Origin of the sequence: Salinicola aestuarinus, from assembly GCF_003206645.1 — a bacterium.
In the GTDB taxonomy this organism is placed as follows: Bacteria; Pseudomonadota; Gammaproteobacteria; order Pseudomonadales; family Halomonadaceae; genus Salinicola; species Salinicola aestuarinus.
Map to the genome: position 1 here is coordinate 517,696 of NZ_PZJP01000008.1, position 57,671 is coordinate 575,366.

General features: G+C 64.3%; 50 protein-coding genes (2 of these 50 only partly in view). 22 read left to right on the top strand and 28 right to left on the bottom strand.

What is annotated here, in order from left to right:
- The 6 genes from rodA to DOM41_RS14345 all read right to left on the bottom strand — a co-directional run.
- A protein-coding gene (rodA, locus tag DOM41_RS14320; RefSeq protein WP_110687518.1) for a rod shape-determining protein RodA crosses the window boundary here: on the bottom strand, positions 1-1,134 show its 5' portion. The gene continues 9 nt to the left of window position 1, outside the view; 1,134 of the gene's 1,143 nt are visible here — the first part of the coding sequence; its start codon is at positions 1,132-1,134; its stop codon lies beyond the left edge, outside the window.
- Positions 1,124-3,019, bottom strand: coding sequence for a penicillin-binding protein 2 (gene mrdA / locus DOM41_RS14325; protein ID WP_110687519.1), 1,896 nt, complete (start codon positions 3,017-3,019; stop codon positions 1,124-1,126). Before mrdA ends, rodA begins: the two co-directional genes overlap by 11 nt.
- A gap of 106 nt (positions 3,020-3,125) precedes the next feature.
- A complete protein-coding gene (rlmH, locus tag DOM41_RS14330; RefSeq protein WP_110687520.1) occupies positions 3,126-3,593 on the bottom strand; it encodes a 23S rRNA (pseudouridine(1915)-N(3))-methyltransferase RlmH in 468 nt (155 codons plus the stop codon).
- Positions 3,590-3,967 carry a ribosome silencing factor gene (gene rsfS, locus DOM41_RS14335; RefSeq protein WP_110687521.1) on the bottom strand — a complete coding sequence of 126 codons (378 nt, stop codon included), beginning with the start codon at positions 3,965-3,967 and terminating at the stop codon, positions 3,590-3,592. Before rsfS ends, rlmH begins: the two co-directional genes overlap by 4 nt.
- A 48-nt stretch (positions 3,968-4,015) precedes the next feature.
- On the bottom strand, positions 4,016-4,729 hold the full coding sequence (gene nadD, locus DOM41_RS14340; RefSeq protein ID WP_110687522.1) for a nicotinate-nucleotide adenylyltransferase: 714 nt from the start codon (positions 4,727-4,729) through the stop codon (positions 4,016-4,018).
- Entirely contained in the window at positions 4,716-5,999 is a 1,284-nt protein-coding gene (locus DOM41_RS14345; RefSeq protein ID WP_110687523.1) for a glutamate-5-semialdehyde dehydrogenase, read from the bottom strand. Before DOM41_RS14345 ends, nadD begins: the two co-directional genes overlap by 14 nt.
- Positions 6,000-6,166: 167 nt before the next feature.
- On the opposite strand from DOM41_RS14345, the gene DOM41_RS14350 reads away from it, so the two are divergent.
- The 3 genes from DOM41_RS14350 to DOM41_RS14360 are packed head-to-tail and all read left to right on the top strand — an operon-like array spanning position 6,167 to position 9,302.
- Positions 6,167-6,991 carry a hypothetical protein gene (locus DOM41_RS14350; protein WP_110687524.1) on the top strand — a complete coding sequence of 275 codons (825 nt, stop codon included), beginning with the start codon at positions 6,167-6,169 and terminating at the stop codon, positions 6,989-6,991.
- Positions 6,982-7,899: a diguanylate cyclase domain-containing protein gene (locus DOM41_RS14355; protein ID WP_110687525.1), complete on the top strand. Its 918-nt coding sequence runs from the start codon at positions 6,982-6,984 to the stop codon at positions 7,897-7,899. The genes DOM41_RS14350 and DOM41_RS14355 overlap by 10 nt, the downstream gene beginning before the upstream one ends.
- Positions 7,896-9,302, top strand: coding sequence for a bifunctional DedA family/phosphatase PAP2 family protein (locus DOM41_RS14360; RefSeq protein WP_110687526.1), 1,407 nt, complete (start codon positions 7,896-7,898; stop codon positions 9,300-9,302). Before DOM41_RS14355 ends, DOM41_RS14360 begins: the two co-directional genes overlap by 4 nt.
- A gap of 84 nt (positions 9,303-9,386) precedes the next feature.
- On the opposite strand, the gene DOM41_RS14365 is transcribed toward DOM41_RS14360, so the two are convergent.
- The gene (locus DOM41_RS14365; RefSeq protein ID WP_110687527.1) at positions 9,387-10,031 is read right to left on the bottom strand and encodes a flavin prenyltransferase UbiX; all 645 of its coding nucleotides are present in this window, start codon (positions 10,029-10,031) and stop codon (positions 9,387-9,389) included.
- Positions 10,021-11,433, bottom strand: a complete 1,413-nt coding sequence (mpl, locus tag DOM41_RS14370) for a UDP-N-acetylmuramate:L-alanyl-gamma-D-glutamyl-meso-diaminopimelate ligase (RefSeq protein ID WP_110687528.1) — start codon at positions 11,431-11,433, stop codon at positions 10,021-10,023. The genes DOM41_RS14365 and mpl overlap by 11 nt, the downstream gene beginning before the upstream one ends.
- Before the next feature lie 321 nt (positions 11,434-11,754).
- On the opposite strand from mpl, the gene DOM41_RS14375 reads away from it, so the two are divergent.
- The 11 genes from DOM41_RS14375 to DOM41_RS14425 all read left to right on the top strand — a co-directional run bounded on the left by DOM41_RS14375 (position 11,755) and on the right by DOM41_RS14425 (position 25,734).
- On the top strand, positions 11,755-13,014 hold the full coding sequence (locus DOM41_RS14375) for a 6-phosphofructokinase (RefSeq protein WP_110687529.1): 1,260 nt from the start codon (positions 11,755-11,757) through the stop codon (positions 13,012-13,014).
- Between the two features lie 171 nt (positions 13,015-13,185).
- Positions 13,186-14,565, top strand: a complete 1,380-nt coding sequence (locus DOM41_RS14380; protein ID WP_110687530.1) for a glutamine synthetase family protein — start codon at positions 13,186-13,188, stop codon at positions 14,563-14,565.
- Positions 14,566-14,686: 121 nt separating this feature from the next.
- On the top strand, positions 14,687-15,790 hold the full coding sequence (locus DOM41_RS14385; RefSeq protein WP_110687531.1) for an ABC transporter ATP-binding protein: 1,104 nt from the start codon (positions 14,687-14,689) through the stop codon (positions 15,788-15,790).
- Positions 15,791-15,818: 28 nt separating this feature from the next.
- A complete protein-coding gene (locus DOM41_RS14390; RefSeq protein WP_110687532.1) occupies positions 15,819-16,742 on the top strand; it encodes an ABC transporter permease in 924 nt (307 codons plus the stop codon).
- Entirely contained in the window at positions 16,739-17,539 is an 801-nt protein-coding gene (locus DOM41_RS14395) for an ABC transporter permease (RefSeq protein WP_110687533.1), read from the top strand. Before DOM41_RS14390 ends, DOM41_RS14395 begins: the two co-directional genes overlap by 4 nt.
- A 34-nt stretch (positions 17,540-17,573) precedes the next feature.
- Positions 17,574-18,647, top strand: a complete 1,074-nt coding sequence (locus tag DOM41_RS14400) for an ABC transporter substrate-binding protein (protein WP_110687534.1) — start codon at positions 17,574-17,576, stop codon at positions 18,645-18,647.
- A gap of 98 nt (positions 18,648-18,745) precedes the next feature.
- On the top strand, positions 18,746-20,107 hold the full coding sequence (locus DOM41_RS14405; RefSeq protein WP_110687535.1) for a glutamine synthetase family protein: 1,362 nt from the start codon (positions 18,746-18,748) through the stop codon (positions 20,105-20,107).
- A 62-nt stretch (positions 20,108-20,169) separates the two neighbouring features.
- Positions 20,170-21,267, top strand: a complete 1,098-nt coding sequence (locus DOM41_RS14410) for a polyamine ABC transporter substrate-binding protein (RefSeq protein WP_110687536.1) — start codon at positions 20,170-20,172, stop codon at positions 21,265-21,267.
- Positions 21,268-21,520: 253 nt separating this feature from the next.
- The gene (locus tag DOM41_RS14415; protein WP_110687537.1) at positions 21,521-22,069 is read left to right on the top strand and encodes a glycine zipper 2TM domain-containing protein; all 549 of its coding nucleotides are present in this window, start codon (positions 21,521-21,523) and stop codon (positions 22,067-22,069) included.
- Positions 22,070-22,397: 328 nt separating this feature from the next.
- Positions 22,398-24,083 carry a hypothetical protein gene (locus DOM41_RS14420; protein WP_110687538.1) on the top strand — a complete coding sequence of 562 codons (1,686 nt, stop codon included), beginning with the start codon at positions 22,398-22,400 and terminating at the stop codon, positions 24,081-24,083.
- Between the two features lie 361 nt (positions 24,084-24,444).
- Complete coding sequence (locus tag DOM41_RS14425) at positions 24,445-25,734, top strand: NAD(P)/FAD-dependent oxidoreductase (protein WP_110687539.1); 1,290 nt, start codon at positions 24,445-24,447, stop codon at positions 25,732-25,734.
- 4 nt (positions 25,735-25,738) lie between these two features.
- Here DOM41_RS14425 and hda read toward each other — a convergent pair whose 3' ends face one another.
- Together hda and DOM41_RS14435 are read right to left on the bottom strand one after the other, a co-directional pair.
- Complete coding sequence (hda, locus tag DOM41_RS14430) at positions 25,739-26,440, bottom strand: DnaA regulatory inactivator Hda (protein WP_110687540.1); 702 nt, start codon at positions 26,438-26,440, stop codon at positions 25,739-25,741.
- Entirely contained in the window at positions 26,437-27,510 is a 1,074-nt protein-coding gene (locus tag DOM41_RS14435) for an AI-2E family transporter (RefSeq protein WP_110687541.1), read from the bottom strand. Before DOM41_RS14435 ends, hda begins: the two co-directional genes overlap by 4 nt.
- Positions 27,511-27,615: 105 nt before the next feature.
- Here DOM41_RS14435 and purM point away from each other — a divergent pair, with 105 nt between their 5' ends.
- The 3 genes from purM to DOM41_RS14450 all read left to right on the top strand — a co-directional run bounded on the left by purM (position 27,616) and on the right by DOM41_RS14450 (position 30,835).
- Complete coding sequence (purM, locus tag DOM41_RS14440; protein WP_110687542.1) at positions 27,616-28,722, top strand: phosphoribosylformylglycinamidine cyclo-ligase; 1,107 nt, start codon at positions 27,616-27,618, stop codon at positions 28,720-28,722.
- Positions 28,719-29,465 (top strand): phosphoribosylglycinamide formyltransferase, encoded by a 747-nt coding sequence (gene purN / locus DOM41_RS14445; RefSeq protein ID WP_110687543.1) that lies wholly within the window; start codon positions 28,719-28,721, stop codon positions 29,463-29,465. Before purM ends, purN begins: the two co-directional genes overlap by 4 nt.
- 278 nt (positions 29,466-29,743) lie before the next feature.
- On the top strand, positions 29,744-30,835 hold the full coding sequence (locus DOM41_RS14450) for an aldo/keto reductase (RefSeq protein WP_245391856.1): 1,092 nt from the start codon (positions 29,744-29,746) through the stop codon (positions 30,833-30,835).
- Between the two features lie 94 nt (positions 30,836-30,929).
- Here the strand turns inward: DOM41_RS14450 and dcd are convergent, their stop codons facing one another.
- The 8 genes from dcd to DOM41_RS14485 all read right to left on the bottom strand — a co-directional run bounded on the left by dcd (position 30,930) and on the right by DOM41_RS14485 (position 37,944).
- Positions 30,930-31,496, bottom strand: a complete 567-nt coding sequence (gene dcd / locus DOM41_RS14455; protein WP_110687544.1) for a dCTP deaminase — start codon at positions 31,494-31,496, stop codon at positions 30,930-30,932.
- Between the two features lie 232 nt (positions 31,497-31,728).
- On the bottom strand, positions 31,729-32,529 hold the full coding sequence (apbC, locus tag DOM41_RS14460; protein WP_110687545.1) for an iron-sulfur cluster carrier protein ApbC: 801 nt from the start codon (positions 32,527-32,529) through the stop codon (positions 31,729-31,731).
- Between the two features lie 70 nt (positions 32,530-32,599).
- Complete coding sequence (locus DOM41_RS14465) at positions 32,600-33,055, bottom strand: tellurite resistance TerB family protein (protein ID WP_110687546.1); 456 nt, start codon at positions 33,053-33,055, stop codon at positions 32,600-32,602.
- Positions 33,056-33,177: 122 nt separating this feature from the next.
- A complete protein-coding gene (gene luxS, locus DOM41_RS14470) occupies positions 33,178-33,693 on the bottom strand; it encodes an S-ribosylhomocysteine lyase (RefSeq protein ID WP_110687547.1) in 516 nt (171 codons plus the stop codon).
- A gap of 117 nt (positions 33,694-33,810) precedes the next feature.
- Complete coding sequence (locus DOM41_RS14475) at positions 33,811-34,536, bottom strand: glutathione S-transferase (RefSeq protein WP_110687548.1); 726 nt, start codon at positions 34,534-34,536, stop codon at positions 33,811-33,813.
- 191 nt (positions 34,537-34,727) lie between these two features.
- The gene (locus DOM41_RS14480; RefSeq protein ID WP_245391857.1) at positions 34,728-37,139 is read right to left on the bottom strand and encodes a DNA polymerase II; all 2,412 of its coding nucleotides are present in this window, start codon (positions 37,137-37,139) and stop codon (positions 34,728-34,730) included.
- A complete protein-coding gene (locus DOM41_RS17540) occupies positions 37,136-37,276 on the bottom strand; it encodes a hypothetical protein (protein WP_157956940.1) in 141 nt (46 codons plus the stop codon). The genes DOM41_RS14480 and DOM41_RS17540 overlap by 4 nt, the downstream gene beginning before the upstream one ends.
- Positions 37,277-37,521: 245 nt before the next feature.
- Positions 37,522-37,944: a DoxX family protein gene (locus DOM41_RS14485; protein ID WP_110687549.1), complete on the bottom strand. Its 423-nt coding sequence runs from the start codon at positions 37,942-37,944 to the stop codon at positions 37,522-37,524.
- 260 nt (positions 37,945-38,204) lie between these two features.
- On the opposite strand from DOM41_RS14485, the gene metG reads away from it, so the two are divergent.
- From metG to nth, 3 genes are all read left to right on the top strand, one after another.
- Positions 38,205-40,289 (top strand): methionine--tRNA ligase, encoded by a 2,085-nt coding sequence (gene metG, locus DOM41_RS14490; RefSeq protein WP_110687550.1) that lies wholly within the window; start codon positions 38,205-38,207, stop codon positions 40,287-40,289.
- 310 nt (positions 40,290-40,599) lie between these two features.
- On the top strand, positions 40,600-41,613 hold the full coding sequence (locus DOM41_RS14495) for an RnfABCDGE type electron transport complex subunit B (RefSeq protein WP_110687551.1): 1,014 nt from the start codon (positions 40,600-40,602) through the stop codon (positions 41,611-41,613).
- Positions 41,610-42,248 carry an endonuclease III gene (gene nth, locus DOM41_RS14500; protein ID WP_110687552.1) on the top strand — a complete coding sequence of 213 codons (639 nt, stop codon included), beginning with the start codon at positions 41,610-41,612 and terminating at the stop codon, positions 42,246-42,248. Before DOM41_RS14495 ends, nth begins: the two co-directional genes overlap by 4 nt.
- Positions 42,249-42,377: 129 nt before the next feature.
- On the opposite strand, the gene DOM41_RS14505 is transcribed toward nth, so the two are convergent.
- From DOM41_RS14505 to DOM41_RS14525, 5 genes are all read right to left on the bottom strand, one after another.
- Complete coding sequence (locus tag DOM41_RS14505) at positions 42,378-42,884, bottom strand: DUF1161 domain-containing protein (protein WP_110687553.1); 507 nt, start codon at positions 42,882-42,884, stop codon at positions 42,378-42,380.
- Between the two features lie 149 nt (positions 42,885-43,033).
- Positions 43,034-43,696 (bottom strand): glutathione S-transferase family protein, encoded by a 663-nt coding sequence (locus tag DOM41_RS14510; protein WP_110687554.1) that lies wholly within the window; start codon positions 43,694-43,696, stop codon positions 43,034-43,036.
- Between the two features lie 79 nt (positions 43,697-43,775).
- Positions 43,776-44,855 (bottom strand): tRNA-queuosine alpha-mannosyltransferase domain-containing protein, encoded by a 1,080-nt coding sequence (locus DOM41_RS14515; protein ID WP_110687555.1) that lies wholly within the window; start codon positions 44,853-44,855, stop codon positions 43,776-43,778.
- A gap of 71 nt (positions 44,856-44,926) precedes the next feature.
- Positions 44,927-45,247 carry an HlyU family transcriptional regulator gene (locus tag DOM41_RS14520; RefSeq protein ID WP_110687556.1) on the bottom strand — a complete coding sequence of 107 codons (321 nt, stop codon included), beginning with the start codon at positions 45,245-45,247 and terminating at the stop codon, positions 44,927-44,929.
- 35 nt (positions 45,248-45,282) lie between these two features.
- Entirely contained in the window at positions 45,283-46,503 is a 1,221-nt protein-coding gene (locus DOM41_RS14525) for an argininosuccinate synthase (protein WP_110687557.1), read from the bottom strand.
- Positions 46,504-46,696: 193 nt separating this feature from the next.
- On the opposite strand from DOM41_RS14525, the gene rnt reads away from it, so the two are divergent.
- A complete protein-coding gene (gene rnt / locus DOM41_RS14530) occupies positions 46,697-47,362 on the top strand; it encodes a ribonuclease T (protein WP_110687558.1) in 666 nt (221 codons plus the stop codon).
- Between the two features lie 159 nt (positions 47,363-47,521).
- Here the strand turns inward: rnt and grxD are convergent, their stop codons facing one another.
- On the bottom strand, positions 47,522-47,866 hold the full coding sequence (gene grxD / locus DOM41_RS14535) for a Grx4 family monothiol glutaredoxin (RefSeq protein ID WP_110687559.1): 345 nt from the start codon (positions 47,864-47,866) through the stop codon (positions 47,522-47,524).
- 420 nt (positions 47,867-48,286) lie between these two features.
- On the opposite strand from grxD, the gene DOM41_RS14540 reads away from it, so the two are divergent.
- On the top strand, positions 48,287-49,690 hold the full coding sequence (locus DOM41_RS14540) for a mechanosensitive ion channel family protein (RefSeq protein WP_110687560.1): 1,404 nt from the start codon (positions 48,287-48,289) through the stop codon (positions 49,688-49,690).
- A gap of 239 nt (positions 49,691-49,929) precedes the next feature.
- Here DOM41_RS14540 and DOM41_RS14545 read toward each other — a convergent pair whose 3' ends face one another.
- The 4 genes in view from DOM41_RS14545 to bcsA are tightly spaced (at most 44 nt apart) and all read right to left on the bottom strand, a layout consistent with a single transcriptional unit that may run on beyond the window.
- Positions 49,930-51,000, bottom strand: a complete 1,071-nt coding sequence (locus tag DOM41_RS14545; RefSeq protein WP_157956941.1) for a family 8 glycosyl hydrolase — start codon at positions 50,998-51,000, stop codon at positions 49,930-49,932.
- 44 nt (positions 51,001-51,044) lie between these two features.
- Entirely contained in the window at positions 51,045-51,677 is a 633-nt protein-coding gene (gene bcsD, locus DOM41_RS14550; RefSeq protein WP_110687562.1) for a cellulose biosynthesis protein BcsD, read from the bottom strand.
- Entirely contained in the window at positions 51,674-55,858 is a 4,185-nt protein-coding gene (locus DOM41_RS14555; protein WP_110687563.1) for a cellulose biosynthesis protein BcsC, read from the bottom strand. Before DOM41_RS14555 ends, bcsD begins: the two co-directional genes overlap by 4 nt.
- Positions 55,855-57,671, bottom strand: the final stretch of a protein-coding gene (bcsA, locus tag DOM41_RS14560) for a UDP-forming cellulose synthase catalytic subunit (RefSeq protein ID WP_110687564.1). Its footprint extends 2,779 nt past the window's final position; 1,817 of the gene's 4,596 nt are visible here — the last part of the coding sequence; the start codon falls outside the window, past its right edge — the gene reads right to left on this strand; its stop codon occupies positions 55,855-55,857. The genes DOM41_RS14555 and bcsA overlap by 4 nt, the downstream gene beginning before the upstream one ends.

A 57,671-nucleotide genomic window follows, 5' to 3' on the forward strand; every position in this document is an offset into this window, starting at 1 on the left:
CAACAGGCGGCGGTGCGTGTGAATCGACATGAGAATACCGAAGCCGGCCATCAAGGTCACGCTAGAGGTCCCACCATAACTGACCAGCGGCAATGGCACGCCCACCACCGGCAGGATGCCGCTGACCATGCCGACATTGACGAAAACGTAGATGAAAAACGTCAGCACGATGCTGCCCGCCAGCAGGCGGCCGAACGTGTCCTGAGCCTGGTTGGCCATCACCAGGCCACGTGATACCAGCAACAGATAAAGCAGGAGGATCGTCGCCATACCAATGAGACCGAACTCTTCGCCGAGAACGGCACCAATGAAGTCGGTATGGCGCTCGGGCAGGAACTCCAGCTGCGACTGCGTGCCGAGCCCCCATCCCTTGCCTTCGATGCCGCCGCTACCAATCGCCGTTTTCGACTGGATGATGTTCCAGCCCGCGCCGAGCGGGTCGCTCTCCGGATTGAGAAAGGTCAGCACGCGCTGGCGCTGATAGTTGTGCATGTTGAACCACAGCATCGGCATCGCCGCGCCGGCCAGCGCGACCAGTGTCAGAATGAATTTCCACGACAGCCCGGCGAGCAAGATAACGAAGACGGCGGCACAGGTGACCAGCAACGACGTCCCGAGATCCGGCTGGCGGGCGATCAGTCCGACCGGCACCGCGACAATGACGCCGCAGATCAGCAGATCCTTCCAGGAGGGCGGGAGCGGGCGACGATGCAGGTAGGCAGCGAGCATCATTGGCATGGCGATCTTCATCAGCTCGGAGGGCTGGAAGCGCAGCGGCCCCAGCTCCAGCCAGCGCTGCGCGCCCATACCGATGTCGCCCATGACTTCGACCGCGATCAGCATCAAAAGCCCCGCCCCATAGGCGAACGGCGTCCACCGATAGAGCAGGCTGGGAGAGAACTGAGCGAGGATGACGGCCCCCACCAGCGCCACGCCCATTCGGATCGCCTGGCCGGTCGTGGTGGCCTCCGACATCCCGCTGGCGCTATACAGCACCACCAGGCCGAACGAGATCAGCACGATCAGCGTGCCCAAAAGCCAGGGATCGAGGTGCAGCCGCTGCCAGAGAGAACGTTTGCGCCCGACACGAACCGGCTGCCCTCGCGGCGCGGCGCGCTGAAAATCAATCGCCATCGATGCTCTCGACCTCTTCTTTGACGGTGGTGCCATCGGAGGGCGGCTGCTCGTCCCTGGGGAGCAACCAGCTATCCGTCAGCTCGCGCCCCAGGCCCGATACGCCACCGCCGGCATTCTCGACGATCACAGCGATCGCGATCTGCGGATCCTCTACCGGGGCAAAACCGATAAACAGCGCGTGATCCCGCAGGCGCTCGGTCAGTTCGTCCGCGTTGTACTTCTGGTTCTGTCCCAGTGAAAAAACCTGCGCCGTGCCAGTCTTGGCCGCCATGCTGTACTGCAGACCGGCACCGGCCCTTCGCGCTGTCCCTTCCGAGCCATTGACCACGGCTTCCATGCCCTTGAAAACGTCCTGCCACCAGTGTTCCTTGTCCATGCCTACATCGGCTTTGGTATCCGGAAAAGGCGGCTCCATTGGTTCGTCGCCGACGCGCTTGGCGAGGTGGGGCCGAACCCAGTGACCGCGATTGGCAAGCGTCGCGGTCGCTGCCGCCAGCTGAAGCGGCGTGGCCATGAAGTAACCCTGGCCGATCCCGGCGGACAGCGTTTCACCCGGGAACCATACCTGGTTGTACTTCTCCCGCTTCCACTCGCGCGATGGCATCAACCCTGCCGATGCCCCCTGGACATCCAGCGAGGTCAACTCACCAAAGCCGAAGCGATGCATGAAACTCGACAGCCTATCGATGCCCAGACGGTACGCCATCGTGTAGAAGTAGGTATTGTTGGAGACTTCGATCGCGCGCTCCATGTCCACGCGGCCATGCCCCCAGCGCAGCCAGTTATGATAACGCCGCGTATCGTTGGGGAGCTGGAAATAGCCCGGGTCATAAATGACGTCGTTCGGCTTGACCACGCCGTACTCGAGCGCCGCGAGCGCCTCGAACGGTTTCACGGTGGATCCCGGCGGGTATTGGCCACGGACCGCGCGATTGAAAAGCGGCAGGTCGTGATCCTGCTGCAGCGCTTGATAGTCGTCGTAGGAGATACCGGTGACGAACTCGTTGATGTCAAACCCCGGGGCCGAGACCATGGCCAGAATGTCGCCGGTCTTTGGCTGGATGGCGACAATGGCGCCGCGGCGGCCATCCAGCAGGTCATAGGCCATGTGCTGCAGGTGACTGTCGATGGTGAGCGTCACGTCCTTGCCCGGCTCGGGCGGTGACCGGTCCAGCTCTCGCAGCACGCGGCCACGGGCATTGGTCTCGACTTTTCTCACCCCGGCCTCGCCGTGAAGCGCGCTTTCGTAGGTCGACTCGATGCCCGTTTTGCCGATGAAGTGGGTCCCCGCGTAATTCCCGGGATCGAGGTCCCCCAACTCCTGCTCGTTGATCCGCCCGACGTAACCCAGCACGTGGGACATGACGATGGGATCGGGGTAGTAGCGCATCAGCTGCGCCTCGACCTCAACACCACTCAGGAGATACCGGTTGACCGCGAGACGCGCGATCTGGTCTTCGGTCAAACCGCTCATCAGCAAGGCGGGCTGGTAGGGGCGCTGACGCTGCAACGAGCGCTCACGCAGCTTGGCGACCTCGCTTTCGGGCAGCCCCAGAATATCGACCAGACGTTCCAGTGTCTGATCGAGATCGTCGACGCGCTCACGCACCATCGTGAGGTTGTAGGTCGGCCGGTTTTCCGCCAGCAGCTTACCGTTCCGATCATGGATCAACCCCCGTCGCGGCGGCAGTGGCTCGACGCGCATGCGGTTGTTATCGGACCGGGTGATAAAGACGTCGTGCTCGATGACCTGTAGATAGACCATCCGGGCAAGCAAACCGCCCGCCATCAGCACAATGATCAGTGCGGCAAGCAGTGAGCGCCGCCGGAACATGCGGATCTCGCGCTCGTGATCCTTGATGTCGGGACGCCGCTTACGCATCGACCGCGCCCCCGGTCGGCACGACGTCAGTGGCGGGTCGGGCACGGCATTGAGTGGCGTCGGGTAACAGCAAACGTGCGACTCTCAAGTTCGGAAGTGAACCGGGCTAGCGATGGTAGGGATGCCCGGAAAGCAGGGTAAAGGCACGGTAGAGCTGCTCGGCAAGGATCACACGAACCAGCGGATGTGGCAGCGTCAACGGCGACAGCGACCAGGACTGTTTCGCGCGCGCGGCGACCCGGGAATCGAGTCCGTCGGGCCCACCAATCAGGAGCGCCACGTCGTCACCGCCGTGGCGCCACTCGTCGAGGCGGCTCGACAGCTGCTCGGTACTCCATGCCTTCCCTGAGACCTCGAGGGCAACGACATGTTCCCGGTCGCGCAATTTTTCGAGCATCCGGTCGCCTTCACTCTGCACGGCTCGCGCGATATCGGCGCCCTTGCCACGGACGCCAGCCGGGATCTCGACGACCTCCAGCGGCATGTCACGCGGCAACCGCTTGCGGTAGTTCTCGATACCGGTCTCGACCCAGCCCGGCATCCGTGTCCCCACCGCCAGTAGTCGAATCTTCAACCCGAGATCTCTTGGCGTTCCGTGCGTTCGGTGCCGCGCGCAGCGTCATTCGGCAGGTCGGCCCAGAGGCGCTCGAGGTCGTAGAGCTTGCGCGTGTCGGGCATCATCACATGTGCCACCACGTCACCAAGATCGACGAGCACCCACTCACCCCCCTGCTGACCTTCCACGCCCAAGGGACGAATACCCGCGTCCTTCGCTTTCTCGACAACGTTGCCGGCGAGCGCCGAGACGTGCCGCGAGGAGGTGCCGCTGGCGACCACCATGAAATCGGTCACGCTGGTCAGCTCGGCAACATCGAGCTCGACCACATCCTGGGCCTTGAGCTCTTCGAGCGCCTCGATGACCAGCGACTTGATAGTATCTTTCTGCATATCGCCTCTTGGGAATCGTCATCCCTTGAAAATCGGGAGTCGCGCATTCTACTCCGATACCCCGACAACGCCAGGGATAGCGGCGACGGCGGATCCCTCGCTGCCATAGAGTGCCTGCTCGGCGATATAGCGTTCGACGGCCGGCGGCACCAGATAGCGAATACTTTTGCCTTCACCGACGCGCGAGCGGAGCTCGGTCGCCGAGATGGCCATACGACTCGGCAACTTGAGTCGCAGCAGACGTCCTGCCGGCGCCGCCATCAGCGCGTCTCGATCCGTCACCTCGCGACCTGCGATCAGGTCGGCAAGTTCGGGCGGCAGCGCCGCCTCGTGATCCGGCCGATCGAGGACGACGACATGGGCCAGCGAGAAAAGCCGCTCTTTCTCGTGCCAGCTCGGCAATCCCAGAAAGGCATCGTGACCGACCGCCATGACCAGTCGCGCCTCCTCACCGTAGCGCTCGCGCAAAGAAGCCAGCGTATCGACCGAATAGGAGTGGCCGCTGCGGCGAATTTCGCGGTCGTCGGCAACCAGGCCCGGCGTATCGCCGATACCCTCGGCGAGCATCTTCAAGCGGTGCATCGAGGACACGCCAGGCGCTTGGCGATGCGGTGGCACGTGGACCGGAATCATGTGGACGGTATCAAGCGCCAGCGCTTCGCGCAGTTCCACCGCACTCCGCAGATGCCCGAGGTGAACCGGGTCGAAGGTGCCGCCCAGCATGGCGATGCGCGGCGCCTCCCCTGCCTCACCGGCGGACATGACCGTCACCGAACACCACGTATTTACGCGTGGTCAGCCCTTCCAGGCCCACCGGCCCGCGCGCGTGCAACTTGTTGGTGGAGATTCCGATCTCGGCCCCCAATCCATATTCGAAACCGTCGGCGAAGCGGGTCGAGGCGTTGACGATGACGGAACTGGAATCAACTTCGGCAAGAAACCGCCTCGCCAGGGTCACGTTCTCGGTAACGATGGCATCGGTATGCTGCGAGCCATAGCGGTTGATGTGCGTCACCGCCTGATCAAAGTCATCGACGACCCGCACGGCGAGAATCGGCGCCAGATACTCGGCGGCCCAGTCCGCTTCCTCGGCTTCGAGTGCATCGCTGATCCACTCCCGCGTCACGGGACAGCCACGAAGCTCCACGCCCTTGTCGCGATAGATCGTGGCAAGCCTTGGCAACACCGCTGCCACCGCATCGCGATGCACCAGCAACGTTTCCATGGTGTTGCACGGCGAATAGCGTTGCGTCTTGGCATTGTCGGCGATGGCGACCGCCTTCTCCGGATCGGCCGCCGCATCGATATAGACGTGGCAGACACCATCAAGATGCTTGATCACCGGGACTGTCGCTTCCTCGGCAACCCGCGAGATAAGCGACTTGCCCCCACGAGGCACGATGACGTCGACAAATTCGGGCATGGTGATCAAGGCCCCGACCGCCGCACGGTCGGTCGTCGAGACCACCTGGACCGCGGTGACCGCAACGCCCGCGGCTTCGAGTCCGGCCCGGATGCAGCCGGCGATCGCGGCATTGCTCGACGCCGACTCCGAACCGCCCCGCAGGATGCAGGCGTTGCCGGACTTCAGACACAGGCTGGCGGCCTCGACGGTGACGTTCGGGCGCGACTCGTAGATGATGCCGATAACACCCAGCGGCACTCGCATCTGGCCGACCTGAATACCGCTGGGCTGATAGCGAAGCTCATCGATCTGGCCGACCGGGTCCGGCAGCGCGGCAACCTGGCGCACGCCGGCGATCATGGCGTCGATACGCGCCGGCGTCAGCGCAAGCCGATCGAGCAGCGCATCGCTTAGCCCATTGGCGCGCCCGCGGGCCAGATCCTCACGGTTGGCATGCTCGAGCGCATCACGAGAGGCGTCGAGGTTCGTGGCGATCGCTTCGAGCGCAGCATTCTTGCGCCCGCTGTCGATGCGTCTCAGCGAGGCACTCGCCGCCCGCGCCTCTCGCCCCAGCTGCTGCATGTAGTGGAAAACGTCTTCCACCTTTCCGGTCGCGGTCTGCTGCATGGTGTGCTATCTCATTGATGTCTTAGAATCCCTGTCCGACGAACGGGCATACGCGCGGCGCCATCTGGCCTCATCGGTATCGGATTGCCGGTGTACGCTCGGCAATGGCGCGTGCGATAGTAACTCCCTCGCTCGTGCAACCCGGAACTGGTCCAATATAAGCCACCATGCAAAGCAAGTACAAAAGCCCGGGTTCACGTACCCTGCTCGTTCTCTGCACCGTCATCGGCGTTGCCATCTGCCTCTTCGGGGAGGGGCCGCTGCGACTGGCAGCGCTACTTGCAGCGGCCATTTTCGGCCTCCTCCTTTATCGCAAGGGCGTCAGCCAGGACAAACATTGCGCGTTCATCGCTGCAGCCGGCGCGGCCATGCTGGCGACCGGCAACCCCATCGCCCTGGTCTGGATCTGGATACTCCCCCTGACCCTGCTCAGTTTCACCGGTCCACTGGGGCTGGCGATCAACGTCGCGGGCTTCGTTGTCGCTTGCGCCTATCTCGGCTGGCAGCTTCCCTTACCCACCGCGGCCATGGCAGCGCTGATGCTCGCCATCCTCTGGCTGCTGTTCAGTGAGCGCCTGCGGGGGCGTGCGTCGACCTCGCCGCCCACCGAGGCCACCTGGCTGCTGCCGCCGGCGGCGCTGGAAGTCGATATCCACCATGAACTGCGCCGCGGAGAGCGCGAGTCACTCGCGGCCGAAGTGCTTGTCTTCGGCTGCGCCCAGTCGACGCCTGAGGACATGACCCAGCTCTGCGCGAGACTCCATGAATATCTCGCGCTCTACGAACGGGCCTATCGCCTCAACGCCCATGGCGTGGCAGTGATCGTCGTCGCCACCGATAGTGACGCCGCCGCCGAGCGTCGTCGGGAGCTGGAACACGCCGTCCAGCCGCACAAGGTCGTCTCCGCCATGCCACTGGCCGAGGCCACCCAGCGCTTTGGTCAGCGCAAGCCTACCTCCACCCCGGCTGCGGAGGCGCCGTTATGGCAGTAAGTCGAACCCGGCGCCTGGCGCAAGGGCTTGCGCTCATGTCACTGGTGGCACTGGCGATCTGGCACTATCTGCTCCGGCACTACGACCTCATCCTGCCGCCGGCACTGCTGGCGATCGCGCTTCTGGTCTCGATCCCGCTCCAGCGCCTCGGTCGGCTGCGCCAACCGCTGGCCGACTACCTGCTGCTTATCGGCGTCTTCGGATTGTTCGCGATAGAGGCGCCGAATACCCAATACGGCATGCTCTGGCTGGGGCTACCGGTCGCCACGAGCTTCCTCCTGCTCACCGTCCCCTTGGCACTGACGCTCAGCCTGTTCACAACGCCAGCCTGGCTGGCCCTCTTGGGCGATACCCAGCTGACTCTGGTCAATCTGGGACTGGGATGGTGGATGTCACTGGCGACGGCCACCGTTGCCTGGGCTCTCGCCCGGCGACAGCGCCGCGATGAAGCCGCACTGAACCCCCGCCGTCACGGCCTGGGCGCTGCCGAGTTGACACGGGCTCTGGAGATGGAGGTCTCGCGCGCGCAGGCGCTCGCGAAACCCCTGAGCGTCCTTGTGCTTTACGTCCCCCAGCTGGAGCACGTCAACGACCAGTTCGGTAACCGGCTGCGCCAAACGCTCTCGGAGACGTTCATCGGTCTGGTTGCCGACAATAGCCGCCATAGCGATTTCTTCGGCGAACCGCAGAGTCACGTTTTCTGGCTGATCATGCCCAACGCCGACGAAGCGGGGGCAGCCGTTGCCGGACGACGTCTCGCTGAGGCGGTCAGCACCATTGAGCGCCCGGAATCCGGCGCTCTGGAGAGCGTCAACCGCATCTGCTCGTTACGCTCGGAGGAGACGGCGCTCGCGTTCGCTCAGCGCTTGCAACTCGCAGCCAATAAACTGCTGGAACCCAACGTTTGAACTTCACGCACTGGCTCTACTCGCTCTCCCCGTCTCCAACACTGCTGCTGTTTCTGATTGCAGCGATTGCCCTGCTCGAATCGTTTGCGGTCATCGGCATCGTCATCCCCGGCGTCGTGCTGCTGAGCGCTGCCGCCTCACTGGCGGGGCATCAGGCGGTTGCCATCTGGATGGTGCTGATCGCGGGCGTCATCGGCGCGTTCATCGGCGATGCGCTGAGTTTCTGGCTTGGCCGCACGCAGCGGGCGCGAATTCCTCACTGGTGGCCGTTCACCCGTCACCCGGCCTGGCTCGAGCGGGGCCATGCCTTCTTTGCGCGTTACGGTACGTTTTCCATCGCGTTCGGGCGCTTCGTCGGCCCGGTACGTCCGTTTATCCCGCTGATCGCCGGCATGATGTCGATGTCCTCGCGCCGGTTCACCCTCGTCAATCTGGTTTCCGCGCTCGCGTGGGCACCGGTTTATCTTCTGCCGGGCTACTGGCTAGGCCGCTCATGGGAGGAACTTGCAATGATGCCACCGGGTGCCGAGCGCTGGCTGCTGTCGCTCACCCTCGCGCTGTTGGCGCTGGGACTACTGTTTTCATGGTTTCGCTATCAGCTGGGTAGCGAGGGCCGCCTGCATGGCTGGCTCGAACGTCAACAAGCCGAGCACGCCAAGCTTGGAACGATCTGGCGGGCCTTTCGGTCACCCGCGCCGGCCGAAGCCTTTCCCCTGGCCTCGATGGCGCTGCTGCTGACGAGCCTGCTGGGGCTGATCGCGTGGACGACCTGGGTGCTGATCCACAACGGCCCCCTGCCCATGGATCGCGACATCCATGAGCTGGCCGGCATGATCGAGCAGCGCTGGCTGGTGGGCAGCAGTCATACGCTTGCCGAGATCGGCGACAAGCTGGGCATCACGGTACTGATGGCCCCCTGGCTGCTGTGGCTACTGTGGGCACGCCGGTTTGCATCGCTACTGCACCTCGGCGGCGCCATCGCTGCCGTCGGGCTGATCAACATTGCGTTCAAGCGCCTGGCGGGACGCGCCCGACCCGACACGCCGGACTATCTCACCGGGTCGCTCTCCTACCCCAGCGCCCACACCTCCACCATCGTGGTGGTCATCGGTCTGACGGCCGCCTTCGCCGCCCAGGTGATGCCACAGCGTTACCGCGCCTATGCCTACTGGACGGCCATCCTCGTCTGCGCGCCGATGGCGCTGTCGCGACTGGTCATCGGCGTGCACTGGGCCAGCGATCTCATCGGCGGCGCCCTGCTCGGGCTGGTGGTCTGCGCCATCACCCGCATCAGCTACCAGCGCTATCAACGCATCGGTCGCGAGACGCCGCCCTGGGCATGGCTGGGGGCGGCGTCCGTCGTGCTCATCACCCTGCGTGTTCTACTTTTCCCGCCGGTATAGCGCGTTCGACGCTTCTCGCCGGTATCGATAGTCTTGCCGCGACGGGCGTCGCGGTGACCGATGTGACGCTGCCCGTGGTCGGGATCAGTCGTCCACGGGCTTGCTGCCCCAGGCGGGAAGCAGTGACTGCTCGATACCGAGCTGGTTGAGAATGCGAGCGACGATGAAATCGATCATCGCCTCGAGGCTCGTCGGCCGATGGTAGAACCCGGGGGCGGCGGGCAGAATCACCGCCCCCATCCGTGTCAGCGTCAGCATGTTCTCCAGGTGGATGGCGGAAAGCGGCGTCTCTCGAGGCACCACGACGAGCTGTCGGCGCTCCTTGAGCGCGACGTCGGCGGCGCGCTCGATGAGATTATCGCTGGCCCCGCAGGCGATGGCGGAGAGCGTTCCCGTCGAGCAGGGGCAGATCACCAGCGAGCGCCAGCGCCCGGAGCCCGAGGCGACCGGGGCCATCCAATCCTCACGTGAAAAGCAGTGAATCTGCCCGTCGCTGGCGCCGAATCGCTCGCTCAGCGTGGCGGCGAGTCGTGCCGGCTGCGCGGGCAGGTCGATATCGGTCTCGACATCGATGACGCGGTGTGCCGCCTTGGAGATCATCACGTAGATTTCGTGGCCCGCTGCCGTCAGACACTCGATCAGCCGCAAGCCGTACTGGACCCCGGAAGCGCCGGTCAGAGCGACGGCGATGGGTGTCGCGAAGGCCGGGTTAGCTGACTCAGCTGCCATGATGAGCCTCCAGAGCGCCGAGCAGACGCGCATGAATGCCGCCGAAGCCGCCATTGGACATCACGACGATGCGGTCATTCGGCTCGGCGATCTCGACCACATGGGCGATCAGGGACTCCAGATCGGTTTCGACACGGCTTGCGGCGTGCTGGGCGACGACCTCCGCCAGTGACCAGTCGAGCCCCGCCGGTTGATACCACCACACCTGATCGGCGGTCGCGACGCTTTCGGCGAGTTTTGCCTTCATCGCCCCCAGCCGCATGGTATTGGAGCGCGGCTCGATCACCGCCAGCAGCCTGCCGCCGTGACCGTCCTGAGCCAGTCCTTCCAACGTGAGCCGAATCGCCGTCGGGTGGTGCGCGAAGTCATCGATGAGCTGGATGCCGTTGACCTCGCCGCGAATCTCCTGGCGTCGGCGCGGCGCGACAAAGCGCTCGAGCGCGCGGACACCGGCTTCCACAGGCACCCCAAAAGCATTGGCTGCCGCCAGCGCGGCCACCGCATTGGCGGCATTGTGACGCCCGCTCATCGGGCTGGCGACGCGACGACGGTCGCCATCGCACCACAGGGTGAAATTCTGGCTATCCGACATCGACGACATGAACCGCCAGTCCGCAGCGTGCTCGATACCGGGGCGGTCAGTCTCCACCGGCGACACGGCTTCCTTCCACTCGCCAAAGTGGGTCACCGGCGTCCAGCAGCCCCGCGCGAGCACTCTGTCGAGTGCTGGCTCATCGGCAGCGATCACCAGACGGCCATTGCCCGGTACGGTGCGCACGAAGTGATGAAACTGTCGCTCGATAGCCGTCAGATCCTCGAAGATATCCGCGTGGTCGAACTCGAGATTATTGAGAATCGCGATATCCGGGCGGTAGTGCACGAACTTCGAGCGCTTGTCGAAAAACGCGGTGTCGTACTCGTCGGCCTCGACCACGAACGGCGCCCCCGGTGCACCGAGCCTCGACGACACGCCGAAGTTGCCCAGCACCCCGCCGATCAGAAACCCGGGCTCCAGGCCGTGGGCATCGAGAATCCACGCGAGCATGCTCGACGTCGTCGTCTTGCCGTGGGTACCGGCGACGGCCAGTACCGGCCGCCCCGCCAGCACGTGCTCGGCCAGCCACTGCGGCCCGGAGACGTAGGGCAGCTTGGCGTCGAGCAGCGCCTCCACCTCGGGATTGCCTCGTGACAGCGCGTTGCCGACGATCACCAGGTCCGGGTGCGGCTTCAGATTATCTGCCGCATAGCCCTGCATGAGCGCGATGCCTGCGGCTTCAAGCTGGTCGCTCATGGGCGGATAGACGTTGGCGTCAGAGCCGGTGACATGGTGGCCCAGCGCCTTCGCCAACCGCGCCAGACTTCCCATGAAAGTCCCGCAGATTCCCAATACGTGAACGTGCACCCTACTCTCCCTCGGCACTGACCATACATGAAGCGGCGAGCCTAGCATGGTGCCCGGGGAGCGGCCACCGAGCGCCGCGTTGGCGCCGCTCGGCCATTCGACCAGCCCTGCAGTCGATCACGAGTCGGAGAAAATTGACGCCCCGGCGGCTGAGTTTGGCGTATTAACAGGCTTTGGCCTTTCCGCTATGCTGGCCGCCCGCTAGCACTCGACGTTCGTAGGGCATGGGGCGTCGACGGGTCGGACGCCGGCGTGACGGCTTCGGCGGCGACCCCATCGAGGCCTCACCCAAGCCCCCATCTTCAGGAGATAGAGAGCCGCATGGCCAAGCACAACGCCTTCTACGCCCAGTCCGGTGGCGTCACCGCCGTCATCAATGCCAGCGCCTGCGGCGTGATCGAAGCCTGTCGCCAGCACCCGGACCGTATCGGCCATCTCTACGCCGGCCACAACGGCATTATTGGCGCACTCATGGAAGATCTGATCGACACCAACGCGGAGAGCGATCAATCCATCACTGCGCTGCGCCACACGCCGGGCGGCGCCTTCGGCTCCTGCCGCTACAAGCTCAAGTCCATCGAGACGCACCGCGCCGAGTACGAGCGACTGATCGAGGTCTTCAAGGCTCACGACATCCGCTACTTCTTCTACAACGGCGGCGGCGACAGCGCCGATACCTGTCTCAAGGTCTCGCAGCTCTCCGAAACCATGGGCTACCCGCTGACCGCGATCCACGTGCCCAAGACCGTCGACAACGATCTGCCGATCACCGACAACTCGCCGGGCTTCGGCAGCGTGGCCAAGTACGTCGCCACCTCGACCCGTGAGGCGGCACTGGACATCGAATCGATGTGCGCCACCTCCACCAAAGTGTTCATACTCGAGGTCATGGGGCGCCACGCCGGCTGGATCGCGGCAGCCGGTGCACTTGCCGGGGATAACGATCAGCAGGCGCCGCACGTGATCATCTTCCCGGAGATCGCCTTCGACCGCGACAAGGTGATGGCGCGCATCGACGACGCCGTCTCCCGCCACGGTTTCTGCGTGGTGGTCGTCTCCGAAGGGGCCCAGTACGCCGACGGCACCTTCCTGGCCGATGCCGGCAGCACCGACGCCTTCGGCCACAAGCAGCTCGGCGGTGTTGCGCCGACGCTCGCCGGCATGGTCAAGGACGACCTCGGTCACAAATACCACTGGGCCGTCGCCGACTACCTCCAGCGGGCAGCGCGACACATCGCCTCGCGCACTGACGTCGAGCAGGCCTACGCAGTCGGCAAGGTCGCCGTCGAACTGGCGCTGGATGGCCAGAACTCGATGATGCCGACGATCAAGCGCGTCTGTGAATCCCCCTACGAGTGGAAGATCGAACCGGCACCGTTGGCCGAGATCGCCAACAACGAGAAGTTCATGCCGCGCGAGTACATCAGCGACGACGGCCTGCACATCAGCGACGCCGGCCGGCGTTACCTCTCCCCGCTGATTCAGGGCGAGGATTTCCCGCCATTCGACAACGGCCTGCCCCGGGTCGCCAAGCTCGAGAAGGTCAAGGTCGAGCGCAAGCTCGCCCCGTTCTCGCTCTGACCGAGCCAGCGGGACTTCAGCGCTGACCTGACGACGGCCGCCGCGTTCTCAAGAGAGCCGGCGGCCGTTTTCCGCAGGGTGGCCCTGCCCGCTGGATTGACAACCCGGCGCCCGTTTGGAATAACCGCTGATACTGCTTGCTCCCGCCCCCAGCCGAAGACTGCATCCATCATGAGTGATCCCGATCGCCTTCAGGAGGCGAGCGACTTTCTGCAGTGCCACCCCGAGGTTCAAAGCGTCGACCTGTTGATCAGTGACATCAATGGCGTCCTGCGCGGCAAGCGTGTGCCGCGCGACAATGTCCTCGGCGTGCTGTCATCCCGCATGCGCCTGCCGGCGTCGGTGTTCGCGCTCGACATTTGCGGCAACACCATCGAGGAGACCGGACTGGGTCTCGAATCCGGGGATGGAGACCGTCCCTGCCTGCCCATCGCAGGCACTCTGGTCACTACGCCCTGGGCGCGCCATGCCAACCAGGCGCAGATGCTGATGACCATGGTCGAGGAGAACGGCGAGCCCTTTGCCTGCGACCCCCGCCAGCTGCTGGAACGAGTGCTCAGCGACTTCTGTCGCCGTGGCCTTTCGCCGGTCATCGCGGTGGAACTCGAGTTCTACCTCATCGATCGCGAGCGCGACAACGTCGGCGCACCACAGCCGCCGCGCTCACCAGCGACCGGTGAACGCGCAAGCCAGAGCCAGCTCTACTCGATGATCGAGCTCGACGAGTATGCCGACTTCCTCGAATCGATCACCCTCGCCGCTCGCGACCAGAAACTGCCTATCGATACTGCGCTCAAGGAGTGCGCTCCGGGCCAGTTCGAGGTGAATCTGCTGCATCACCGGGACGTGCTCCGCGCCTGCGACGAGGCCGTGATGCTCAAGCGCCTGATCAAGGGTGTCGCCCTCCAGCACGGCTTCGAAGCCACTTTCATGGCGAAGCCCTATAGCCAGGAGGCGGGGAACGGCACCCACGTCCATGTGAGCCTGCTCGACGCCGAGGGCAGCAATGTCTTCGCCACCCCCGACGGGCGGGAGCTGGGCAGCGAACGACTGCACCGAGCGATCGCCGGTCTCGTCGAACTCATGCCCGCGTCGATGGCCATCTTCGCGCCCAACTTGAACTCCTACCGCCGTTTTCAGCCGGGGCTCTACGTGCCGATGGCTCCGACGTGGGGCTATGACAACCGCTCGGTGGCGCTACGCATCCCGTCGGGTTCTCCCGGGGCCAAGCGCATCGAGCACCGGGTCGCCGGCGCCGATGTCAATCCCTATCTGCTCGTCGCCGCCATTCTGGCCGGCATCGATCACGGCCTGGCCGGTGAGCTCGCGCCGCCGGCCCCGATCGTGGGCAACGCTTACGCGCAGCAGGCGGCGAGTCTGCCGACGAGCTGGCCCCAGGCGCTCGATGCCTGGCAGGAGAGCGACGTCTTTCTCAAGGCCTTCGGCGAAGCGTTCCATGGGGTTTATCACGCCAACCGCCGTGCCGAGTATGAGCTTTCGCGTCAGGCAATCAGTGCACTCGAGTACCGCTGGTATCTCCGCAACACCTGAAACGTCGTAGAAATGGGACGTCGCGCAGTCTTGTGCGCTGCATCCCATACGACCTTGGGTTAGGCTCTTAACGTCGGCGATACCCGACAGCTTTGACCACGGGCAAGGGAACGCGCGAACCATGACTGTCTCCCCCACGGCCTCGACGGCGCCAGAAGGTGCCGTGCGCGAGGCCTCCTCGATCACCCTGGATGGGCTTCGCAAACGCTTTGACGGCGACGCCATCGCCCTCGACGGCGTCGACCTGACGATTCACGCCGGCGAATTCTTTACCCTGCTCGGCCCCTCTGGCTGTGGCAAGACGACGCTGTTGCGGATTCTCGCCGGCCTCGAGGCACCCGACGATGGCACGCTCACGATCGGCGGCAGGGACGTCACCACCACGCCGCCGCATCTGCGAAGCGTCAACACCGTGTTTCAGTCCTACGCCCTCTTTCCGCACCTGTCGGTCAGCGAGAACATCGCCTTCGGCCTGCGCATGAAAGGCGTGCCGGTCGATGAACGTCGCGCGCGTGTCGACCGCATTGCCGAGTTCATCAAGCTCGGCGCCCTGCTCGAGCGCGGGGTGAATCAACTCTCCGGCGGCCAGCGACAGCGCGTGGCGCTGGCGCGTGCACTGGTCTGCGAACCCGACGTTCTGCTTCTCGATGAGCCGCTCTCGGCGCTGGATGCCGGCCTGCGCACCCAGCTGCAGGTCGAGCTACAACGCACTCAGAAGCGTCTGGGCATGACGTTCGTCTTTGTCACCCACGATCAGGACGAAGCGATGGTGATGTCCGATCGGATCGCCGTTCTCGACAACGGCGTGATCCAGCAGGTCGGCCCGCCCCACGAGGTCTATGAGCGCCCCATCAACGCCTTCGTCGCCAAGTTCATGGGCCATGTAAATCTCTTCGCCATCGAGGCCGTCGACGCGGACCGCGTTACCACTGGACTCGGCGAACTGGTCATGGACCCACCGCTGGAGAAGAGCGGCCACAGCGGCGTTTTGCTGATACGCCAGGAGGTGGTCGAGCTGGGCCATGCCGTCTCCGAGGGTTACAACGGCCTCGAGGGCGTGGTCAAAGAGCGCCACTACCGTGGCAGCCGGATCGAGTACCGCCTCGAGATCAACGGCGTCACGCTGATGGCGACGGCCGCCAACCTGGGGCAGCGCCTCTATGCCGTTGACGACCGGGTGACGGTCAGCATTCATCCTGAAGACATCGTCAGGCTGAATGCCTGATTCGATGCCCAAGAGGCGACAACGCAAGATGGCAGACTCCCCCTATCCGCTGGCGCCTTACAGCCACTCACTGTCACCGGACACGCGGCACCTGCTCTGGAGCGTGGCGCCCGGCGTCGTCTGGATCGTGATTTTCCTGGTGCTGCCGAGTCTCTACCTGATCAGCGTCGCCTTCATGACCAACGGTCCCTACGGACAGCCGCAGATGCCGCTGAGTCTGGCATCGTTTCGCCAGCTCGCAGGCTTTGGCTTTCTCGGCTGGAGTCCGGGCAACCTCTACACGCTGCTGCGCTCGCTGTGGCAGACACTGGTAGCGACCGGCCTGGTGGTGCTGATCGCCTATCCAATTGCCTATCACATCTCGACCTGTCGGCGGCAATGGCGGGCCATCATGCTGCTCGCCGTCGTCGTGCCCTCGTGGACCAATCAGGTGATCCGGGCCTTTGGCTGGATGAACCTGCTCTCGCCGGGGACGCCGATCTCTCAGGTGGCGCAGTTCTTCGGCTTCATCGGGCCGAACATGGGGCTCTACCCTTCCAACTTCGCGGTCACACTGGGCCTGATGTACAACTTTCTGCCGTTCATGGTCCTGCCGCTGTACGCGGCGTTCGAAAAGCTCGATACCGGATTGGTCGAAGCGGCGAGAGACCTCTATGCATCACCCCTCCGAGCCTTCTGGCACGCCGTCTTCCCTCAGACGCTTCCCGGACTGCTCGCCGGCACCGTGCTGGTGTCGATCCCTGCTTTCGGGATGTACGTGATCCCCGAACTGCTCGGCGGGGGCCGAGCGATGATGCTCGGCAATCTGGTCGCCAGTCAGTTCTCCGGCGGCTCGAACTGGCCGCTGGGCGCGGCAGGAGCACTGATCATGCTGTTGGCGACGCTGGGCGGCCTCTACGCCATGCGCAAGGTTGGCAAGCGGCTTGGCGGCGGTGAGGAGGTGGTCATATGAGACGCAGCGCCTTCCGTCGCAGCCTGACGCTCTTCTGGTGGCTGATGGTGGCTTTTCTCTATCTGCCACTGGGGGTCATCGTGCTCTATTCGTTCAATGCGGCGAACAGCGCGGCCTACTTCGCAGGGTTCTCGTTACGCTGGTACGAACGCCTGCTCGGCAATGACCAACTGCTCACCGCGCTCGGCAATACGCTGGTGCTGGGTGTGGCGTCGTCGGTCATCGCGCTCGTCATCGGTACGCTGATCGGCTATGGCATGTATCGCCATCGAAGACGCAAGCTCGGCTGGCTGATCGCCCTCATTTACCTGCCGATCGTGATGCCGGACATCGTCTTCGGCATCTCGGAGATGGCGTTTTTCATCACACTGGATCGTGAGTTCGGCGTGCTGGGACCGAGTCTTGCGACGATGATCATTGCCCACGTCACCTTTCAGATTCCGTTCGTGGCACTGATCGTCTACTCGCGCTTCGTGGGCCTCGACCCGACGCTGTTCGAGGCGGCCAAGGATCTCTACGCCTCCCCCTTCCAGCGCGCGCGCCACTTTCTGCTGCCAACGCTCAAGCCCTCCTTGGTCGCCGCTTTCTTTCTGGCTTTCACGCTGTCGGTGGATGACTTCGTCATCAGCTTCTTTACGGCCGGCCCCGAGAACGCAACGCTGCCTATATATATCTGGGGAGCGATACGCCGCGGCGTCTCACCGGAGATCAACGCCATCGCCACGCTGATGATCCTCTCGGTGGCCATCGCCGCGGTGATCAGCCTATTGTTCAACAAGGAGAGTCGGCGCAACTGACCGCCGGCTCATACATCGCCCCAGGGGATAAGCCATGACGCCAACAACAATGACAGTCGCCGTCGCTCTTGCCATCGGTGCCATCGCCTGCGCCGGCTCGGCCCAGGCGCAACAGGCCGAGAAGCTGTATCTGTTCAACTGGACCGAGTACATGGACCCGGAAATCATTGAGGCGTTCGAGGCCGAGTACGACGTCGAGGTGGTCCAGAGCTATTTCAACTCGCTGCCGGAGATGACCGCCAAGCTCAATGCCGGCGGCGTCTCTCAGTACGACATCATCGTGCCTTCCGGCTACTACGTACCGCGACTCATTCAGAGTGGACTGGTGCAGAAGCTCGACAAGTCGAAGATTCCCAATCTCGACAACCTGATGCCGGAGTTCGCCGACCCCGCCTTCGACCCGGGTGCGGAGTATTCAGTGGCCTATCAGTGGGGCATCAGCGGCATTGTCTACGACACCGAGACCTTTCCAGACGCCCCCAAGAGCTGGTCGCTGCTGTTCGATCCCGAGGTCACCGGCAATCAGCCATTCTCGTTGATGGGGGACGGCCAGGTCAGCATGGGCGCGGCTTGCGCCTATCTCGGCGCCGGCTACGACTGCAACGACCCCGAGTCGTGGAAAGCGGCAGCGAGGCTGTTGCTCGCGACCAAGCACCGCAACACCTTCAGCGGCTTCACCGACGGCACCCCGACCCTGCAGCAGATTCAGCGCGGCGTGATCCGTGCCGGTCTCACCTACAACGGCGATTATCTGCAGCAAAAGGAGGAGAACCCGGAGGCGTTCGAGACGATCGACTTCATGGTGCCGGAGGAAGGCACCGAGATGTGGGTGGACTCGATGATGATTCCCGCGCAGGCCCCGCATCCGGAGCTGGCCCACGAGTTCATCAACTTCATCCTCGATGCCAAGATTGGGGCGCAGCTGTCGAACTACATCTACTACGCCAGCCCCAACCAGGCCGCGGTACCCGAACTCGATCCCGTTCTGACCCAGCCGCCGGTCCTGCCGACCGACGAAGACCGGGCCAATCTGGCATTCACCCCGAGTCTCGATGGCCAGAACCTGCAGATCTTTCAGCAGCTCTGGACCGAGGTTCAGTCGCGCTGAGTCCAGGCCGGTCGAATCGCGCCCCCCGGCAGGTCGCAACGCGGCGGGGGCGCGACCCCGTTGAATCGGTTGAAGCCTGATCGCCCCAAGGAGGCGTCATGAGTGAATCTTCACGGCACGTGCTGGAAGAATGGTGCAGTCGCCACGGCATCACCGAGGTCGAGTGTCTCGTGTCCGATCTCACCGGTATTCTCAAGGGCAAGATCATGCCGACCGGCAAGTATCTCCGCGGCGGATTGACCCGAATGCCGGACTCGATCTTTATCCAGACGGTGACCGGCGGCTATCCGGACGACGATGACATCCGTTTCTGGAACCCGGCCGAGCTCGACATGCAGTTGGTGCCGGACCCGGACTCGGCGTACCTCGTGCCCTGGGCCGATGACCCCACTGCGCAGATCATTCACGACTGTTTCTACATGAGCGGCGAACCGGTCGAGCTCTCTCCGCGTCAGGTCCTCAAGCACGTCCTGTCGCTCTACGAGGCACGAGGCTGGCGCCCCATCATGGCACCGGAACTCGAGTTCTACCTGGTCAAGACCAATACCGACTCCGACTACCCGCTGGAGCCGCCGATCGGCCGCTCCGGGCGACAGGAGAGCAGCCGGCAATCCTTCTCCATCGATGCCGTCAACGAGTTCGACCCGCTCTTCGAGCAGATGTACGACTACTGCGAAGCGCAGGAGCTCGACATCGACACCCTGACCCACGAAGAAGGCGCGGGACAGATGGAGGTCAACTTCCGTCACGGCGATCCGCTGCGGCTCGCCGACCAGGTCGTCATCTTCAAGCGCACCCTGCGCGAGACGGCCTTCCGTCACAACATGTATGCCACCTTCATGGCCAAGCCAATGGCCAATGAGCCAGGCAGCTCGATGCATCTCCATCAGAGCCTGGTCGACAAGGAAGGCAACAACCTGTTCGCCGGCGAAGGGGGCCAGCCCAGCCAACTCTTCCACCACTACATCGGCGGGCTCCAACAGTACCTGCCCGCCGCCGTGCCATTCTTCGCACCCAACGTGAACTCCTACCGCCGTCTCATGCCGGGCGAAGGGGCGGGGTCCGCGCCCTTCAACACGGAGTGGGGTTACGACAATCGCAGCGTAGGGCTTCGCGTTCCCGTCGGGGCGCCGGCCGGCACCCGAGTGGAGAATCGCCTCGCCGGCGCCGACGCCAATCCCTATCTGGTGATGGCAGCCTCGCTCGCCTGCGGCTACCTGGGCATGCTCGGACAGATTGAACCGCGTCCACCACTCACCGGTTTCGCCGGCACGGTGGGCCATACGCTGCCGGACGACATCGTACCGGCACTCAATGCGTTGAGCCGCTGCGCGCCGTTGGCGGATCTGCTCGGCGAGCGTTTCACGCGCAGCTATCTGGCCGTCAAACGCGCCGAGCACTCGGCCTATTTCCGCGTCATCAGCTCCTGGGAACGCGAGCACCTGCTGCTTCGCGTCTAGGCCCGACACCCACCGCCGGGCGTCGCGTCCGGTCCCCTCACTGGAATCGGAGATCATTCACCATGCCCACGGTATCGTCCCAACCCCGCACTCTGAACGCCGCTCAACGGATTCGCCTCGCCGTGGTCACCTCGGCACTGGCCCTTGCCAGTGCGCCGGTGGCGGCTCAGACGGCGGAGAAGCTGTATCTGTTCAACTGGACGGAGTACGCCGACCCGGGGGTCATCGCGGCATTCGAAGAGGAGTACGACGTCGAGGTCGTCGAGAGTTACTTCACCTCCAATGCCGAGATGTACTCGAAGCTCGTCGCCGGGGGCGATGCCCAGTTCGACGTCGTGGTGCCGACCGACTATTACGTGCCCCGCCTGGTGGCGGCCGACCTGATACAACCCCTGGACGAAGTCACAGGACGCGACAATCTGATGCCGGCGTTTCGGCACCCCAGCTACGATCCCGAGGATCGCTACAGCGTGCCCTACCTCTGGGGCGTGACCGGCATCGTCTACGACAGCCAGACCTTTGCCGACCCCCCCCCCTCCTGGTCTCTGCTCCTCGACCCCGAGGTCAACGGCGATCAGCCCTTTGCCCTGCTCGGCGGCGACCCTCAAGTGCTGTTCGGTATCGCCTGTGCCTACCAGGGTGCGGGATTCGACTGCACCCAACGCGATCAATGGATCGCCGCCGCTCAGCTGCTGCAGACGACGCTCGATCGCAGCAACTTCACCGGGTTCGTCGACAGCACCGCCGCGATCGACCAGATCGCTCGCGGCGTCGCTCGGGTCGCCGTCACCTACAGCGGCGATCTCGACTACCGCAAGGCCGATGCCCCCGAGACCTACGCCAACCTCGAATTCTTCATTCCCGAGGAGGGATCTCAGCTGGGCGTCGACACGCTGGTGGTCCCCAAGCGCGCACCGCATCCCGAGCTGGCACAAGCGTTCGTGAACTTCATGCTGCGGCCGGAAAACGCCGCCCGCTCCGCGGAGTACGCCTTCTATCGCACGCCCAACGAGGCAGCCCTGCCGCTGCTCGATGAACCGCTTCGCTCGGCCTCGCGACTGGACGACGCCCAGCGTCAGCGCCTAGCCGCCACCCCCGAGCTCGAAGGTGATCAACTCCAAATGCTGCAGCAGCTCGCCAACGAGGTCCGCAGCCGCTGAGCCTCGCCCCGAATTCGACCTCTCGCGCGTCGCTCCACGGCGACAGCCCGTCCCTTCTATGAAAACAGTGTTCAATGCCCCGCACGTCGGGGCTTGGCATCCAACGCTGAGCTAAACTGAGGAGACTTTCGCGTCCCCATCACGGTCCGTCGCGAAGGCGGCGGTGGCGCGCGCAGAGCGTCGTGCCCCGCCTCGGTCAAGCCGTGAGGTTTCAGCGCTCACGTAAAGTCTGAGCGCAGCGAGGAGAATCAACATGAACAAGCCCATCGCCATTGGCAGTGTCATCGCCATCCTGGGCGTCGCCGGCGGCGTCGCTGTCGGTGCCTATCAAACCGCCGACAGCGGCTCGGAATACGCCGATATCGTCGGGGTCGAGCCGATCGTTCAAACATCACAGACGCCTCGCGAGGTCTGTGAGGACGTCACCGTGACGCACCAGCGCCCGGTCCAGGACGAGCATCGTATTGCCGGCACCGGTATTGGCGCCGTGGTCGGCGGGGTCGTCGGCAACCAGTTCGGCGGTGGCTCCGGCAAGAAGATCATGACCGCGGCCGGGGCGATTGGAGGCGGCCTGGCCGGCAACCAGGTGCAGGATCGAATGCAGCAGAGTGACACCTACACCACCACCGAGAAGCGCTGCCATACCGTCAATGACGACAAGGAAGAGACCGTCGGCTACGACGTCCGCTATCGCTACGACGGCACGGTGCGCGAGGCGAAGCTCGATCAACGCCCGGATGGTGAACGCGTGCTGATGCAGGACGGCAAGCCGCAGTGGGATGTCGGCGCGCCGAACGCCTGAGATCGTTGGCTCTAGGCCCCGATACGCGCCCGCGCCAGCGGGCGCTTGACTGCCCTCCGGCGGCTTCTACCCTGAGCGGCCGCCGATGACTAGCCGACTATATTCTCTGATCCTCTCAGGACTTACGTCTTGAGGAACCTCAGTTTCCTTTCGTTGACAGCCAATGCGCCGACACAGGTAGTATTGGCGTCGCCAGCGCCCCGTCGGGGCCCGAGCCACAACGAGAAGCGGCAATACGCCGTCACGATGAAGCCTGCCGCTAGACTGTTCGCCGCGGGCCGTAAGGACTACACGATTCATCAATGCCAGTAGGAATGTAAGGGAACTCATGAAACGTCATGGTGTGTTATTCAGTGCAGCCGTTGCCGGTGCGCTGCTTCTCGTAGGCTGCGACTCGTCCGACCCGGAACCGTTGTCCTTTGTCCCGGCGGATACGCCCTACCTCTTTGCCGACCTGGAAGTCGCGGATGACAGTACCCGCGATGCCCTCCTCGCCCAGTCGAATGCGTCGCTGCCGCGTAACGTCGCCATGCTGCGCAACGCCGCTAGCGATCTTGAAGCCGAGAACCAGACGTCTCTTGCGGGTGTGCTCGGCGTGCTCGCCGACGAAATCGACGGCAAGAACAGCTATCAGGACGTGATGTCCGATATCGGTCTGGCGCTTGACCAGCACAGCGCCATCTACGGCGAAGGCCTGATTCCGGTGATGCGCGGTGGCGTGGAAGACGCCGAGCAATATCGCGCCTTCCTCGACCGGCTTGCGGCCGCCGCCGATACGCCGTTCCAGGAGGCGACACTCGATGACGCCGACTACCGCACAGCCGCTTTGGGTGACTCGCCGTTCCAGTTGATCAGCCGTGTCGACGAGGGCACCGCCGTCCTGTCGATCGCGCCCACCGAGCTCGACGATGAGGCGCTTCGCCGCATCCTCGGGCTCACGCAGCCAGACGAGAGCGCCGAATCTGCCGGTCGACTGCAGGCCCTCGTCGACGACAAGGCGTATCTGCCCTATGCCTTGGGCTATCTCGACCTGCAGCGAATCATCGCTCTGGTCGCCGCCGGTGAAGACCCCATGCTTCGCGCCGCGCAAGCGATGGATTCGAGCGGCGACGTGGAACAGCTCAGTTCGAGCTGTCAGGCCGACCTCGACCGGCTCGCCGCTCGTGCCCCAGAGCTCAGTGTCGGCTTTACCGAGATCGAGAGTGATCACATGGTGCAGCGTACCGATCTCGCCCTCGCCGAGGATCTGACGGCGGCCCTGTCGGAGATCCAGGTCGCACTTCCGGGGCTGGGTCGCGAAAAGCCCGCCGGCCCGTTCGATATCGCGGTGGCATTGCCGATGAAAGAGCTCCGTGATCTGATGGTCGCGCAGACGCGCTACGTCCGCGACAACCCGTTCACGTGCGAGGCCCTGGCCGATCTCAATGCCGAGGCGGACGAACTCGCCAACCAGGCCAACATGCTGGCGATGCCGCCGTTCGGCAGCCTCCGCGGGTTCCGCCTGGTGCTCGATGACCTGAGCGCGGATGGCCCCTTCGGCCAGGCCAAGGGGCGTGGCGCCGCCATTGTCGCGACGGACAACCCGACCGGACTGCTTGCCGTGGGCCAGATGGCCGTGCCGCAACTCGCCAATGTCCAGCTGGACGCGGATGGCAAGGCGACCGCCCTGCCGGACGAACTGGGTTCTCTCGCCGGTGCCGATGGCGCCTGGGCCGCGATGACCGATAGCGCGATCGGCGTGGCCGTCGGCAAGCGTGAGAACGATCGCCTCGAGTCTCTGCTGAAGGCCCCCACGGGAGACGCCGGCCAGCTGATGAACTTGCACATCACCGGCGACATGTACGGTAAGTGGATGGGGCTTATCGACGCCTTCGAGGACGGACAGGACGCCACCTCCGAGCGCTATCTGGAGTCCCTGCAGAGCGAAACTGACCGCATCGACACCATGGACATCAGCGTGCGAATGACATCGGACGGGCTGGCCTTCGAGAGCCGCACCGACTGGAACGAGTAACCTCAGCGATTCGCCATAAGCGCTGATCGAGCCCCGCGACTGTCCACCCGTCGCGGGGCTTTTTTCATTGGCAATCACGCGTATCGGCCCCGGTTTCTCGCACCGGCCGCGTTTCGGGCCTGCCGGGGCTGCCTCTCAGGGTCTATTGGGCACACCCCTATCGAGCGTCCCTTGGCGTTATCCGAGCACCGGCGATGACGAAGCGGTGCGTCAAGGGGCGGCTCGACGTGCAGCTGAAAACTCTAAAGACCCTCGCCTGAACGCCAGCGCGCCACAGCAGGCGCCGTACGCCGCTTGAGCCGCCCGTGGCCACCGCCTACTATCCGCATTACCTTCCCGCTTTTCACCCCGAGACTCTGCCGTGTCGACTTTATCCTCCGGACCCGCACGCTCCTATTACGGGGCGTCCGCCAACGCCACGCCCGAGCGAGAGACGCTCGCGGGTGAAACCACGGCGGACGTCTGCGTCATCGGCGGCGGTTTCACCGGTGTTTCGTCCGCACTGCATCTCGCCGAGCGCGGCTATCGGGTCGTGCTGCTCGAGTCGATGCAGATCGGCTTCGGTGCATCGGGGCGCAACGGCGGGCAGATCGTGAATAGCTACAGTCGCGACATGGACGTGATCGCCGATAAATATGGCGAAAAGACGGCCGAGGCACTGGGCAGCATGGCGTTCGAGGGCAATCGCATCATTCGCGAGCGCATTAACACCTACGGCATCGATTGCGATCTCAAGGACGGCAATCTTTTCGCTGCCTGTACCGACAAGCAGTACCAGGGGCTGATCGAACACCAGGCGCTATGGTCTCGCTACGGCCACGGCGAGCTCGAGCTGATGGAGGGCGATGCCTACCGCCGCGAGATCGGCTCGGATCGTTACGTCGGCGCGCTGCTCGACCATGCCGGGGGGCATCTCCACCCCCTCAACCTGGTACTCGGGGAAGCCGCCGCACTGGAGGGCCTCGGCGGCAGGATCTACGAACGCTCACCGGTCACGCAGATCATTCACGGCGATCCGGTCGAGATCTGCACGCCGTCGGGGAAGGTCCGCGCCAAGCGCGTGGTGGTAGCGGGCAACGCCTACCAGAAGGGGCTCCTGCCGGCGCTCGAGGGCAAGAGCCTCCCCTGCGGCACCCAGGTCGTGGCCACGGCACCGCTGGAAGCGGCGACGGCGCGGGCGCTGCTGCCCTTCGATCGCTGCGTGGAAGACTGCAACTACCTGCTGGACTACTACCGTCTCTCCGCCGACCGCCGGTTGATCTACGGCGGTGGGGTCAACTACGGCGGTCGCAGTCCGGCAGACATCGAGGGCGCTATCCGCCCCCATCTGGAGGCCACCTTTCCGGCGCTTCGCGGCGTCGCGATCGACTACGCCTGGAGCGGCAATTTCCTGCTCACGCTGAATCGGCTGCCGCAGTTCGGACGCCTCAACCACAACATCTATTACGCCCAGGGATACTCCGGACACGGCGTCACGGCCACGCACCTCGCCGGGCGACTGGTGGCCGAGGCTCTCAGCGGGGATGCCGAACGTTTCGACGCTTTCGCCGACGTTCCGCATGCGCCGTTTCCGGGAGGACGGCTTTTCCGCGTGCCGGCGACCGCGCTGGGTGCGTGGTACTACGGCCTGCGCGATCGACTCGGCTGGTAGAGCGTTACCAGCCGAGTGCCTGCTTGACGAAGGGAATGGTCAACTTGCGCTTGGCCGAGAGCGACTCCCGGTCGAGTGTACCCAGCACCTCGGAAAGCTGATCGAACTGGCGCGGACCGCGATGAAGGATGTAACGCGCCACCTCGTCGGGCAGCTGCATGCCGCGGACCTTCGCTCTCAACTGCAGCGCGCCGAGGCGCTGGGCGTCGTCGAGCGGGTGCACGTGGAACACCATTCCCCAGGTCAGCCTCGAGGCAAGATCGGGCAGTTTGACGTCGAGCTGGCGCGGGGAGCGGTCCGCCGCGATCAACAGACGCTTGCCGCTGTCCCGCAGCCGGTTGAAGCCGTGAAAGAGCGCCTCCTCCCAGCGCTTGCGGCCCACGACCAGCTGTAGATCGTCGATCGCCAGCAGATCGAGGCGTTCCGGCTCTTCAAGCATGGCGGGGGGAAAGTGGCCCAGCATCTCCAGCGGCAGGTAGAGCGCGCGTTTGCCGGCGGCGTCGGCACGATGGCACGCAGCCTGCAGCAGATGGCTACAGCCGACCCCCTCACCGCCCCAGAGATAAAGAAAGGGCTCTCCATCGGGGCCGAGCTGGTTCTCGAGATTGGCGATCAACGAGGGATTGGCGCCGGTGTAGAAGTTCGCAAGCGTTGCATCATCGCGAAGACCGACCCCGAGTGGCAGCTGTGAAGGACCTGGCGTCATGGCGTGTGCTCTCCCTGGGCCAGTCCTCGATCGTAGAGGCTACTGCGCCGATAGCGTCCGTAAAGGTGGCGCAGCAGCACCATGATCACCGCCGCTACCGGTAACGCCAGCAGCACGCCGATGAAGCCGAAGAGCTGGCCGCCGGCGAGCACGGCGAAGATGACCGCCACCGGGTGCAGCCCGATCTTGTCGCCCAGCAGCAGCGGCTGCAACAGCGTGCTCTCGACGACCTGGCCGATACCGAAGACGACCAGCACGCCGAGCAGCGCCGTCCACTCGCCGAACTGGAAGAAGGCCACCACGCCGGCGGTCAGGATGCCGACGATGACGCCCAGGTAGGGCACGATGCTGGCCAATCCGGCGAAGACGCCGATCAGGAGACCGAACTTGAGCCCCAGAATGCTCAAGCCCACCGCGTAGATCACACCGAGGCTCAACATCACCAGCAGCTGACCGCGCAGAAATGCCGAGAGCACGTCATCGCACTCGCGGGATAGCGCGGTGGCGCGGGGCTCGACGTGCCGAGGCAACATGTCGCGCAGCAGGCATTTGATCCGGTCCCAGTCCAGCAGCAGATAGAAGGTCACCACGGGGATCAGCGCGATATTGCCGATCCAGATCGCCAAGGCCAGGCCGGAGCGCGACGCCTGCGCCAGAAAGGCCGCAGCGAACGTGCCGGTCTCTCGCCAGTTGCTCATCAGCGCATTGCGCAGCTGGTCGAAATCCGCGCTCAGATCGACGCCGGTCAGCGCCTGCACCTCCGGCAACACGCTGGTCTGGACCCAGTTGAAGATGGCGGGAAGCGCCTCGATCAACTGTGCGACCTGACGTCCGAGAACGGGCACCAATATCAACATGGCACCGACAAGACCGATCCCCAGCAGCAAAAAGACGATGCTCACCGCCCAACGGCGGGCGAGCCCGCGTGCCTCCAGCCAGTCGGTAATCGGATCCCCGAGGTAGGCGAGAATCAGACTGACGAAGAACGGCATCAGGATCGGTTCGAGCAGCACCAGCAGCCACAGGGCGAGAGCCACGCCGATCACGCTCGCTATCTGGATTTTACTCATCTGCTGTCGTCGTCCTTCGACTGCCCCGTGAATGCCCGCAATGCTACAATGCGCCCCGCTCAACATCACCCCCATTCATCGGCTCCGCGAGAGAAAGGTCCCTACATGACGCGCTCCTCATCCGACTCATCGAACGCGCCCCGTTCGTCCCGTTCCGCTACCGACGCGGCTTCGCTGAGCTACAAGGACGCCGGTGTCGACATCGACGCGGGTAACGCTCTGGTCGAGCGGATCAAGGGCGTGGCCAAACGCACCATGCGCCCGGAAGTCATGGGCGGCCTTGGTGGCTTTGGCGCACTCTGCGAGCTGCCCGCCGGTTACCGCCAGCCGGTGCTGGTCTCGGGGACCGACGGCGTGGGCACCAAACTGCGCCTGGCGATGGACCTCGGCCGCCACGACACCATCGGCATCGACCTGGTGGCGATGTGCGTCAACGACCTGGTGGTCGCCGGCGCCGAGCCACTGCAGTTTCTCGACTACTATGCCACCGGCAAGCTCGATGTCGACATCGCCGCCGACGTCGTCACCGGCATCGGCGAGGGCTGCAGCCAGGCCGGCTGCGCGCTGGTCGGCGGCGAGACCGCCGAGATGCCCGGCATGTACGAGGGCAATGACTACGACCTCGCCGGCTTCTGCGTCGGCGTGGTGGAGAAATCCGAGATTCTCGACGGCAGCCAGGTCGGTGCCGGCGACGTGCTGCTGGGTCTCGCCTCCTCAGGACCTCACTCCAACGGTTACTCGCTGATTCGCAAGATTCTCGAGGTCGGCGGCGGCAAACTCGACGAGACGCTCGAGGGTGAGAAGCTTGGCGACCTGCTGATGGCGCCGACCCGTATCTACGTCAAACCGCTTCTGTCGCTGATCAAGGAGAGCGGTGTCGCCGTTCACGCCCTGTCTCACATTACCGGTGGCGGCCTGCTCGAGAACGTGCCGCGCGTCCTGCCGGAGAGCCTGGGTGCACGCATCGACGTCGCCAGCTGGCAGCGTCCCGCCGTCTTCGACTGGCTCAAGCAGCAGGGCAACGTCGACGAGTACGAAATGCACCGCGTCCTGAACTGTGGCGTCGGCATGGTGGTGGTCGTTGCCGCTGATCAGGCCGAAGCGGCGACGCGCCATCTCGAAGCCGCCGGTGAAACCGTCTACCGCCTGGGTGAGATCGTGCCCCGCAACGAGGGCGAAGAAGCCGTAACGCTGGAGAATCTACCGGCATGAGTGACGAAAACGCACACAGCGATACCCTCAACGACTTCGAGTCCGAGGCCGCCGAGCGGCGTCGCGTCGTCGTGCTGATTTCGGGTAACGGCAGCAACCTGCAGGCCCTGCTCGATGCCCAGGAACACGACGAACTCGGTGGCGAGATCGTCGCCGTCGTCTCCAACAAGGCAGACGCCTACGGTCTCAAGCGCGCCAAGGACGCCGGCGCCGCCGCCGTCGCCCTGCCGCACCGGGAGTACGACTCCCGCGAGGCGTTCGACGCCGCGCTGATCAAGGTGATCGATCGTCATGACCCGCACCTGGTCGTGCTGGCCGGCTTCATGCGAATCCTGACGCCGAGCTTCGTGGATCGCTATCGCGGTCGGATGCTCAACATCCACCCCTCGCTGCTGCCCGATTATCAGGGGCTCGACACCCACCGCCGCGCCCTCGCCGACGGCGTCAGCGAACACGGCGCCAGCGTCCACTTCGTCACCGAGGAGCTGGATGGCGGTCCAGTGGTCATCCAGGCCGCGCTCGCGCTGGAGCCCGAGCAGGACTTCGACGCCATGGTCGAGAAGATCCACGCCCGCGAGCACCTGATCTACCCCATCGCGGTGCGCTGGTTCCTCGAGGGACGGATCAAGCTGGCGGCGGAGGGCCAGGTCACGCTCGACGACCTGCCGCTGCCGCCGACCGGACTCCGCATGTCCCACGTCGATGCCGCCGAAGAGCTCGACGAAGACCGGGACGACGACTGAGCAGGAACCTGACGTCGCTGACGTCGATCAAGACACGCCGCGCCGCCCTCTCGGCGCGGCTCACCGCCTGCCGCTACGCCCTCTTTTCCTGACCTGCCGTGCGTCCCGACACCTGGCGCGACGCGGCGTGAACGCATACCCGGCCGACCCGATGGCCGGCATCGCGACGAGGGTGGGTCCTCGCTTGCCGATACTGGGATCTTTGCCAGACTTAACGTCCTGCCGGTCGCCCGCCACTGGCCGCGCCCGGCCGTCTGTCAGCCAGGTAAGGAAACCTCATGAGCATGCAGTATCGTCCGCTGGGACACTCCGGTCTGATGGTGTCGACGTTGACACTCGGCACGGTGCCGTTCGGCGGCAGCAATGGATTCGAGAAGGCCGCAAGCGTGGATGTCAAAGGCGCGAAGCGACAGCTGGACATCGCTGTCGAGGCTGGCGTCAACCTGATCGACACGGCCGATCTCTACTCGCTCGGCCAGGCCGAGGAGATCGTCGGCAAGGCGCTGGGCCGCAAGCGCGGCGACATCATTCTGGCGAGCAAGGGCCGAAGCCCGCTGGGTGACGATCCCAATGCCTCCGGTGCCTCGCGCTACCATTTGATCCGTGCCGTCGAGGCCAGCCTGAAGCGCCTGGGAACCGACCACATCGACCTCTACCAGATTCACAACTGGGATGGCGTCACACCGATCGAGGAGACGCTGGAGGCGATGCACCAGCTCGTTACCAGCGGCAAGATCCGCTACTGGGGCACCTCGAACTACACCGGCTGGCAGATGATGAAGACACTCGGCAAGGCCGAGCTTCATCACCTCGTCAAACCGGTTAGCCAGCAGATCTATTACACCCCGGAAGCCCGCGAGGCGGAGTACGAGCTGATGCCACTGGCGCTCGATCAGAATGTCGGCTCGCTGATCTGGGGGCCACTCGGCGAGGGTTTTCTGACCGGCAAGGTACGCCGAGGGCAAGCGACGCCGCCGGAGACTCGACAGGGCAACGGCTGGCCGGAGCCCTACGTGCACGACATGGAGCGCGCTTACGACATCATCGAAGCGCTCATCGCGATCGGCGAGGCGCACGACTGCTCGCCGGCACGCGTCTGTCTGGCGTGGCTCAAGGATCGACCGGGAGTGACATCGTTGATCATCGGCGCGCGTACCGAAGCGCATCTGCAGGATAACCTGGCGGCGGTCGATCTCACGCTCACCGCCGAGGAGCACGAACGGCTGGAGCGTATCACCCGCCCCGCACCGCAGTATCCCTACTGGCACCGCGTCGTCTCGGGCATGGATCGTATCGACTCGGCCGAGAAACCGTTCCTCGACGGTTACCGCGAAACGATCGATCATCGCCAGGATGATCGCTCCGCCTGAGCGGGACGATTCAACGACAGACGGGGCGCCCAGTGGGCGCCCCGTCTCGTATCGACCCAATCGACACACGAATCGCGCGCCCTTCAGGCGACGATCAGGTCCGCGGGAGCGTCACCCCGCGCTGGCCCATGTACTTGCCGCCACGATCCTTGTAGGAAACGTCACAGACTTCGTCGGATTCCAGGAACAGCATCTGCGCGACGCCCTCGTTGGCGTAGATACGGGCAGGCAGATTGGTGGTATTGGAGAATTCCAGGGTGACATGGCCCTCCCACTCCGGCTCCAGTGGCGTCACGTTGACGATGATGCCGCAGCGCGCATAGGTGGACTTGCCCAGACAGATCGTGAGGACGCTGCGCGGAATCCGGAAGTACTCGACCGTTCTCGCCAGCGCGAAGGAGTTGGGCGGGATGACACAGGCATCGCCCTTGACGTCGACGAAGCTCTTCTCGTCGAACGACTTGGGGTCGACGATCGCCGAGTGGATGTTGGTGAAGACCTTGAATTCGTCGGCGCAGCGGACATCGTAGCCGTAGCTCGAGGTGCCGTAGGAGATCACGCGCTGATTGTTCACATGACGAACCTGGTCGGCCTCGAAGGGCTCGATCATGCCCTCCTGATCGGCCATGCGACGTATCCATTTATCGGATTTGATGCTCATTCGAGAGTCCTTGCAGACGCAAGCAACGCGCGGGCCGACCCGTCGTCGTCACGTCGATATCGAGATGGGAGTTCGAGCCAGGAGCCGGTAGGCGTAACCGCCGCACCACCCTGGGCGAAAGGGCCGCTATGATAGCGGCCCTTCGAGAGGCAGGACAACGGGGCGCGTCACGCTTTCGTCGACTCACCCGGGATGGCAGACCTCGCACGCCGGCCTGTGGCCCCGGCCAGACTTAGCTGAACGAGATGGAAGGCCCGCTGCTGTTCTGCGTGGCAACACTGCTTGCGACCTCGCGCGCCATGCGCCGGAAGGTCTGCGCCACCTCCCCCTCGGGGTCGGCGATGACGCTGGGCTTGCCGCCGTCGGCCTGCTCGCGAATCGAGAGCTGCAACGGCAGCTGACCAAGCACGCGCGTGTCGTACTGCGACGCGATCCGTTCGCCGCCACCCTCGCCGAAGATCGGCTCGGCGTGGCCGCACTCGGAGCAGACGTGCAGGCTCATGTTCTCGACGATCCCCAGTACAGGCACATCGACCTTGCGAAACATCTCGATCCCCTTGCGGGCGTCGAGCAGCGCGATGTCCTGTGGCGTGGTCACGATTACCGCGCCGTCCACCGACACCTTCTGCGCCAGCGTCAGCTGAATGTCACCCGTTCCCGGCGGCATGTCGATGAACAGGTAGTCGAGATCGTCCCACAGCGTCTGGTTGAGCAGCTGCTGAAAGGCCCCGGAGACCATCGGCCCGCGCCACACCATCGGCTGACTGATATCGACCATGAACGCCATCGACATCGCCTGGATGCCATGGGCCATGACCGGCTTCATGTTCTTCTCGTCGACGACCTCGGGGCGGGTATTGTCCGCGAGCCCGAGCATGCGCGCTTGGCTCGGGCCATAGATATCCGCGTCGAGCAGGCCGACACGGTACCCTTCGGCTGCCATCGCCAGCGCCAGATTGGCCGTCACGGTCGATTTACCCACGCCGCCCTTGCCCGAGGCGACGGCTACGATATGTTTGATGCCTTCGGTCACGTCCCACTCCTGAGTCGTCGCTGCATTGCACTCTGACTGTCCAGTATAACGAGACGCACCGGGTTTCGCGTCAGCCGCGTTCCGTCTGGACGTCGAGCTTGGTGCGGATGAAATCGCTGTGCGTGACATAGAGCAGATCCGCAAGTCGGCGGATCCGGTGCTCTTCCAGCGCGGCCAGCTCGTCATCGGCGTACGCCAGGCGCCACATTGCCGCCACGAGCTCGACCCGCTGGGCGTAGGTGTAATGCTCGTTGAGCAGCGAGACGTACTGGAAATGATCCACGGCCTGCTCGACCTCACCCCGCGCCTCCGCCATCAATCGTTCGACCGCTTCCGGCGATAGCGAGAACTGGCGGGAGAGCACGTCGCGAAGCACCGCGATCTCCCTGTCATCGACGTTGTAGTCAGCGCGAAGGACTTCGCTCAGAAGCGCTGCCACGGCAAGCTCAGGGGTCACCTCGCGCTGACGCGAAGCGTCCGGCTCGGCAAACGCCTGACGAAAGAACTGTTGCACGGTATCGAGCATGACGAGGGGCCTCGAAAAGGATGTCGTTACGTTTTGACACTCTCGCCGACAAAGGTTCGGCCACCCACGAAAAACCCGCGGCCATGACCGCGGGTTTCGAGGGGAACGACGCCTGGCGCGCGTCAGGCGCCGTGCGCGGCGAGAAACTCCTCGGTGAGCTTGAGCTCGCTGTTGGAGTTGACGCCGACGCCCCGCGTGGTGACGTCACGCGCGATCTGCTGGGCCTCGTCCAGCGAGTGCATCTCAGCGGTACCGCACTGATAGATGTTCAGCTCGGGGATCGACTGCTGATCCGTCAATGCGAGCACGTCGTTCATCGAGGCTTTCCAGGCGTCACCGACCGTCGCTTCGTCGGCTTCACCGATCAGGCTCATGTAGAAGCCGGTCCGGCAGCCCATCGGCGAGATATCGATGATCTCTACTCCGTCGCCGTTGAGGTGCTGACGCATGAAGCCGGCGAAGAGGTGCTCCAGCGTGTGAATCCCGCGCTCGGACAGGATCTCCTCGTTGGGAATGCAGAAACGCAGATCGAACACCGTGATGGGGTCGCCCTTGGGCGTCTTCATCTGCTTGGCGACACGAACCGCCGGCGCCGTCATCTTGGTGTGGTCGACCATGAAGCTATCGAGTAAAGGCATGCTTTCGCTCCTGTGCTGCCAATCGAATGTGGGTCTACTTTAGCACGCTCGCGAGCGCGTCCAATGCACAAGCGGTCGCCCTGTAGCCAGGCGTTCCAGGACGACGGCGATCCGCCGTCAGCCATCGAGTTCCGGGTAGTGTCGGAACAGACCGCTCTCGTTGAAATCGAGCCGACGCTTCGACACCAGATACTGGGCAATGTTGCCGCGATGACTGACCCGATCCACCAGCGCGGTCACCGCCGGCACTTCCGGCTCGACACGCGCCATCGCCTGCGGAAAGGCATAGCGCAAGCCGGTCACCACCTGAAAGAGCGACAGGTCGACATAGCTGTGGGCGCTGCCGACGAGATAGGGCCCGTTGCCGGCGCTGGTCGCCAGCACGCGCTCGAAATAGTAGAGAAACTTCGATAGCCGCTCCTGAACGAAGATCCTGGCGCGCTTGGCAGCCGTTTCCCGCTGCTCCTCGTAGTAGAGTGACGGGCCCAGCGGGTGGTGCGTATCGTGGATCTCGGCGGCGAAGTCGGTCAGCGTCAACTGCAGGCCATTGGCCCAGAGCCGGCTGGATTCATCTTCGGGCACCAGCCCCAATCGCGGCCCCAGAAAGGCCAGAATGTTGGCGACGTGGGAGATCACGATGTCATCGGCTTTCAACACCGGCGGCGCGAAGTGCGGTCGCGCCAGATCGGCAGCATGGAGAAATTCGCTGACGGCACCGGCACCGCCCTGCCTCTCCGACAGATTGCCGATATCCACGTAGTCGGCGCCGGCGTCTTCCAACGCCAGGCGAATGAACTCGCCGCGACCGGGCATGCCGGGCCAGTAGTAGAGTTCGTAGCGCATGTGGGTCCTCCTGGTTCGATCACGACTGTCGGGGAGCCGCCCCTAGGCTCCGGACGCACGCCCGCACCGTCGACACGTCAAACCAGCCTAGCAGCTAACTGGCACCGCACCGTGTCGGCGCGCGAGTTAACGACACGCCGCGACATCGACGCCTCCCGGCCACGGCGGAGCGGTCACGCCTGGCGGCCAGACTAGAAAAGCCCCAGCTGTCGATCGACCAGCCGCGAGAAGTCGTCGTTCACGAAGGGCAGAATGCCGTCTGCGACCGGCTCCAGCTGACGCGTGACGTAGTGCTGGTAGTCGATCGGCGAGCGACGCACTTCCAGCGGTTCGGGCCCGGCAAGAGTGATTACGTAGCGAATCCAGCCACCGCGTTGATACTGGAGTGGCCGACCGAGCTCCCGGTTATGCGCATCGGCGAGGCGTGCGGCGCGGACATGTGGCGGCACGTTGCGCTGATAGTCGTCGAGCTTGCGCCGTAACCGCTTGCGATAGATGAGCTCGTCGTCGTACTCGCCGGCCAGAGTGGCGCGGACGAGATCGCGGACGTAATCACGGTAGGGTTCGCCGGCAAAGATACGCCGGTAGAGTTCGCGCTGGAACCGGCCCGCCAGCGGCGACCAGTCGGTGCGCACTGACTCCAGCCCCTTGAACACCAGTCGTGTCTCGCCGTCGGCTTCCCGAACCTGCCCCGCATAACGCTTCTTGCTACCCGCTTCCGCGCCGCGAATTCGCGGCATCAGAAACCGCTCGAACAGTGTCTCGAACTGCAGCTCCAGTGCGCTCTCGAGGCCCAGCGTTGCGGCCAGATGCTCGCGCCACCAGCGGTTGACGCCCTCCACCAGCTCTCGACCGATCTCGGCGGATGTCGGTCCCTCGGCCGCGGCACTCGGTGACGCTGACGCCGCGTCGAGCGAGACGAATAACGAGTCGGTGTCGCCGTAGATAACGGTATATCCTCGAATTTCGATCAGCGCGCGCGTGCGCTGCATGATCTCGTGACCGCGCAGCGTGATCGAGGAGGTCAGCCGCGGATCGAAGAAGCGACACCCCTTGACGCCGAGTACGCCATAGAAGGCGTTCATGATGATCTTGAGCGCCTGGGCCAGCGGCGCGTTGCCCTCGCGCTTGGCGGATTCTCTCCCGTCGCCGACGTCAGCGACGATCCCCGGCAGCGCATGTCGGGTTCGCGAGAAGCGGGCGCCCAGAAACCCAGGCACGCTGTGGGTATCATCGGGGTGGGCAAGCCCCTCCACCAATCCCGCCGGGTCGATCAGAAAGGTCCGAATGATCGAGGGGTAAAGGCTCTTGAAATCGAGCACCAGGACATGGCCGTAGAGCCCCGGGCGTGAGTCCATTACATACCCGCCCGGGCTCTCTTCCTGAGAGTCGCTGCCGCGGGCGGGCGCGACGAACCCCAGACGATGGAGCCGCGGCAGATAGAGGTGCGAAAACGCCGCGACGGAGCCGCCATGCCGATCCGCTGCCAGACCGTTGACGCTCGCCCTCTCGAGCAGGAAGGCGAGAATGCCGGTATGCGAGAAGATCCGCGTGACCAGCTCGCAATCCTTGAGGTTGTAACGCGCCAGCGCCGGCTTGTCCTCGGCGAACATGCGATTGATGTCTTCCATCCGCTGGTAGGGATTGTCGATCGCCTTGCCCTCCCCCAGCAGCGTCTGGGCCACGCTCTCCAGGCTGAACGAGGGAAAATTCCAGGTCGCGGATTTCAGCGCCTCGATACCGTCGATCGCCAGCCGCCCCGGGATCGTCACCAGGCGTTCCCCCTTGGCACCTTGACGCCAGTTCATCGGCGCACCGCCACGCCCCAGCGTCAGCGCCACGCCCCAGCGCTCGGCGTGCTGCTCGAGCTTTCGCAGGTCGAACGAGATCACGCTCCAGCCAATGACCGCATCCGGGTCGAAGCGAGCGAACCAGGCGTTCAGTGCGCGCAGGAGATCGGCGCGAGAGGCACAGTAGACCAGCTCGAAATCGCGTGCTCGATCCGCCGCACTTCCCTCACCCGCAGGTGGACCGAGCATGTAGACGGTGCGCTCACCGCAGCCGTGCAATCCGATCGAGTACAGCTCGCCGCGCTCGCTGGTTTCGATGTCCAGCGAGCAGAGCGAGAGGCCAGGCCGGTAGCCAGCGGCGGGCTTGAGCTCGGCGCCAGACAGCGCACCGTTGGCATCGAGACGGCCCGTCGCGACGACAGCCGCCGTAATGAAGCGCTCCATCAGGTAGCGCTCCGGCGGACGGATATCCGCCTCCATGACCTCGATCCCCGCCTCGCTCAGACGCCGCTCGAGCGTCTGGAGCTGGCGCTGATGGTGACAGTAGAGGCCGAGCACCGGGCGATGGCGAAAATCCACCAGGTCCAGCGGTTTGAGCTCGACCTCGCGCTCCCCGCGGAGTAACGCTTCGATGCGCTCGCGCTGCTCGGCGGGGACGAATACCACCGAGCGCTGCGGCGCCAGCACTATTCGCTTCGGACCCTTGTCGGTGGCCAGCCAGAACGACACCTCGGTACCGGTCGGCGTCTCGCGCCAGTGGCGCGTCAGGATGAAGCCCTCGATCGATTCTTGCGTGTCGAGGTCGGTGCTCACGGGTCGGGCGCTCTCAGTGTCTCGATCTCCAGATTGTCGCGAACGGTGTCGCCGACGTCACCGGCCGCCGCCGCGGGCGGGCGGCCATAAGAGCCGCCATCCGGCATCGTGCCGCCATGGCAGCGCGTCAGGCCCATTGGGTCACCTCGAGTGGCTCGACCTTGACAGTGAGGAGCAAAGGCAAGCGCGCGATGTAACGCTCTGGCCTGACGCCACTGACGGCTTCCTACGCTGAGGGGCTCTCGTTGCATCGACATTCTCGGTTGCACTGACAGTCAAAGCGGCCAGGAATGCTTCGACGCCTCATGGGAGACGCCTCATGGAAGATGCCTCATGCAAGACGTCACGGGGAACATTCCCCAGGAAAGACAGCACCCACCGGTCACGTCGACACCCGCCGCCGTTCAGGCACCAGACCCGCCGCAAAGGTGATGAGCGCCAGAAGCACCAGTTGAAATGGCAACCGCGCCAGCAGTAGCCACTCGGGGAGGGTGGCGTAGCGCTCGGCATGGAGCCACATGGTCACATTGGCGGGGGTGACGCAGAGCGTCAGTACGATCAACCCGACCCCCGCCAGCGGGCGCTTGCTTGGCATCAACAGGCCCGCCGCACCGAGCAGTTCGAAGGCGCCGCTGATCCAGACCGCCTCATGGCGCCACGGCAAGCCCACCGGCACGATGCTGACCATGGCCTCGGTAAAGACGAAGTGAGCGATGCCCCCCAGCGAGAACCAGGCAAAGACGAAGGCGATGGCGGCGAGACGCCATCGACTGGGTGAATCCCGCAAGACAAGCGCTGCATTCATGGAAACCCCTTTTCGACACGATTGAGAACCCGCACGCTACCGTCGACATTCGCATAGGCCATGCCCCATCGCGCTCACGCGACGCGCCGTGACGTCTACCCGTCGAAGCCCGATCGACGAACCGACACGACGCCCAGGCCCACGTTCAACGCCTCCCGTTCATCGATGCTACAATCCTCGGCCACGTTTTCAGTCTATCCACCCCGTGGCGCGGTCGATACCGGCGCCCGCGGGTTCGTCACGGGAATTACGCCGTCACCATGTCGAACAACGCCAAGCGCCAGATTCTGGTTACCAGTGCCCTGCCCTACGCCAACGGCTCGATTCATCTGGGCCACCTGCTGGAATACATTCAGACCGATATCTGGGTGCGCTTCCAGAAAAGCCGCGGCCATGAGTGCCACTATGTCTGCGCGGACGATGCCCACGGTACCGCCATCATGCTGCGCGCCGAGCAGGAAGGCATCACCTCCCAGCAGCTGATCGACCGCGTCAACGCCGAGCATCAGGCTGACTTCGCCCGTTTTGGCGTGGCTTTTGACAACTATTACTCGACCCACTCGGAAGAGAACCGCCAGCACAGCGAGCGCATCTATCGCGCCCTGCGTGACGGCGGCTATATCGCCACCCGCGACGTCGAGCAGATGTATGACCCCGAGCGCGGGATGTTCCTGGCCGACCGTTTCGTCAAGGGCACCTGCCCCAAGTGCCACACCGAAGACCAGTACGGCGACAACTGCGAGGCCTGCGGGGCGACCTACACGCCGGCCGAGCTGATCGACCCGGTCTCGGCGGTTTCCGGCGCCACGCCAGTGGTCAAGAGCTCGACCCATTACTTCTTCGAGCTGCCCAAGTTCGAGCCGTTCTTGAAGGATTGGACCCGATCCGATCGTCTTCAGCCGCAGATCTCCAACAAGCTGCAGGAGTGGTTCGAGGCCGGTCTCAATGACTGGGACATCTCCCGCGATGCGCCCTACTTCGGCTTCGAAATTCCCGATGCGCCAGGCAAGTATTTCTACGTCTGGGTGGATGCGCCGATCGGCTACATGGCGAGCTTCCAACAGCTCTGCGAGCGCGAGGGCATCGACTTCGATCACTACTGGAAACAGGACAGTGAAGCCGAGCTCTATCACTTCATCGGCAAGGACATCGTCTATTTCCACGCGCTGTTCTGGCCGGCGATGCTCGATGGCGCCGGCCTGAGAACGCCCACGGGCGTCAACTGCCACGGGTTCGTGACCGTCAACGGCGCCAAGATGTCGAAATCCCGCGGCACCTTCATCAAGGCCGAAACCTACGAGCAGTTCCTCAACCCCGAGTACCTGCGCTACTACTTCGCGGCCAAGCTGACCGCTGGCGTTGATGATCTCGACTTGAACCTCGAGGACTTCGCCGCCCGCGTCAATTCGGACCTGGTCGGCAAGGTCGTCAACATCGCCAGCCGCTGCGCGGGCTTTGTGAAGAAAGCCGGCGGCCACCTGTCCTCGACCTGCGCGGAGCCCGAGCGGGTGCAGCGCTTTATCGATGAAGGCGAAGCGATCGCGGCGGATTTCGAGGCACGAGAATTCGCCCGCGCGGTGCGGCGCATCATGGCCCTCGCCGACGAGGCCAACGGCTATATTGCCGAGAAGGCGCCCTGGGCGCTGGCAAAAGAGGAAGGCCGCGAGCAGGAGGTACTGGATATCTGCTCGGTGGGCATCAATCTCTTCCGCCAGCTGGTGGTCTATCTCGCCCCCATCGTTCCGCGGCTTGCCGAAGGGTCGCGCGCCTTCCTCAATCTCGAGACCTTGAACTGGGCCAGCCGCACCACCGTGCTGACCGATCACGCGATCGAGAAATTCAAGCCGCTAATGACCCGCATCGATAGTGACAAGATCGATCAAATGATCGAGGCCTCCAAGGAGGACCTGGCCGTCGAGAAAAAGCTCAAGGACGACGCCAAGGCCGCGCAGAGTGATGCCACCAGCGCACCGGGCGATGGCGAACAGCAAGCGCCGGCCGACGCCATCGACCCCATTGCGCCGGAGATCACCATCGACGACTTCGCGAAGGTCGATCTGCGCATCGCGCGCATCGCGCAGGCCGAATACGTCGAGGGCGCCAAGAAGCTGTTGAAGCTGACGCTCGATATCGGCAGCGGGACCCGTACGGTCTTTTCCGGCATCCGTGCCCAGTACGCCCCCGAGGCACTCACGGGGCGACTGACCGTCATGGTTGCCAACCTGGCGCCGCGCAAGATGCGCTTTGGTGTCTCGGAGGGCATGGTGCTCGCCGCCGGTGACGACGAGGGTATCTACCTGCTCTCGCCGGATAGCGGTGCCAAACCGGGTCAGCGAGTGACCTGACCTCGGCTCCGCCCGGTGACCGCCAGCGCGCGCCTTACGGGGGGCGCGCTGGCGTCCAGGCTGGCGTCCAGGGAAGGCGAATCCACACCAGGGGTGCGGATCAGCGTCATCCAGTCGCGCTCCCGAGTGTCGGTCGGCGCGAGACACCATGGCCAGCCCGTCCTCATGTCAGCCTGTCACCTTGCCAGCCCGTCCCTCTGTCAACCTGCCACCTTGCCAGTCAGTCCCCCCTGTTGGGAAATACGCACCATCTCGAAGCGCTCCCGGCGAGGCGCTATAATGCCGCCTTTTCCCACCCCCGGAGCCTACGTTGTCACTCGCCGAAATCCCCGTCGAACGCATCGATGCCGAGCTACCCCAGACGCAGTGCGGCAAATGCGGCCACGCGGGTTGCCGGCCCTACGCTGAGGCGATCGTCGACGGCGAGGCGATCAACCGGTGCCCGCCAGGCGGCGAAGCGACCCGCGACCGACTGGCCGCGCTCACCGGCCAGCCGCCCCTCGAGCTGATCGAACCGGCTCAGACGCCGTTGCTCGCGGTCATTCGTGAAGCCGAATGCATCGGCTGCACCAAGTGCATTCAGGCCTGCCCGGTGGACGCCATTGTCGGCGCCGCCAAACAGATGCACAGCGTCATCGAGTCCGAGTGCACCGGCTGCGAGCTCTGCGTTGCGCCCTGCCCCGTCGACTGTATCGACCTGATCGAACACCCGATGTGGACCCAAGCCGCCAATGAAACGGCGCAGGACCGTTATCTGCAGCAGCGCGCCGTCAACGGGCGGCAACGATTCGACGCGCGCCAACGTCGGCTGGCACATCTGGCCGAGGAGAAGCGACGCCGCCGGGAACGCCGAATGGCCGCCTATCGCGCGAAGCCAGAAGCCCAAGCGTCGGAGACCGCGGTCGACGACGCCGGGAAAACCGCCGAGACGCCGGTCGATCACACCGCGCTCAAGGCACGCCGAGCCACACTCAAGGCGCGGGTTGCGAAACTCGATCGCCAGATGGCCAAGGCGACAGCGGGCGAGCGAGCGCCACTCGAGGCGAGACGTAAAGCGCTGGGCAGCGAGCTCGAGGCACTCGACGGTCAGCTCGCGACGCCGTCGGACGAGACACCATCGAACAGCCGCGGTAGCCATCTTGCCGCCTCGGCCGCACGTGAAGCGCTGCGCAAGGCACGCCAGCAGCTCGCGCATTTTCGGCGTCAGCACGACAACGCGGGCATGGCGAGGGCCGAAGCGCAGATTGCCGACGCCCAACGGCTGCTGGCGCGTGCCGGCGAAACGCCGGGGGGAGACTCGGGCCCACAGGGAGCGTCATCATGAACGCGGACAAGCGTCAGCAGATATTCGCGCGACTCAAGGCGCACAACCCAGAGCCCACCACCGAGTTGAATTGGAACACGCCGTTCGAGCTGCTCGCCGCGGTTCTGCTGTCAGCGCAGGCAACCGACGTCGGCGTCAACAAGGCGACGGCAAGACTCTTCCCCGTGGCCAATACGCCGCAGGCGATCCTCGATCTGGGCATCGACGGACTCAAGGAAAACATCAAGACCATCGGCCTCTACAACACCAAGGCCGACAACCTGATGAAAACGTGTCACCGCCTGGTGACGGCGTTCGACGGCGACATCCCCAGAACGCGAGAAGGCCTGGAGTCGCTGCCCGGCGTAGGACGCAAGACGGCCAATGTCGTCCTCAACACGGCCTTTGGGGAACTGACGATGGCCGTGGATACGCACATCTTTCGCGTGTCCAATCGCACACGCATCGCCCCCGGAAAGAACGTCACCGAGGTCGAGAACAAGCTGATGCGCCACGTTCCCAAGGCCTATCTCAAGGATGCCCACCACTGGCTCATCCTGCACGGGCGCTACACCTGCCTGGCTCGCAAGCCGCGCTGCGGAAGCTGCGTGATCGAGGATCTCTGCGAGTACCCTGAAAAGGTCGAGATCGGCTAGCGCCGGTCTCGGTTGGGCGAATGGCGTGACGACGCGGGAGAGCGACAGCGCTGACGGCGCGACGAATGTGCCGAGCCTGAACTCGCTGACGCCTGTCGGATCACTCGTGCCTCAAGCGCGTTGCCAAGATCAAGGGGAAGTCTCGGGCTCGAACGAGTCTTGCACCCGCTCCTCTGACGGCTGACCGTCCGCGTCCGCAGACGAATCATCCTCGGCCGAGTCGTAGGTCGTTACCTCGCTGGCGTTGTCGGCGTCAGCGCGCGTCGCCGGACTCTCTTCCGCCTCCGCGGCTTCCGGGGACGACGCGGTACCGGGGGCACTCATCTGCGTGGGGCCCTGTCGGTTGTAGACCACCTTCCGCGTGCCGCCGTCGCAGCTGCCGACCACCTCGGCACCGGCATACGCCTCTCCCTCTCGGACCATACCGCCGTCGACCTGAGCGTTGTCGACGACCGCCAACAGAAAGTGCCGGGCGCCATTGTCGCGAATGGTCTGATCGATCTGCGCTTTCAAGCGCTCGCAGGCGAGCCGCGTTCCGGACTGCGGCGACGAACTCTGCGCCCAGGTGACACTCGATGACAGCCACAGCGCGCTCAGACTCGCCACCACTACCGTCCTCACCGACAATCCTTTCATGGTGTCACCTCGTCCCTAACGACATCGTTCGCCGGAAATCCCCGGCCTGTTGGACTGGTGCGGTGTCGGCGCAAGCCGTCTCCCGCGCCCTGTCACCGTCATCGACTCGACGTGCTGCCGTGACCCGCCGGGTCCCGACGGTACGCTGTCTAAAGCGCGAACTCGCCGATCCTGGCCACGGTACGCTGATAGGCAGGACGCTCGCGGACCTGGTCGAGAAACCGCCTTGCGTTGGGCCGGCTCGCCAATTCACCGCCTCTTTCGCAGGCCAGCAAAACGAAGCTCATCTGGATGTCGGCCGCGGTGAACTGCTCTCCGGCGAACCAGGTGTGGTGGCCAAGCTCGCTCTCCCAGTAGTCCAGATTCGTCTTGAGCTGCGGGTTCAGATATTGCTGTCTCACGCCCTGCTCGAGCATCTTTCCGGCGGGCCGAAGCACCATCGGTACCGGTTTCCTGCCCAGCCTCGACATCACCAGCCGCATCACCAACAGAGGCATGGCGGAGCCCTCGGCGTAATGTAGCCAGTGCAGATAGCGCACCCACTGCGGTGTGCCGACGGGAGGCACCAGCCACTGACCGTCGTGACGCGCGATGAGGTATTCGATGATCGCCCCCGACTCCGCCACCGTGTGGTCGTCGTCGGTCAACACGGGAGACTTGCCGAGCGGATGCACCTGCTTCAGCGCCGCCGGCGCCAGTTGCGTCTTGGGGTCCCGCGGATAGGTTCGGATTTCGTAGTCGACGGCGAGCTCTTCGAGCAGCCAGACGATTCGCTGTGAGCGGGAATTCTCCAGATGGTGTACGACGATCATGTCGTGGCGCCTGTCCTCGATGAGTGATGAATCAACGATAGGGGGTTATCCCCAGCGGCGCCACTGGCGGCAAGCGCTGTCAGATCGCCAGCACTTCGCGATAGCGCTGGCGCCACATGGGCCAGCGCCATTGATCGGCATCCGGCGGTGCCGGGCGCGATGCCGGGTCTTCCAGCCATCCGGCGAGCCTTGTCGCCAGGCTCTCGACGTCCCCCGGGTAGCGGTAGGCACCGGCGTAGTAATCCGGGAAGCAGAGCCGATCCGGCACCAGCGGCACGCAGCCGAGTGCCACCGCCTCCATGATCGCAAGCCCCTGAAACTCGTGATGCGTGGTCGACACGACAATATCCGCACTGGCGAGCCATTCCCGGTAGGCCACCGGCGACTGTTCGCCCCAGCAGAGCACGCGGTCGCCGAGCCAGCTTCTGGCCGCGTCGAACACCTCGGGGCTGTCGCGAAACTGCTGGCCCATCACCACGACTTCGAAGGCCACCTCCCACTCGATGAGCAGGGCGAGCGCGGAGAAGAAGTCTTCCGGATTCTTGTCATACTCCCAGCGATGGTTCCACACGATCCGGCGTCCCGCGCGCGGCCTGACTGCCGAGGTGACTCTCTGCGAGTCGGCGTCTGCGGCGCCATCCGACAATGGCACCGGCAGCACCTCGGCGACGGCGGACAGGCGTTCGAGTCTCGGGCCAATCTTCGGTCTGTCCGGCATTCTCGCGAGAAACGCCGAGACGCCGGAAAAGAAGCTGTCGCGGTTGTAGCGGCTATTGAAGATGACCGTATCGGCAGCGAGTGCCGAGTAGAGATTGACCATCGCCGGCTCCGGACGAGGCATCTGCTTCTCCGAGCGCGGAAAGGCGAACTGGTTTTCGTGGAAGTAGACCACCTTGTGGGCGCCGGCAAGTGAGGGGTGCAGCCCGAGCAGCGTCGCCAGATCGACCATCGAGGTGGCGACAACCAGATCGAATGGCTGATCAAGCGCCTCCTCGGCGTCGAGATGCCAGAGCAGCGGATTGGCGCGAATCCGCCAGGAGAAGTGTCGCGGCGGAAGTGCCAGGCGTGTCCATTCGATGCCGGGAAACGCTTCGACCAAGCCGTCGGCCCACACGCGATGACTGACGGCGTCATAGGCGGATAGCAGCAGCGCTTTCATGAGGGGGATTCCTGAACGTAAAAACGGCGCCCGGGTGGGCGCCGTCTCTGGTGGCGGAGCGCGCGATGCGCTCAGTGCGACTGGTCGAAAAGGTCGTCGCCGAGATCGTCGATATAGCGCTGACTCTTGCTCACGGTCAGTTCCACGCAAGCCTCTTCGCCAGGCACCACGTCAGATCGCTCGAAGCGCCGCTCGCGTGTCTCGCCCTCGTTCTGAGGCTTTCGAATCCAGCCGCTGACGCGATACTGGCCGTTCGCCTCCTGCGGATCGGGAACGATCAGAAAGCCCTTGTACTCGACCGGCTCGTACGCTTTCGAGGGCTTCGCCGAGCGGCCACCGCGATCGCTGGCGTCACCGGCACCGAACAGTCGAGCAAACAATTTCTGCAGCATCCCTTTCCTCCCTTGAACCGCGTAAGAAACGACGATCAGTCAGCCGAGCGCCCCTTGCCGGCGGCGATACGCAGGCGCAGTGCGTTGAGCTTGATGAAGCCTTCGGCATCCTTCTGGTCGTAGGCACCGGCGTCGTCTTCGAAGGTCGCGATCGACTCATCGAACAGCGATTGTTCCGACTGACGACCCACGACGATGGCATTGCCCTTGTAGAGCTTGAGGCGCACGACACCGTTGACGTAGGTCTGAGTCTCGTCGATCGCCGCCTGGAGCATACGGCGTTCCGGGCTCCACCAGTAGCCGTTGTAGATGACCTTGGCATACTTGGGCATCAGCTCGTCTTTGAGGTGCGCCGCTTCGCGGTCGAGCGTGATCGACTCGATGGCGCGACGCGCACGCAGCATGATGGTGCCGCCCGGGGTCTCGTAGCAGCCACGAGACTTCATGCCGACGTAGCGGTTCTCGACGATGTCGAGACGGCCGATGCCGTTGTCACCGCCCACCTGGTTCAGCCGCGACAGCACTTCGTGGGGCTTGAGCGCCTCACCGTCGATGGCGACGATGTCACCCTTCTCGAAGGTCAATTCGATGTAGGTCGGTGCGTCCGGAGCCGCTTCCGGAGAGACACTCCAGCGCCACATCTCTTCTTCTGCTTCGGTCCACGGATCCTCGAGAACACCGCCCTCGTAGGAGATATGCAGCAGGTTGGCGTCCATCGAGTACGGCGACTTCTTCTTGTTCTTGGAGAAGTCCACCGGGATCTCGTGCTCTTCGCAGTAGTTCATCAACTTCTCGCGGGAGTTGAGATCCCACTCACGCCACGGTGCGATGACCTTGACCCCCGGCTTGAGCGCATAGGCACCCAGCTCGAAGCGGACCTGATCGTTCCCCTTGCCGGTCGCGCCGTGAGAGATCGCGTCCGCGCCGGTCTCGTTGGCAATCTCGATCAGCCGCTTGGCGATCAGCGGGCGAGCGATGGAGGTGCCAAGCAGATACTCGCCCTCATAGATCGTATTGGCGCGGAACATCGGGTAGACGTAGTCGCGAACGAACTCTTCGCGCAGGTCTTCGATGTAGATCTCCTTGACCCCGAGTGCCTGCGCCTTGGCACGTGCGGGTTCCACCTCTTCGCCCTGACCGATATCGGCGGTAAAGGTGACCACTTCGCAGCCATAGGTCTCTTGCAGCCACTTCACGATCACGGAAGTGTCGAGGCCGCCGGAGTAGGCGAGGACGACCTTCTTGATATCGGACATGCAGCAACTCCTTGGGTGATGCGTCGGCTCTTAACAGTAAATGACCGCTGAGCGGTCGATCGTCGAACGTTTGAGTATACCGCCGTCGCCACCTGCATAACACCGACTGACACGACGCCTCGGCACGAATTTGCTAGACTCTCGAAGCTTTGCGGCCAGCCGCTACTGATCATCAGGGAATGGGAGTTATTGCATGTCGGACGCCAGCACTAAGGAGCTGATGGCGCAACGTTTTCGCGGGTATCTCCCAGTGGTGATCGATATCGAGACCGGGGGCTTCAACGCGGCCACGGATGCGCTGCTGGAGATCGCCGCCGTGCCGCTGACGATCGATGACCAGGGCAATCTGCTGCCGCTGGAGACGATCACCTTTCACATCACGCCCTTCGAGGGCGCCAATGTGGAAAAGGCCGCCCTGGAGTTCACCGGTATCGATCTCGACAGCGCGTTTCGGCGCGAGATCGCCGTCACCGAGAAGGAAGCGCTCGACGGCATTTTCAAACCGGTCCGCAAGACGCTCAAGTCCCACGGCTGCACCCGTGCGATTCTCGTCGGGCACAACGCCTCCTTCGATCAGGGCTTCCTCAATGCGGCGATTAACCGCTGCGGGATCAAGCGCAACCCCTTCCACCCGTTCTCGAGCTTCGATACCGCCACGCTGTCCGCGCTGGTCTACGGTCAGACCGTGCTCGCCCGCGCCTGCCAGGCCGCCGGCATCGAGTTCGATAACGCCTCGGCTCACTCCGCCCGCTACGACACCGAGCGCACCGCGGAGCTCTTCTGCGCCATCGTCAACCGCTTCAAGGATCTGGGCGGCTGGAATCTGGCGATGAAAGAACAGGGTTTCGACGAGCCCTGACACGACTTTCGGTCGTGCCTTTCTCCTGGCTGACGACGGCCCCGCGAGGACGATCGTCGCGCCAGACGCTCTACCAGAGACGACCCGCCAAAAACGACAACGCCCCGTCCGATGCTTCGGACGGGGCGTTCTGCTTCGCAGCGGGACTGCTGGCCTCGCTCAGCTTTCGCTGGAAGTCTCGGAGGCGTTGGCCACCGCTTCCTTGATCATCGGCTCGAGTTCACCGCTCTGGTACATCTCGACGATGATATCGCAGCCGCCGACCAGCTCGCCGTTGATCCACAGCTGCGGAAACGTCGGCCAGCTGGCGTATTTCGGCAGCTCGGTACGGATATCCGGGTTGTCGAGAATGTTGACGAAGGCGAAACGCTCGCCGCAAGCCATCAGCGCCTGCACGGCCTGGGCCGAGAAACCGCACTGCGGCAGCTGCGGTGTGCCCTTCATGTACAGCAGGATCGTGTTTTCGCCGATCTGCTGCTTGATCGTTTCGATGGTATCGCTCATGTGACGTCCTTTGACGGGAAGGGCATCGACTCGACCCCCTCGCGTGCGCGCGAAAAATGAAATGTCCGTGCCCTCATTCTACTGATGAGACCGCGCGAATACACCCCTGAGCCTGACCGCACTGGCTAAGCGGCCCAAAACGCGCCCGACAGGCTCAGACCGGCGAAGAGGCCCCCTGCCCCCTCACGTGGCGGCGAATGGATCCCATGGCTCTGGCGGCGCCGCATCAAGGTCGTGCGTGATGACACACCGCTTGGCCAGCCCACCCACCATCGAGCACAGACGAACCCGACGGCGGGACGGCACCGATCTCTCGAGACGCGGGCGCACTCGGCATGAAAACGAGGCACGTCGACAAAAGGGGTAGCGAAAGCGCCTACGCTGAGAGGCAGTCGACAACACTAACAATCAGGCTCATCCATGAATGCATCGGTTATCAACGCGACGATAGCGGGTTGGCTCGACGCTCTGCCGTTCTGGATCACGGCAGCGGTGATCATCGGGGCCACGGTGCTTGCGCATGCACTGCTCAAGTACGTCCATTTCCGTCTTCTGCCGCTCAATGACAGTCGCCTTCATCTGCTCAGCACCACGGCGCAGGCCGTCCATCCGCCGCTGGTGGGCGTCTTGTGGACCTACGGGATCTTTGGCGCGGCGCACTTCTTGATCCCTCCAGAAGTCGAGGGACACGCGCTGATCATGACCGTGGCGCACTTTTTCGCCGCGCTGCTGGGTGTGTGGCTGCTGATCCGTCTGGCACGCCGTCTGGTCACCACCATGGACCGCTGGGGAGACTCCCGGACCTCGATCCTGGAACGGTTTCTGGTGCCGTTCATGGCGCGCTGCATCGCAGCCCTGATCCCGATCTTCGTGCTGTTTTCGATCTTTCCCGTGTTCATCACCTCGGCAAGTCTGGATGCGGCACTGCACAATCTCACCAGTCTGATCCTGATTGGCAGCATCGCCGCCGTGCTGATCCACGGCATCAACATCAGCGAGCGTGCGCTCAGCGAACGCTATCGTTTCGATGATGAAGACGCTGTGGCGCGCAAGGTCCATACCCAGATCACGGTGCTGCGAAAGCTCATCAACTTCGTCATCATCATGCTCGCGCTCGCGTCGATGCTGATGGTGTTCGAAAAGGTTCGCCAGCTCGGCGCCAGCATTCTGGCATCGGCCGGGATTCTGGGGGTGGTCCTCGGCTTCTCGGCCCAGAAGGTACTGGGCAATCTGATCGCCGGTATTCAGATCGCGCTGACCCAACCGATCCAGTTGAATGACTCGGTTATCGTCGAGGGCGAGTGGGGCTGGGTGGAAGAGTTGACGCTGACCTACGCCGTCGTGCGTACCTGGGATTGGCGCCGAGTCGTGCTGCCGATCACCTACTTCGTGGATCATCCGTTCGAGAACTGGACCCGACGCGACAAGGATCTGATCGGCGTGGTGATCCTGTACGCCGACTATCACCTGCCGATGGAGCCCCTGCGCGCCGAGTGTCAGCGAATCGCCGAGGCCTCCCCCTTCTGGACCGGCCGGGTGTGCAAGGTTCAAATGCTGGAGATGACCGAGCGCAACAAGCAGATGCGAGTGCTGATCAGCAGCAGCGGCGGACCCAACACCTTCGATCTGCGCTGCGAAATCCGAGAAGGCCTGATCGATTTCATCTGCAGGCACTATCCCCAATACCTGCCGACCGTACGCCTGGATATGCCGCAGCCGAACGGTGGCAATACCCCTCAGCCCCCGCTATCGGCATCTTCGGCGCCGCCGAGCGGCGTCACGCCCGCGGCGCCCCTCGGCAACAACGCCCGTCCCGCCGCGTAGCCGCTCGACACCCGATCAGGCCCCGCGGTCCAGACGGCACGCCTCATGGACGCGTGCGATGTCATCTTCGGGAGTGCTGGCCGCTGTCAATGGGGCGCTGGCATGCCAGGAGGCGCTTTCGGGCATCTTCGTAAAGTGGCGCTCATGGCCGGCATCGTCGCTGGGTGTAGGGATCACGGGCGACAGTGGCTGCTCGAGCCTTGCCGACGCTCGCCGCCCCCGTGGCGGGGACGGTTCGGCTATCGGGCCCCCAAACTCAACTGACTGGCGGCCACCCGGGCCAACAACAGCAGCGTGGCCGAATAGTAATTCTCTTCGGCGGCGGGAATCTTCGCGATGGCCCAGGGACGGCCGCTGAGGAGTGCATTGATCGCCAGGCCACCCTGCGAGAGCGGGTAACTCGCCGTCTCTCCCGACCTCACATCGATCCAGGCCGGGGGGGCCGGCTGATCCCAGAACCGGGCAATCTTCTCCAGCGTATCGACACCGCGCAGACCGCCCCAGGTAAAGTAAAGCGGTGTGCGGACGTTCTCGAAACCAAAGCGCGTAGGCCATTCCAATGCCGGTGTCAGCTCCCCGGAGCGTTGCAGCCGTAGCCAGTCGGCGGGAAGCCCCTTCGGGCCGAACTGCGCTCTTTCCAGAAGCTGGTGACCACTGTCGATGACGGCTTGCCAGGGCTCATCGGGATAGCGCGCGGCAAAGTCCCGCAGCGCGGGAATGACCCAGTACGACAGGTTGATGTCGGCGAAGCCGTCGTGACGAAAACCCTGCAACCCCGGCAGCAGGACGTCATACCCGCCGACGTTGACGATCAAGTGATCCCGGATGGACTCGCGGATGGACTCGGAACGCGCCGCGTATCGGCGGTCCTCCCAGCGATCGGCGGCCAGTTGCAAAGCCCAGGCCATGAACAGGTCGCCGTCGGTGGCATTGTTGTCGTCAGCGACGTGGGGCGTCGTGCCGGGATCGTAGCGCCAAGCGAACAGGTCGACATCCGATCTCGCCAGGTGGGCCTCGGTCCACTGCCAGAGACGGTCGAACGTGCCCTGATCGCCGAACTGCACCGCCAGAAACATGCCCCATCCCTGGCCTTCGGTATGGCTCACGTCAGCGTTGGCCGTATCGATGATGCGGCCTTCCGCCAGCACGAAACGCTGCTGATAGCGCTGCCAGCCGGGATCATCGGGACCGGCAAACGCGCTGGACGGTGTCGGCATCACGACGACTCCCAGCGGCATCAACAAGCCCACCAGCACCACCCATCGGGCAGCCGATCGTCCTGCCGATACCGGCGTCAGCGCTAGTTTCAACGCGCCTCTCAACGCGCCTCTCAACGCGATTATCCGTCCGCCTTTCATACGCTACCGTAATGAAAGATGAGCGTCTGCTGCGCGTGGCAGCGATGGCAACGGGCTTCCCCATGCCCCCCCTGCTCACCCAGCCAGCCTTGGTAGAGACCGCTCAGTATCCATGACAGACCGATCAGGCGCTGGCGCTCTGCGGCATCCCTGACACGCCGGCTCATCATCGGATAGTCCCCCTGCTCGATAATCAGGTGCTGACCGGCATCGCGGATCGAACTCCATCCCCAGCCCAACTGATCCAGTCGACGATTGATTGCCGACTCCAGCGCCGGCAGCGTCGGTGGCTGGCCGAGCGGCAGGTCTTCCGACAGCCGCTGGCCTACGCGCTGCAGGAAAGGCTGCGCTTCGGCGGCGCCCGCCCCCACGATCAGCTCGTCGAGCAGCACATCGAGGACTTTCGACCAGGTCGACGTGCCCTCGACGATATCCGGGAGATCGTCGGCGTCACCACCGATCGGCGCTTCGGATAACCGGGGCGCGGTGGGCCCGTGGGTGCCGATGCCAACTTCGCTACCGGGAGGCACGCCCTGACGCTCGCCAGCCGTTGGCGGGCGGCTCCAGCGCGCCTCCAGGTCAAAGGTCTTCGTGGTCTCCAGCGTGGCGTCCTCGACCGGCCGATTCATGGTAAGGCCCCCAGCTGGTAGTTGAGATAGACCGACCCCGTGGTTTCGGAGTAGTCGCCGAACGAGTCATACCCGAGCGTGCCGCCGACGCTCAGATCCGGCGCCAGTTCATAGCTGACGTCCCCGGACAGCGTGATGCCGAAGCCCGACTTGCTCTCGCCGTCGTAGCGTGACTGCCCCACCAGCCCGACCGTTGCCAGGGTGTCGAGCAGTGACTGCGCGTCACCATCTTCGGGGAACACGTCGGCATCGTCTTCCTGATAGCTCTGGAATCCGGGGGCCGCGCTGACGCGGTAGGTCCACTCGTTCTGTTGCTGCTGATAGCTGATCGGGAACGCGAGGCTGACATAGTCCTGCGGGCTGAAGTATCCGCCATGGCCGGCCGTGAAATAGCGCAGGTTCTTGTCGAACCCCATGTAGCCGAGATTGACCCCGAGCTGCAACTGGCGGTCAGGCTCATTGATCGGTCGAACATAAGCGCCCGTGGTGGCGGTGACCGAGTGGTTATCCGCCACGTTATCCCCGCGATAGAGAGCGGCACCGACACTGGCATAAGCGCCACTGGTGCCATCGTCATACTCGATGCCGACCTTGCCGCCGGTGCGGGTCACGGCCCCCCAGGTCTCGCCGGTGAGCGGGTCCTTCACCCCGGCGTAAGAGAGTACGCTGTCGGTTACCGCGCGTCTCTCGGCCGTCACAGTGAGATGCGTGTCATCAGCCACCTGCGGACGCCAGGTCACACCACCCACGACGTTGGACTTTTCAAATCCGAGCGGCGTGCTGCCGATATCGGCTCGCACCGGACCCAGCTGATAGGCGAGATCGAGCCCGGCGCCCGCATCGCTCAACGTCTTGGGGTCTCGTGCCGCGCTTGGCAGGCCAGCCAGTCGTCGACCGATTCCCTGCTGAACGCGGGTCAGGCTCTGCTCCAGTGCCTGTCGCTGCGCGGTAAACCCCTCGGCATCGAGATTGGCGAAATCGGCCGCGAAAAGATCGTCGAGATCCGCCAGCAGTCGGGTGCGCTGAGCGCTCGACAGATCATCGCTGACAATGAAGTCGGTCACCGCCGTCCGGAACTGCGCCAGTTGATCGTTGTTGAGGGAAGCCGTGTCGATACCGGCTTCAAAGAACGGATTACGCTGCAGCGCCTGCTGAAAAGCCTCCGCGGCGCGCGACAACTGCAGCTGAGTCAGCGGGTCGCCGGGGTTCTGCTGATCCTGTAACGCCAGCAGCTGATAGTTGTCCGCCGAACTTTGAATACTGTCCAGAATCGTCGAGACGTCGGATAGCCGGGTCTGCAGCGTCTCCGCGGCCGTCACGAAGGCATTGCTGGCATAGCGTTCGTTGGCGCGACTGCCGATGTCTCCCGCCGAGACATATTCCGGAGAGACGGAAACCTCCAGCCTTCCCCGGTTGAACGGGACCGCCGAGAACGTCATCCGACTGCCGACCGACGTGAGCTCGCTGAGCCCCGACTCGCCGTCACGCAAGCGCAACGTGGCACTGGGAATCAAGCGAGAGGCCGTTTCAGCCTGCAACTCCGCCAACAACCGGTCGATCTCCGCGAGCGTGGCATCGCCGGCCAGGCTTTCCCCCTTGGCGGATTCGTCGCCGCTGACCTGTGAACGCCCCTGGAGCGTTGGACCTGCTGTCTGCCGGGCCTGTCGGAAGGGGTTATCGGCCATTCCCAGCCGCGAGTAGGCCTCTGCTGTCCGGGGTAGCAGCGCGTTATCGCCCTGCTCTGCCAGTTGTCGGTCTCGGGCCTGTTCCAGCAGCCGCATCGCCTGCGGGCGGTCGCCCTGAGCGCGGGCCGTCCGCGCCGCCAGAATGACCAGCTCGGGGGACGAGAGCGGCGCATGGTTCACCAGCAGCGTTTCGGCACGCTCATCGTCGCCCTGCTCCAGTGCCGCATTGACGGCACCGGCCACCACCTCGTCATCATCCGGTCGGGTCTCGAGCAGACGATCGTAAACGGTCGTTGCCGCCTCGGGCATCCCGCCGCTGCTGTATAGCCGACCCAACGCCAGCAGTAACTCGGGGTCGTCGGGGGAGCGCTGCAGTGCCGGCTGCAACACATCGTAGGCGTCGGCGAAACGCTCATGTTCACGCAACTGATCCGCACGGGTGACCGCCACCCCGCCAGCGGTCTGTGCCACCTTCGCCTGCTGCTCCGGCGAGGACGCCGCTGCACCCAGCCGCGTCAACAGGTTATCGGCATCATCGAAGTGCCCCGTTCGGGCAAGGACCAGCGCATGGCTCAGGTAAGCCGTGGGCTTCGCGGCGACATCGGCCTGGGCGAGATTTCGGCGCACCAGCTCCAGTGCCATTCCCGGCTGCCCGGCATCTGCCAGCGCGAGCGCGACGCTACCCACGGCGGCCGGCGACGATGGCGGATTGCGATACCACTGGTAGAGGCTCTCGCGTGCCGACGGATCGTGAGACGCCAGACGCCGCTCGATCGTCGCCAGTTGGCGTTGAAAGGCGACCCGCGCCTGAAGCTCGCTGATCGCCGCCGGCAAGTCGGCTTGAGGCGGCAGTCGCTTCAGCAGGGCATCGGCATCATTCCAGCGCTGCTGCTCGCTGGCCAGTATCGCGCCGGCTTGCAGTGCCTCGGGAGTTGCGTCGTCACCCAGCACCTGAGACATGACGAAGCTGGCCTGATACGGCTTCCCCTGCGACTCGTTGAGACGCGCCAGATCCAGACGCAGCCACGGGTCATCCGGCGTTAGCTGAATGGCCTGATTGTAGAGTTCGAGCGCTTCGGCGTTGTCGCCGTCGGCAAAAGACTGACCGGCCCGCTCTCGTAACGCCTGAGCCTGATCGCGACGCGGATCGCCCAGAGACGCTCGCGCACTGGCCGGCAGCCGCTGGAATACGGCTTGTGCATCCTGCCAGCGTTTTTGCGCCCGAAGCACCCCGACCAGCCCCCGGGAAGCGGCGACGTTATTCGCGTCTTCTCTCAGCACCTGACGATAACCGCGCTCCGCGGCGGCCTCATCGCCCTGACGGTGCTGAAGGTCCGCCTGCAGCAGTCGGGCCGAACGCCCCTTGCGACCCGATTCTCGTGTCAGCGGTGCGACACGCGTCAACGCCGCCGCCATCTGATCGCTGGCCGCCAGTTGTCGAACTGACGCCAGCTCGGCGTAGAAGCTGGCACTGCGGAAGGCGTCTTTCCACGCTCCCGCCTTGGCCGGCGCAAGCTGGATCGCCCGCCCCAGTTGATCGCGTGCCTCGGCAAACTGCTGACGACGCAGCGCCACCAGCCCTAAGCCCGCCAGCGACTCGGCGTCATCGGCATCGGCCTCCAGCGCCGTACCGAACTGCTGCCGGGCCTGGTCGAGATCGCCCTTGTCGAGGGCCTGATACCCGTCACCACGGGCATCGGCGACAGGGTCGGGTTCGGGTTCGGCCGCCGTGGCGAGAAAGTATTCCCGCACGGACTGATCATCGGGGTAGCGCTGTAGATAGCGCTCGTAGAGCCCCTGATCGGTCATGTCGGCATCCAGCCACAGCAACGCCTGACGCCACGCCGCTTTTGTCGACGCCGTCGGTGACATCTGGCTCAGCTGATCGATGGCCTTGCGTCGAGAGGCGTCGCGATAACTCAGCACGCGAGCGAGCGACAACGCGACCGACGCATCATCAGGGTCGCGCTGATGCAACGCGTCGAGTGCCTGGCTGGCCTCGGCCCAGCCGGCCTCGGTGCCCGCCAGCGTTTCGTAGTACTCGGGAGCCAGATCCCACGGCGGGCCGGCGTCACCAAAAATCTGATCGTATTCCCGCAGTGCGCCGGGCAGGTTACCGGCCTTGGCCAGCGCCCTCGCCCGTGCCAGTCCCGTGGTGTCGATGTCGCGCCGCGCCTTCGCCTGTTTCAGGCGCTCGACTCTTGCGTCATCGGGCGCCACCTGCTGCAGTCGAGCCAACCAGTCATCCGCGGCTTGTTTGTCGTCGTTGTCGAGCGCCAACAGTCCCAATCGGAACAGCGCCTCGGGATTCTCTGGCTCCACCGCAAGGACGCGTTTCAGCGACTGCTCGGCCAGATCGACACGCTGACGGGATTGCCAGAATACTGCCTGCTCGAACAGCGGCTGCAGACTCTCATCGACGGGCTGCGCCATCAGCGGCACGCTACCGCCGAGCATGCCAAGCAACAGAATGCCGTACCACTTATCGCGTTTCATGGTCCGACCTCGTCCTTTGACTGTCCCGATGCGGGGGAAGGAATCGTCGCCTGACGCATTGCCGCGCGGCGCTTGAGCAGTGGGTAGAGCATCACGGTACAGAGCAGCAGCGAGACGATCATCAGCCACATCAGCCACCACGGCCGTTCACCGAACACCCAGTACCAGCGCTGTGGCCAAGGCATGCTGCCGACCTGATAGCGTGTCGAGATATCGAAAGCGGTCACGCTGCCATCCCCGTCGATCAACGCCACATCGCCGCGTATCGCCTGGCTGACACGGCGCTCGTCCAGGGCGTCCAGGAGTCCGGGCAGCGCCTCGGATTGATCCGAGGTAAGGATGACCACGCTGCGCTCTTCCTCCCACGGCGACTCGAAGGCGACCAGCGCATCGACATGCCGGCGACTGACGAGTGCACGCCGCAGCGAATCATGATCGGTCCGCCACTGACCCTGCAGCCAATCCCTCACCCGCCGCGACCAGCCGGGATGACTGACACTCAGTTGACCGTCATCGATACCCACTTCTCCCTGCGCCGACGGCGATCCATCCAGCAACACCTTCATCAACGGCGATGACGTGTGCGCAACGACCAGCAGATCGCGATCGGCGTAACGGGCAAGCCCTCGCTCGCCCAGTCCCACTGCGACCCGGTATGCGGCCACCCCGGTGGACTCGCCCAGCCTCGCGGCGAGGTTCAGAAGGGTCTCGAGCTCGCGGGTATCCGGCTCGGCCGGCAGCAGGAGCGCAGTCTCTGCAAGATCCGGTCGGCGGGTGAACGGAAATCCCGCCCCCACGAAGTAGGAAAGATTGGGCAGCGTGGCGAAGTGACGCGCCTGACTCAGGTCCAGCGTGGAGTCCGGCGAAATCTGGCTGAGTGAATCGCCGCCGATGGTGTCGTCGTCTGACGCCGCCCCACCGCCACTCGCATTGACCGCCGAGGCCTGACACCCGACGTCTTCCTCCGACTTCAGGTCGAAGTAGAGACTCAGCGTGTTCTCGCCATAGATGAGATAGGGCGGTATGGCGATGACGCCTTGCTCCTGGCGTGTATCTCCGCCCAGCTTGCCCCAGAGATGTTCGAGGACGCCGGTCTGATTGACCCCCAGCGACCCCAGGTACGTCCCGTTGAGATTGACGTCGAGCCGGGATCGCGACTCGTCGAGCCAATCGGCGCTGGGGAAGGTGTACTGCAACGTCAGCGGGAACGTCTGCCCCGGCCACAGAAACAGATCGGGGGCCGCGCGGAAGTTGATATCGATTGCCGGATGCGCAATGCCGGGGCTCTGCAGCTCCTCGCCCTCACTCAATGAGGAGAGTTCGACCGGCTGGGTGGAAGAAATCCAATTGGGCGCGCTGCTGGCCGTGGCGCTCGGCAGTTCGACCGGCTGCGTCTCACGCTCGCTTCCGGAGAGTCGCGACTGGTTGACCACGAGATCCTGCACCGCCGCCAGCAGCGCCGCAGACGAGTCGCCATGCACGACCATCAGCGTATGCGCGGGGTTGAGCGGGTGAGCAATCAGACGGATCCCGTTGCCTGCCACCTGCTCAGGCTCCAGGCCGGCGATGGCGTCATCGCCGGGCGCTAGCACGATGGCATCGTCATCGGGGATGCGCCCCTGGGAGACACGGAAACCCAGCTCGCGGGACTCTGCGCGACTGCCTAGGTAAGACGCCAGCAGCGTGGCCGCCTGCAGCGTGGTCTCATCGGGCGCCTCCGGCAGCACGATCTTCGCAGCGGCCGGTGAAATCGCGATGGCGCTGTAGAACGGCAGCGGAAAGTGCCGGAGGTCCCGCTCCAGCGGCAATCGAC

Bases quoted from the DNA above. Each gene is read 5' to 3' on its own strand.
- DOM41_RS14390 (WP_110687532.1), top strand. From the start codon at position 15,819: ATGGCAGACTCCCCCTATCCGCTGGCGCCTTACAGCCACTCACTGTCA.
- DOM41_RS14520 (WP_110687556.1), bottom strand. From the start codon at position 45,247: ATGCTGCAGAAATTGTTTGCTCGACTGTTCGGTGCCGGTGACGCCAGC.
- dcd (WP_110687544.1), bottom strand. From the start codon at position 31,496: ATGAGCATCAAATCCGATAAATGGATACGTCGCATGGCCGATCAGGAG.
- metG (WP_110687550.1), top strand. From the start codon at position 38,205: ATGTCGAACAACGCCAAGCGCCAGATTCTGGTTACCAGTGCCCTGCCC.
- purN (WP_110687543.1), top strand. From the start codon at position 28,719: ATGAGTGACGAAAACGCACACAGCGATACCCTCAACGACTTCGAGTCC.
- DOM41_RS14465 (WP_110687546.1), bottom strand. From the start codon at position 33,055: ATGCTCGATACCGTGCAACAGTTCTTTCGTCAGGCGTTTGCCGAGCCG.
- DOM41_RS14405 (WP_110687535.1), top strand. From the start codon at position 18,746: ATGAGTGAATCTTCACGGCACGTGCTGGAAGAATGGTGCAGTCGCCAC.
- DOM41_RS14515 (WP_110687555.1), bottom strand. From the start codon at position 44,855: ATGAAAGCGCTGCTGCTATCCGCCTATGACGCCGTCAGTCATCGCGTG.
- DOM41_RS14450 (WP_245391856.1), top strand. From the start codon at position 29,744: ATGAGCATGCAGTATCGTCCGCTGGGACACTCCGGTCTGATGGTGTCG.
- DOM41_RS14555 (WP_110687563.1), bottom strand. From the start codon at position 55,858: ATGAAACGCGATAAGTGGTACGGCATTCTGTTGCTTGGCATGCTCGGC.
- rsfS (WP_110687521.1), bottom strand. From the start codon at position 3,967: ATGCAGAAAGATACTATCAAGTCGCTGGTCATCGAGGCGCTCGAAGAG.
- DOM41_RS14385 (WP_110687531.1), top strand. From the start codon at position 14,687: ATGACTGTCTCCCCCACGGCCTCGACGGCGCCAGAAGGTGCCGTGCGC.
- DOM41_RS17540 (WP_157956940.1), bottom strand. From the start codon at position 37,276: ATGGGCCTGACGCGCTGCCATGGCGGCACGATGCCGGATGGCGGCTCT.
- purM (WP_110687542.1), top strand. From the start codon at position 27,616: ATGACGCGCTCCTCATCCGACTCATCGAACGCGCCCCGTTCGTCCCGT.
- DOM41_RS14525 (WP_110687557.1), bottom strand. From the start codon at position 46,503: ATGTCCGATATCAAGAAGGTCGTCCTCGCCTACTCCGGCGGCCTCGAC.
- DOM41_RS14395 (WP_110687533.1), top strand. From the start codon at position 16,739: ATGAGACGCAGCGCCTTCCGTCGCAGCCTGACGCTCTTCTGGTGGCTG.
- DOM41_RS14415 (WP_110687537.1), top strand. From the start codon at position 21,521: ATGAACAAGCCCATCGCCATTGGCAGTGTCATCGCCATCCTGGGCGTC.
- DOM41_RS14420 (WP_110687538.1), top strand. From the start codon at position 22,398: ATGAAACGTCATGGTGTGTTATTCAGTGCAGCCGTTGCCGGTGCGCTG.
- grxD (WP_110687559.1), bottom strand. From the start codon at position 47,866: ATGAGCGATACCATCGAAACGATCAAGCAGCAGATCGGCGAAAACACG.
- DOM41_RS14345 (WP_110687523.1), bottom strand. From the start codon at position 5,999: ATGCAGCAGACCGCGACCGGAAAGGTGGAAGACGTTTTCCACTACATG.
- DOM41_RS14380 (WP_110687530.1), top strand. From the start codon at position 13,186: ATGAGTGATCCCGATCGCCTTCAGGAGGCGAGCGACTTTCTGCAGTGC.
- bcsD (WP_110687562.1), bottom strand. From the start codon at position 51,677: ATGAATCGGCCGGTCGAGGACGCCACGCTGGAGACCACGAAGACCTTT.
- DOM41_RS14365 (WP_110687527.1), bottom strand. From the start codon at position 10,031: ATGGCAGCTGAGTCAGCTAACCCGGCCTTCGCGACACCCATCGCCGTC.
- rnt (WP_110687558.1), top strand. From the start codon at position 46,697: ATGTCGGACGCCAGCACTAAGGAGCTGATGGCGCAACGTTTTCGCGGG.
- DOM41_RS14435 (WP_110687541.1), bottom strand. From the start codon at position 27,510: ATGAGTAAAATCCAGATAGCGAGCGTGATCGGCGTGGCTCTCGCCCTG.
- DOM41_RS14540 (WP_110687560.1), top strand. From the start codon at position 48,287: ATGAATGCATCGGTTATCAACGCGACGATAGCGGGTTGGCTCGACGCT.
- DOM41_RS14400 (WP_110687534.1), top strand. From the start codon at position 17,574: ATGACGCCAACAACAATGACAGTCGCCGTCGCTCTTGCCATCGGTGCC.
- hda (WP_110687540.1), bottom strand. From the start codon at position 26,440: ATGACGCCAGGTCCTTCACAGCTGCCACTCGGGGTCGGTCTTCGCGAT.
- DOM41_RS14375 (WP_110687529.1), top strand. From the start codon at position 11,755: ATGGCCAAGCACAACGCCTTCTACGCCCAGTCCGGTGGCGTCACCGCC.
- DOM41_RS14475 (WP_110687548.1), bottom strand. From the start codon at position 34,536: ATGCGCTACGAACTCTACTACTGGCCCGGCATGCCCGGTCGCGGCGAG.
- nth (WP_110687552.1), top strand. From the start codon at position 41,610: ATGAACGCGGACAAGCGTCAGCAGATATTCGCGCGACTCAAGGCGCAC.
- DOM41_RS14510 (WP_110687554.1), bottom strand. From the start codon at position 43,696: ATGATCGTCGTACACCATCTGGAGAATTCCCGCTCACAGCGAATCGTC.
- DOM41_RS14410 (WP_110687536.1), top strand. From the start codon at position 20,170: ATGCCCACGGTATCGTCCCAACCCCGCACTCTGAACGCCGCTCAACGG.
- DOM41_RS14350 (WP_110687524.1), top strand. From the start codon at position 6,167: ATGCAAAGCAAGTACAAAAGCCCGGGTTCACGTACCCTGCTCGTTCTC.
- nadD (WP_110687522.1), bottom strand. From the start codon at position 4,729: ATGTCCGCCGGTGAGGCAGGGGAGGCGCCGCGCATCGCCATGCTGGGC.
- mrdA (WP_110687519.1), bottom strand. From the start codon at position 3,019: ATGCGTAAGCGGCGTCCCGACATCAAGGATCACGAGCGCGAGATCCGC.
- DOM41_RS14485 (WP_110687549.1), bottom strand. From the start codon at position 37,944: ATGAATGCAGCGCTTGTCTTGCGGGATTCACCCAGTCGATGGCGTCTC.
- luxS (WP_110687547.1), bottom strand. From the start codon at position 33,693: ATGCCTTTACTCGATAGCTTCATGGTCGACCACACCAAGATGACGGCG.
- DOM41_RS14505 (WP_110687553.1), bottom strand. From the start codon at position 42,884: ATGAAAGGATTGTCGGTGAGGACGGTAGTGGTGGCGAGTCTGAGCGCG.
- DOM41_RS14355 (WP_110687525.1), top strand. From the start codon at position 6,982: ATGGCAGTAAGTCGAACCCGGCGCCTGGCGCAAGGGCTTGCGCTCATG.